Genomic DNA, 55427 nt, shown 5'->3' with positions numbered 1-55427 from the left:
TCGCCGGCGCGTTGAGTTCAGCGCTTCTTTTCAGCCGTGTGCCTGGGTTGAGGGCGGAGGCCGGGATGTGCGCCCGGCGGCGCACCCACCTTCTTTTGCGTCGCCAAAAGAAGGTGGGCCAAGAAAAGGCGACCCCCAGTCTGCGTCCCCCATTCGCCCTGTCGGGCGAATGGGGGCAGCCTGCGATGCTCGGATCTGGGGTGGTGCCGCAGAACTCGCTGCGTTCTTCGAACTTCGCTCAAACAGCTGCGGCAAGCCAGATCACGAAGCGTGTGTGTCCTTCGGCACACACGCCCACCCCAGCCCCTGCGCTTCTCGGCGCAGCCAGCAGGGGTGGGGAGCGGGGGCAAACACGGCTGCTGCTTCGCAGCTGCGCCTGGGGTCGGGGACGCGCGCGATGCGCGCTGCCGACAATTTGGGCGCGATCGCTCTGCCCTGGCCGAGCGCAGCGACGGCGCACCGAGCCGAGCGAAGCAATGGCCCGAATGGAGCCCGCTCCCACCCCCTTCTGACCGTGCCGAGAAGCGCAGGGCCTGGGGTGAGCGCGTGCCGAAGGACACGCGCATCGTTGTCTGGCTCGCCGAAGCTGTTTGACCGGAGCTGCCTCGCAGAGGCAGCGCAGGGAGTTCTTCGGCGTCACCCCAGGACCGAGCATCGCAGGCTGCCCCACTCGCCCATCGGGCGAGGGGGACACGGGCAGCGGGGTCGCCTTTTCTTTGCCTACTTTCTTTTGGAGGATGTAGAAGAAATAAATTATAATAGCGCCGCATTGACCAAGCAGGAGCAGCGCAATGGCAAAGACAGGCCGACCACCCGTAATCCCCCCTGGCGAGTACACCACCTTGCGCGAGGTGGTCCGAGACAATCCGCAGGCGACGCTGCCCGAGTTGGCGCTGGCCTGGGCCGATCACATGGGCCGCAGCGCCCCTAGCACGGTGACTCTGCGCGCAGCACTGAAGGCTGCCGGCCTGCAGCGAGCGCGGCCCAAGTCGCAGCTGTCCCGCTCGCAGCCTGGTCAGCCTGGCACGCGCTACGGCTACACCGCCCGGCATCGGCCCGCCAGTCAATCCGGCAACGCCATTGCCGGTGCCCTGACCGATGCCGAATGGGCGCTGGCGCAGGACCTGTTCGAGCCCCAACCGGGCTCGCGTGGCAGACCGGCCACCTACTCGCGGCGTAGCGTTGTCGATGCCTGCTGCTATGTGCTGCGCACCGGCTCGTCCTGGCGCAACCTGCCGGTGCAGATCTATCCGCCCTGGCAGTCCGTGCAGAAGGCCTTCGTCAACTGGGCCCGCCAAGGCAAGTTCGAAGCGCTGCACGAGCGTCTGCGCCAGCAATGGCGCCAACGCCTGGAGCGCGCTGCGCAGCCCAGCGAGGCCATCATCGACTCGCAGTCCAACCGGGGCAGCCCTCAGGGTGGTACCTTGGGCTTCGATGCAGGCAAGAAGGTGCAAGGGCGCAAGCGCCATCTGGTCGTGGACACACTGGGCCTGCTGCTTGCGGTTGTGATCACCAGTGCAGCCGTGCAGGACCGCGACGCGGCCGCGCAAGCGGTAGCACAGGCGTGCAAGCGCACGGATGGCTCGTTCAAGACGTTGTGGGCCGACAGCGCGTACGCCGGGCAATGCGCCCAGCAGATCGAGAAGGCGCACCACGTACAGGTGCGCATCGTGCGCCACAGTGCCCGCCACCGCTGGGACGATGCCCAGCAGCCGCTGTGGAGCGACGAGCAGCCCGCCCCCATCGCCAAGAAGCGCTGGGTGGTGGAGCGCACCCATGCATGGCTGGAGCGCAACCGCAGGCTTGTGATGCACCACGACCGCAAGCCGTTCTATGCGGCTGCGTGGGTGTGGCTTGCGCAGGCTCGGATGCTGTTGGGTCGGTTGAAATAGATTTCTTCTACACCCTCTTGGCGAAGCAAAAGAACAGTAGGTGCGCCGCCGGGCGCACACCCCGGCCTCCGACCTCAACCAAAGCACGCAGCAACCACAATCGACGAAACAAGCTCACCCCCGCACCGCCCCCCGGAGCAAATCCGCCACCTTCATCCTCTCCAACCCCGCACTGCTCCAGAACGACCCCAGACTCTCCGCCCGCTCCAGCAACAGCTTTTCCACCAGCGGCTCAGCAGAAGTAGCCAAGGGATCCACCAGCAACAGATACCGCGGCTCCGCCACATCCGCCGCATCCGGGTCGGCCTGGGCGTCGTTGATCTGCCCCACCCAGTCCAGAGACAGCAGGGCATCGAGCACCGGCTCGAGCTGCAGCACGTCCAGGCGCAGCAACTGCGCCAGCTCGCTCGCACGCAGCCCCTTCTGCACATGGCGGCGCGCCAGGTACAGCTCGTGCAGCACCTCCACCGCCAGCTGGAAGGTCCACCCCGCCACGGTACCGCGCCGGGCCACCCCGGCCAGCAGGCTGGGCAGATACGCCGTGACCACCGCACCCAGCAGCACGATGACCCAGGCCACGTAGATCCAGACCAGCAGGATCGGCAAAGTGGCGAAGGCCCCGTACACCACCGAGTAGGTCGGCACGTTGCTCAGATAGATCGCCAGCACCCGCTTGGCCAGCTCGATGCAGATCGACACGAACAGGCCGCCGGCCCAGGCGTGGCGCCATTTCACGGGGGTGTTGGGGACGTAGTGGTACAGCGCCGCCATGCAGCCGGCGAGCACGAAGAACTGGATGGAGTCGAACAGCAGCTGCACGCCGCTGGGCAGTGCCTTCACGAGCCCGCCCGATGCCGACATGACGTACGAGGTGACGGCCAGGCTCACGCCCAGCAGCAGCGGGCCCAGGGTGATCACGGCCCAGTAGATCAGCACGCGCTGGCCAAGGGGGCGCAGGCGGCGCACGCGCCAGATGTCGTTGAGCGTGCGGTCCATGGTGAGGATCAGGGCCAGCGCCGTGGCCAGCAAAATGCTGAAGCCCGCCACGCCCAGGCTGCTGGCCTTGGCGGCAAACTGCGTGAGGTAGCCCAGCACCTGGCGCGAGATGCTGTCAGGCACCAGGCTGTCCACCAGCCAGCGCTGCAGCACGTCCTGCACCTTGCCGAAGATGGGGAACGCGGTGAACACAGCCAGTGCCACCACGAAGAAGGGCACCAGCGCCAGCGTGGTGGTGAAGGTCAGGCTGCTGGCCGTCAGGCCCAGGTGGTCCTCGCGAAAGCGCTCGCGCAGGGTCAGTGCCGTCGTTTTCCAGGGGAAATGCGACAGCTGCGTGATCAGCGCTTCGATGCGCGAGGCTACAGTCTGCAAGGTCAAGGGCATGGCCGATATGATCCTAGGCCCGGCAAGGGGCCACAGGGGGTGTGAAAACGCTGCATCGCAATGAATATGCGGGCAGGCGACATACACCGCGCATTGTGGGCCCAAGCGCGCTGCGGGCCGCAAGCACAATGGCCATGGCTGCCCGCTGAGCCCGCCCGCCGCACCCGGACCAACGAACGATTTTTGCGCCTCTGCGCCATCCACCGACTTCCAACTGCTGCGCCGCCACCGATGACCGCTTCCCTCCCCGTCTCCGACCACGCCATTGCCGCCACCCGCTGGGTGGCCACCGGCAGCGTGATAGCGCTGATCGTGCTGTGCCTGGCCTGGGAGCTGGTGCTGGCCCCCGTGCGCCCCGGCGGCTCATGGATTGCCCTGAAGGCACTGCCGCTGTGCATTCCGCTGGCCGGCCTGCTCAAGAACCGCATGTACACCTACCGCTGGGTGAGCCTGGTGATCTGGCTGTACTTCACCGAGGGCGTGGTGCGCGGCTGGGGCGACAAGCCGCCGTCGCAGTGGCTGGCCTGGGTCGAGGTGCTGCTGTGCCTGGCGCTGTTCACGGCCTGCACGCTGCACGTGCGGCTGCGCCAGCGCAATGCCAAGGCCATGGCGGCCGCCAATGAATTGCAGGAAGGGCAGGCGCCATCCCCTGCCGCCTGAGACGATACAAGCCCACCCGACAATCCACCATCACGCTGCAATGCCCTGGCGCCCGCCCCGGCAGCAGCCCTGACCGCTGTAGACGAAAGGCCCAAGACATGACCACCACCCTCATCGACACCCTGCGCACCCTCGTCGGCCCGGCCCACGTGCTGACCAATGGCGACCTGACCGCCTGGGAGCAGGACTGGCGCCGCCGCGTGCGCGGCAAGGCCCTTGCGGTGGTACGCCCGGCCAGTACGCAGGAAGTGGCCGCCGTGGTCAAGGCCTGTGCCGCAGCGGGCACTGCCATCGTGCCGCAGGGCGGCAACACCGGCCTGGCGGTGGGCTCCACGCCCGACAACAGCGGCACGCAGATCGTGCTGAGCCTCACGCGCATGAATGCCGTGCGCAGCATCGACACCGACAACCTGACCATGACGGTGGAGGCCGGCTGTATCCTGCAGAACCTGCAGGACTTGGCGCAGAACGCGGGCGTGCTGTTCCCCCTGTCGCTCGCGGCCGAGGGCAGCTGCACCATCGGCGGCAACCTGGGCACCAACGCCGGCGGCACGCAGGTGGTGCGCTACGGCAATGCGCGCGACCTGTGCCTGGGCCTGGAAGTCGTCACCGCCCAGGGCGAGGTGTGGGATGGATTGAAGGGCCTGCGCAAGGACAACACCGGCTACGACCTGCGCGACCTGTTCATCGGCAGCGAAGGCACACTGGGCATCATCACCGCCGCCACGCTCAAGCTCTACCCCGAGCCTGCCGCGCGTCTCACGGCCTGGGCGGCCGTGCCCTCCATGGAGCATGCCGTGGCCCTGCTGGGCCTGGCGCACAAGCACCTGGGCGCGGGCCTCACGGGCTTCGAGGTGATGGGCCAGTTCGCGCTGAGCCTAGTGGGCAAGCACATGCCGCAGCTGCGCGTGCCCTTCCTGGGCGACGAGAACGCGCCCTGGTGCGTACTGCTCGAAAACTCCGACAGCGAATCCGAAGCGCATGCGCGCGGCCGCTTCGAGGCATTGCTGGAAACCGCCTTCGAGGCCAGCTGCGTGACCGACGCCGTGGTGGCCGAGAACCTGACCCAGGCCCAGCAGCTGTGGCACATCCGCGAGAACATTCCTCTCGCGCAGGCCGAAGAGGGCCTCAACATCAAGCACGACATCTCGATCCAGATCTCGCGCATCCCCGCCTTCGTGGCCCACACCGACGCCGTGCTGCGCCGCGAGATCCCGGGCGTGCGCCTGGTCAACTTCGGCCACCTGGGCGATGGCAACCTGCACTACAACGTGCAGGCCCCCGTGGAAGGCGATCCCAAGGCCTTCCTGCGCGACCACGAGGAGCACGTGCACCAGCTGGTGTACGACGCGGTGGCCGAGTTCAGCGGTTCCTTCTCGGCCGAACATGGCATCGGCGAACTCAAGGCCGACAAGCTCGAGAAATACCAATCGCCCGTGGCCCTGTCGATGATGCGCGCCGTCAAGCAGGCGCTCGACCCCCAGGGCACCATGAACCCCGGGCGCGTGCTCAACCGCTGAGCGCCCATTTCTTGCAGGAGCCCCGCATGACGACTGCCCCGGTGTCCGTCCGCCCCGCCACTGCAGACGACTACGCCGCCTGGCGCCCGCTCTGGGACGGCTACAACGCCTTCTACGGGCGCTTCGGCGCCACGGCCCTGCCCGAACACATCACGGCAAGCACCTGGCAGCGCTTTCTCGACCCGGCCGAGCCGATGCACTGCCTGGTGGCACAGGAGGAAGGCAGCGGCGCGCTGCTGGGCCTGACCCACTGCCTGTACCACCGCAGCATGACGCGCATCGAGCCGGTCTGCTACCTGAGCGACCTGTTCACCCGCGAGGCCGCGCGCGGGCGTGGCATCGGCCGCCTGCTGATCGAAGCCGTGTACGAACAGGCCCGTGCGGCCGGCTCTTCGCGCGTGTATTGGCAGACGCAGGAGACCAATGCGGCTGGTCGCTTGCTGTACGACAAGGTGGCCAAACACCACGGGTTCATCGTCTACGCGAAAGAGCTGTGACGGACCCGATTCACTGCCTCCAAACGTAAGCTCTGCAAGCGGCAGAAAAACCTTGCAGCATTACGACCGGTAAGGCCAAAAGAGGCCTACCGCAGTGGTTCAATCAGCGCCCTTTTCGCTGCTTTGATACCCTGCTTTGAATCTGTTTTTTTCCTGGCCCCGCGCCGCGCGTGGGGCCACGGCCCTGGCGCTGGTCCTTGGCGCCGCCGCCCCCTCCCTCGCCCGCACTCCCACCACCCTTCTCGACAGCATCGCCGGCCTGCGCAGCGCGCAGCCCACGGGCTTCGTGCATTGCCCGCAGTTCTTCGTGGGCGGCAAGCCGCCGCCGGTGCCGCGCCGCACCCAGCAGCGCCAGCTGTGCTACGAGGCCTTTGCCGTGCTGCATAGCGGCGAGACGCGCACACCCGTCTACGTGGCCCAGCGCCTGAACCGCCAGGTGCTGGAAGGCGCTGACGAAAAACGCTCGAACAAGTTCTTTGCCGATGCCCGCCTGCCCCGCGGCGAGCGCGCCGAACTCGACGACTACAAGCGCTCGGGGTACAGCCGCGGGCACATGGCACCGGCGGCCGACATGTCCACCCCCACGGCCATGGCGCAGAGCTTCTCGCTGGCCAACATGGTGCCGCAGGACCCCAGGCAGAACGGCGGCCCCTGGGCCCGCATCGAGCAGGACACGCGGCGCTATGTGCTGCGCGCCCGAGGCGACGTGTACGTGATCACCGGCCCGGTCTTCACGGCCGAGAGCCCCGCCATCGGCGCCAACAAGGTGCGCGTGCCGGCCTACCTGTTCAAGCTGGTGTACGACGCCAGCACGCAGCGCGCCTGGGCGCACTGGCAGGCCAACCGCGAGGGTGAACGGGCGGGCCCGCCCATAAGCTACCAAGAGCTGGTGAAGCGAACGGGGGTGGAGTTTCTGCCCCAGGTGGAGCCACAGCATTGAGCGCCGCACGGCGCTCACGCCCCGGCAATCTGCTAACTTCCACGCCCATGCCCTCCTCTGCCCTTCACCCCTCAGTCCCCGCCTTGGCCGCATCGTTGGCCGACGACCCCTTTTACCTGGCCATCACGGCCGACTTCGCGCGCGATGCGCAGGGGCGCCGGGCGGTGCTATCGCAGTACCTGGACTACTCGCTGCGCGAGGCACAGCGCGGCGGCCAATGCACACTGCTGCAGGACGAGCGTCTGGGTGCAGCGCTGTGGACCCTGCCCCGCGCTGCCGATGCCGAAGCGGCCGATGCACAGGCCAAGGTGGACCATCTGCAGACCGTGCTGGGCCCGCGCGGCATGGACAACTACCGCCAGATCATCGCCTTCATGGGCCAGCGCGCCAGCGGTGTCGGGCTGGAGGGTGCTTGGTACCTGTCCATCCTGGGCATAGCCCCCGCATCGCAGGGCCTGGGCCTTGGTGCCCAGCTGCTGGCGCCTACGCTGGCAGCGGCGGACCAGGCGAGCGTGGCTTGCTACCTGGAGACGTTCTCTGCGCGCAACGAGAAGTTCTATGCCCGCGCGGGGTTTCAAGCCCTCGCCTCGCACCTGGAGCCAGCGACGGGAGCGCTGTACACGATCATGGTGCGTCACGCATTGGCCATGCCAGCGGCATGAGCAAGGGCCATCCCCTGGGTGCCCAGGGTTCAGGGCAGTTGATCCACCGCTGGGTGCTGCCCCGCCCAATCCTGCGCTGCCTGCCAACCCGGCGGCACGCAGCCACGCTCCTGCACGCACAGGCTGGCGCTGGCCAGGGCGTGGCGCAGGGCCTGCGGGTACACGGCTGCCGGCAAGGCCGCGATGAAGTCGGCCATGTCAGCAGGTGCCGAACCGTCCTGTTGCGCATGGGCGCGCAGCAGGTAGGCGAGCAGGCCCGCGAGAAAGCTGTCGCCAGCCCCCACGGTATCGACCACGGCCAGGGGCTGGGCTTCCTTGGCGAACCATTGGGCAGCCCCCTCCCCTTGCTGCAGCAGCCAGGCGCCCTCGCCGCCCAGGGTCAGTGCCATGAGGCGGGCGCGGGGGTTGGCAGCCAGCAGGTGGCGAGCGCGCTCCAGGGTACCGGTGCCGGGCACCTGCAGATGGTCCAGGTCCTCGTCGCTGGCCTTGATGATGTGCGCCTCGGCCAGGGCCGCCTGGACCTGCGCGCGGTAGGCGGGCAGGTCGGGCATGACGGAGGGGCGCACGTTGGCGTCCACCACCACGCAGCGGCCCGCGGCGCGCTGGGCCTGCAGCCAGGGCAGGTAGATGGCTGCATCGCGCGCATCCAGGGCCAGGGCGCCGGTGCAGACCAGCTGCAGTGCGCCGCCGTGCGCAGCACAGGCGGCGTTGAGCCCCGCAGCGCTCACGGTGCGGTCGGCCACGCCTTCGCGGTAGAAGGCGTAGTCGGGGTGGCCGTGCTCGGTGAGGTTGACCACAGCCAGCGAGGTGACCTCGCCCACGGGTGTGGGCAGGGCCAGTTGCACGCCATCGGCCGCGAGCTGCGCCGCGAGTTCACGGCCCCAGCGGTCGCGTGACAGGGGGTTGAGGTACTGCGTGCCCACACCCTGGCGCGCCAGCGCCCGGCCCAGGTTGTACAGCGCACCGCCCAGGCAGGGCTCGTAGTTGCCGTCGGCACGGCCAATGAGGTCGATCAGCGCTTCGCCGGCAATGGCGACCTGGACGGGAGAGGAAGTGGGCATGGCGTGGTCAGGAAAACAAGAAAGCGACGGTCAATCAGAAATGGGGCAACAGCGCAGGGTACAGCGCCTTGAAGCGCGCATGGCGCTCCTGCAACAGCGCCTGCTGCGCGGGCTGGGGGGTAAAGCGGTCCTCGGCCGGAAGGCCCTGGCACCACAGCGCTTCGTCGCCACCGCAGGCCATGGCGGCCAGGCGCGCGGCGCCCAGGGCTGCAGCAGCATGGGCCCCCTGCGGCCGCTCCAGCGTGCAGCCCAGGCCGCTGGCCAGCAGTTGGGCCCAGGCATTGCTGCGGGCACCACCGCCGACCAGGGCGAGGGATGCGTCTGAAGGCCCCTCCACCTCGCCCGCCGCTGCCTGCATGGCTTGCAGCCCGTCCATGAGGCCGAAGCCCACGCCCTCCATCACGGCGCAGGCCATGTCGGTCGCATCGTGCTCGGCGCGCAGGCCCATGAAGACGCCGGTGGCGGCCGCGTTGTTGTGGGGCGTGCGCTCGCCGCTCAGGTAGGGCAGAAAGAGCGGAGCCTGCGCATGGCGCGCCAGGTCCATGCCCTGCACCGCGGTGGACAGCTGGACCTCGGACTGCCCGGTGATGCGGGCCAGCCAGCCGAAGGCACTGGCCGCGCTGAGCATGACGGACATCTGGTGCCAGCGGCCAGGCAGCGCATGGGCGAAGGCATGCACGGCACGCTCGGTAGCGGGCGCAAACCGGTCGGACACCCGGAACACCACGCCCGAGGTACCCAGCGAGACAAAGCCCTGCCCCGCCTGGCGCGCCCCCACGCCCACTGCACTGGCGGCGTTGTCGCCGCCGCCGCCGGCCATGGCCACTCCGGCGGGCAGGCCCCAGCGAGCGGCCACGTCGGCGCGCAGCACGCCCGTGGCATCGCTGCCCTCGGCCAGGCGCGGCATGTGGGCACGGCTCAGGCCGCAGGCGGCCAGCAGGGTGTCGCTCCAGTCGCGGCGGGTCACGTCCAGCCACAGCGTGCCCGAGGCATCGGACATGTCGCTCACCGCATCGCCCGTGAGCTGCAGGCGCAACCAGTCCTTGGGCAGCAGCACGCTGCGGGTGCGCGCGAAGACCTCGGGCTCGTGCCTGCGCAGCCACAGCAGCTTGGGCGCGGTGAAGCCGGGCATGGCCAAGTTGCCGGTGATCTGGCGCGACGTGGGCACGGCCTGCTCCAGCTCGGCGCATTCGGCAGCGGCGCGGCCATCATTCCAGAGGATCGCAGGGCGCAGCACCTCGCCCTGTGCGCCCAGCACCACGGCGCCGTGCATGTGGCCCGACAAGCCCACACCGCGCACCCGGGCCCAGGCATCGGGCGCCTGTGCGCGCAGCTGGGCCACGGCGGTTTCGGTAGCGGCCAGCCAGTGGGCAGGGTGCTGCTCGCTCCAGGTCGGCTGGGGACGGTGCTGGGGCACGGGCGCATCGGCCACGGCATGCACCTGCTGGTCTTCGCCCAGCAACAGCATTTTGACACCCGAGGTGCCCAGATCAATACCTAAGTACATGCGCTATTCCTGAAACAGTGGGAAAAGCACTGTCATGACTTGATCCCGAAGCGGCCCGCACCCTGCTTGCGGTATTCGCTGGGCGTCATGCCCTTGATGTCCAGAAAGCGGCGGTTGAAGTTGGCCATGTTGTTGAAACCCACGTCGTAGGCGATGTGGGTGATGTAGCGCTCGGACTCCATGAGCAGCTGGCACGCGCGGTTCACGCGCACCAGGTTCACGAAGTCGGTGAAGGTGTTGCCCGTGGCCCGGCGGAAGAAGCGCGAGAAGCGGCTCTCGGTCATGCCCAGTTCCTGCGCCAGGTCGGCGGCCGACAGGGGCTCTGCCAGGTGGTCGGTGATGCGGCTCACGACCGCATTGATCTGGTCGAGCTGGGTGTCGTTGTCCTCGCTTTGCAGCTGCGTGCTCGACAGCAGCCGAAAATCTGTGCAGCGGGCAAGGTCGCTCAGGAATTCACAGAACGCGCCGAACCGGGCCAGCCCCTGGCGGGCCTTGATGCGCTGCCAATGCTCCTGTGCCTGCGCCTCCATGCCAAAGAACTCGATGCCGTGGCGGGCCCGCTCCAGCAGGGGCAGCACCTCTCGCAGTTCAGGGATGCTCTCGCTGCTGGCCATGAGCGGGGCGTGCGAGAACTGGATCACCAGGTCGCGCAGCGGCACGCCGCCCTCGGGCAGGTCCATGCTGATCCAGTTGTGCGGCAGGCGCGGCCCGGTCAGCACCAGATGGCCCGGCTGGAACTGGCCGATCCAGTCCCCCACGAACACCTTGCCCGAAGTAGCGGTGATCAGGTGCAGTTCGTACTCGTCGTGGTAGTGCCAGCGCGCCAGCGGCGTCGGAAAACCGTGCGACAGGCAGCGGATGAAGCCCACGGTTTCCGGCGGCTCATAGCCCAGCTCGGGCGATCGCACATAGTCGTGCTCCAGCTCGGGCTTGGTCTGGCGTGGGGAGACAGGCGTCGTCTTCACGGTCATGGCGTCATTCCTGTGGGCAAGCCGCTCAATTTACCCCTGCGATTTTGCACGTTCCGCCACGAACGCCTGCACGCGCGCGAATGCCTTGCGCAGCGTGGCGACCAGGCGCGGGTCCGAGGCCATCTCGCCCCAGAGCGTCGCATCGGCGGCGTAGGCGGCGACCGGGTCGGCCGCATCGCAGATCGCATGCGCCACGGCCGGGTCCATGGCCTGGTCCTGGTAGTCGTAGGGGATCTGCCCGGCATGCCAGCGCTGCAGGTAGGCCAGGAACAGCGCCGGCAGCATGGCGACGCTGTCGAACGAACCATGGCGCGCCAGCTGGTCGCGGATAGTGGGCGCGATCATGCCGGGGATCTTGGAGAACGCATCCATGGCCACGCGCTGGTTGGTGTCGGCGATGGCGGGGTTGCCGAAGCGGTCCAGCACCACGTCGCGGTACCGCTCCAGGTCGATGGGGCACGGCTGCTCAGGGGTGTGGAGCACGGGGATCGCATCGTCGGTCACGTAGTCGTAGGCCATCTGGCGGATGGCGGCGTCGTGCGTGCCTTCGTGGATGTACCGGTAGCCCGCCAGCGTGCCCGCCCAGGCGATGCAGCTGTGGGTGGCGTTGAGCAGGCGGATCTTGGCCTCCTCGTAGGCCTGCACCGAGTCCACCATCTCCACGCCCACCTTCTCCCACGCAGGGCGCCCGGCAATGAACTGGTCCTCGATCACCCACTGGATGAAGCTCTCGCCCATGAGCGCCGCCTTGTCATCCCAGCCGGCGGCGGCCTTCACGCGCTCGGCCACGTCGGGTGTGGGGCGCGGCGTGATGCGGTCGACCATGGCGTTGGGGCTGCGGGTGTTCGCAAGCACCCAGGCCTTGAGAGCGGCATCGCCCAGCGCGTCGATGAACTGCAGCAGGCCGCCGCGTGAGCGCTCGCCGTTGTGGCGCAGGTTGTCGCAGTTCATCAGCGTCACCGGGCCGGCACCGGCCAGCATGCGGGCACGCAGGATGCTCACCAGGGCGCCGTAGATGCTGTGGCCCGCTTGGCCGGCCTGCACGGCCGCGAGATCGGCGCGCAGGTCCGGGAAAGTGGCCCAGTCGAGCTGGTTGTCGGCATCCAGGTAGTAGCCGGCCTCGGTCACGGTGAACGAGATGATGCGCGTGGCGGCATCGGCGCCGGCGGCGATCAGGGGCGCCAGGTCGTCCTGGTAGGGAATCACGCGCTCGATGGATTCGATGCGGGTATAGCTGCGCTCGCCCTGCGGCGTGACGGTTTCCAGCGTGTAGCGCCCGCCCTGGGCCTCAAGCGCCGCGATGGTCTCGGCCATGTCGGGGCGAAGGTTGCCACCCACGATGGCCCAGCCCATGTCGCCCGACTGGCGCAGTTCGTGAACGTAGACGGCCTGGTGGGCGCGGTGGAACGAGCCCAGGCCCAGGTGCAGGATGAAATTCATGGTGCGTGAATGCAAGGAATTGTGGAGAGCTCTCGCGGATTTGCATTCGACCGGATAACTAGGCGGGAAGCCGCAGACAGTGCTGTAGCACGGCAAGGCGACCCAACGACGTTATACGGTTGAAGGCACATCCGCATCAGAGGTCGAAATTGGTGGGCATCATCACCACGTCGCGGATGGTCATGCCGCGCGGCCGGGTCAGCATGAACAGCACCACCTCGGCCACTTCGGCGGCCTCGATGAGGCTGCCATTGGCCTTGGCCTCTTCGAGCTTTTCGGCGGGCCAGTCGGCCAGCAGCGAGGTGATGACCGGGCCCGGCGAGATGGCGCCCACGCGGATGCCGTGCTTGAACACCTGGCGGCGCACGGTCTGCACGAAGCAGTTCACCGCCCACTTGGAGGAGGCGTAGACGGGCTCCCACGGCGTCGGGAAGTGGGCGGCCAGCGAGCTCGTGACGATGATGTCCCCGCGGCCGCGCCCGATCATGTGGGGCAGCACGTTGTGTACGTTCTTCATCACCACGTTGACGTTGAGCTGCAGCATGCGGTCGATGGCATCGGGGTCGGCATCGACCAGGTCGCCCCCGACGTAGAGCCCCGCGTTGGCGTGGAAGATGTCGAGCTGGCCGGCGATGGCCAGCGTGCGCGCCAGCAGGCTGGCGCACTGTTTCGCATCGAGCAGATCCAGCACCAGCGGCGAAGCGCTCTCGCCAATGGCCGCGCAGGCCCTTGCCAGTGCGGCTTCATCGCGGTCGATCAGCACCACGCGCGCACCAGCATCCGCCATGGCCTTTGCGCTGGCAAAGCCGATGCCCGAGGCCGCGCCGGTGATGGCGGCCACCTGGCCTTGCAGAGGATGCACGGCGGTCACGCGCCCTGCCCCGCCACGACGTGGCCCGCCGGGTCGAACCAGTGCGCTTGCGAGGCGTCGATGTCCAGGCTCACCGCATCGCCCGCGCGCAGGCCGGTGCGGTCGTTCTGGCGCGAGACGAACTGCGCACCGCCGGGGGTGCTCACGTAGATCAGCGTTTCGGCGCCCAGTGCTTCGATCAGGTCCACCTGCCCGCTCACCGGCGTCGTGCCGGTGCTGCGCACCGCGATGTTTTCCGGGCGCAGGCCGATGGCACCGCCCGCCGCACCCGCCGGGGCCTGCTGCTGCACCGGTGCAGGCAGCTGCTGCAAGGGCACCACGTTCATCTGAGGCGTGCCGATGAACTGGGCCACGAACTGGTTGGCAGGCTTGTCGTACAGCTCCAGCGGCGTGCCGACCTGCTCGATGAGCCCGTCGCGCAGCACCACCACGCGGTCGGCCAGGGTCATGGCCTCCACCTGGTCGTGCGTCACATAGATGGTGGTGGCGCCCAGGTCGCGGTGCAGCTTGGCGATCTCCACCCGGGTCTGGCCGCGCAGGGCCGCGTCGAGGTTGGACAGCGGCTCGTCGAACAAAAACACCTTGGGCGCGCGCACGATGGCGCGGCCGATGGCCACGCGCTGGCGCTGCCCGCCCGAGAGTTCCTTGGGCGTGCGCTCCAGGTAGGTGGTGAGGTTCAGGATCGCGGCGGCGCGCTCGACCTTCTCGCGCACGATGGCCGGATCCACCTTGGCGAGCTTGAGTGCAAAACTCATGTTCTCGTACACGCTCATGTGCGGGTACAGCGCGTAGCTCTGGAACACCATGGCCAGGTCGCGCTTGCTCGAAGGCTGGTCGGTGATGTCGCGGCCGTCGAGCATGAGCGAGCCGCCGTCGATGTTCTCCAGCCCCGCGATCAGGCGCAGCAACGTGGACTTGCCGCAGCCCGAGGGGCCGACGAAGACGATGAACTCGCCTTGCTGGATGGTGAGGTCGATGCCCTTGATGGCGCGGTGCTCACCGAAGAATTTCTCGATGCCGCGCAGTTGGAGATAGGCCATGGAATCGGATTCCTGAAAACTTGATTGCGTTAGATGGGAGAGCTGCGCGCTACTTCACGGCGCCAAAGGTCAGGCCTTGCACCAGCTGCTTCTGGCTGAACCAGCCAAAGACCACGATGGGCGCAATCGCCATCAGCGAGGCTGCAGACAGCTTGGCCCAGAACAGGCCCTCGGGGCTGGAATACGAGGCGATCAGCGTGGCCAGCGTGCCGGCCTTGGCGGCGCTCAGGTTCAGGCTCCAGAAGGCCTCGTTCCACGACAGCACCAGGCACAGCAGGCCCGTGGAGGCCAGGCCGCCCATGCCCAGGGGCAGCAGCACCAGGCGCACCTCTTGCCACAGGGTGGCGCCGTCCATGCGCGCGGCCTCCAGGATCTCGCGCGGGATGTCCTTGAAGTGCGAGTACAGCATCCAGACCATGATGGGCAGGTTGGACAGCGCGAACACGATGATCAGCACCAGCTGCGTGTCGAGCAGGTGGCTCTTTTGCGCCAGCACGTAGATCGGCACCAGCGCGCCCACGGCGGGCATCATCTTGGTGGAGAGCATCCACATCAGGATGTCCTTGGTGTACTTGCCCTTGAAGAAGGCCATGGCGTAGGCTGCGGGTGAGGCCAGCATGAGCCCCACCACAGTGGAGAGCACACTGGTGATCACCGAGTTCTTGGCGTACAGCAGGTAGTCGCTGCGCTCTTGCACCTCGTGGAAGTTTTCGAGCGTGGGGATGAAGAACAGCTGCGGCGGCACGGCAATGGCCTGCAGCTCGGTCTTGAACGCGGTGAGCAGCAGCCAGGCCAGCGGGAAGAACAGCAGCAGGGCCACGCCCCAGGCGGCCACGGTGCGCAGGGCCAGCAGGCCCAGAGGATAGGAGGATCGGCGTCGGGTGGTCATGTCGGTGGTCCTTCTTCTTTTACTTGTCGAGGTTCTTGCCGACCATGCGGATCAGGAAAACCGCCGCGATGTTGGCAAGGACCACGGCGAACAGCGCGCCCGCCGAGGCCACGCCTGCGTCGAAATTGAGCAGCGCCTGCTTGAAGATCAAAAAGGTGACGTTGGTGCTCGCATCGCCCGGGCCACCGCCGGTGGTGGTGTAGATCTCGGCGAAGATGCTGAGCAAAAATATGAGTTCGATCATCACCACTACGGCCACCGAGCGCGCCAGGTGCGGCACGTACAGGTAGCGCAGTTGCTGCAGGTAGTTGGCGCCGTCCATGCGCGAGGCCTCGAGCTGCTCGTGGTTCATGCTCTGCAGCGAGGTCATGAAGATCAGCGTGGCAAACGGCAGCCACTGCCAGGACACCATGACGATGACCGAGAACAGCGGCAAGTCCGTGAGCCAGTCCACCGGCTGCGCGCCGAAGAACATCCACACCTGGGCGAGCACGCCGTAGATGGGGTTCATCATCATGTTCTTCCACATCAGCGCATTCACCGTGGGCATGACGAAGAACGGCGAGATCAGCAGCACCCGCACGATGCCCCGGCCCGCGAACGGCTCGTTGATGAGCAGCGCGATGGCGATACCGAACACCACCGTGATGAGGATCACGCTACCGAGCAGCAGCAGCGTGTTGACCACCGCCGTGCCGAACGAAGGGTCGGTGACGAAGTACTCGAAGTTCTCCAACCCGGCAAAGCCGGTCTGGTCCGGCTGCATCAGGTTGTAGCGGATCAGCGAGAAGTAGATCGTCATCACCAGCGGCACGATCATCCACAGGAAGAGCGTGGCCATGGCTGGCGTGAGCAGCAGGCGGGGAAGCAGGCGGTTCATGGGAATCCCGGGAGAAATCTGGCGTTGCCAGACAAGGTAGAAACCGTCACCAAGGCATTGGGGAGGCCGAAACTCCCCGCCGCACGTGCGCGCAGCGAGGAGTCGTGGACCCCGATCAGCCCTTGGCGGCCGGCCAGCGGCTTACTTGTAGTAGCCGCCCTTTTTCATTTCGCGGTCAGCGGAGACCTGGCTGGCCTTGAGGGCCGCATCCACGCTGGTCTTGCCGGCGAGCGCCGCGCTCATCTGCTGGCCCACCGCGATGCCGATGGCCTGGAACTCAGGGATGGCCGCGAACTGCACGCCCACATAAGGACTCTTGGGCAGGGTCGAATCGGTCGGATTGGCCGAGTCGATGGCCACCTTCTCGGCCGCGGCAAAGCGCGCTGCCTTCTGGAACTCGGGGCTGGCGTAAGTGCTCTTGCGGGTGCCGGTGGGCACGTTGGCCCAACCGTTGGTCTTGGCCACGAGCTGGATGTAGTCCTTGCTGGTCGACCAGGTGATGAACTTCTGCGCAGCGTCCACCTTCTTCGAACCGGCGGGGATGGCCAGATTCCACGACCACAGCCAGTTGGCACCCTTGGGGGTGTTCATGGTGGGTGCCTGGGCAAACGCCATCTGGTCGGCGACCTTGGACTGCTTGGGGTCGCTCACGAAGGAGGCGGCGATGGTCGCATCGATCCACATGCCGCACTTGCCGGAGTTGGTGAGCGCCAGGATTTCGTTGAAGCTGTTGGCCGACGAGCCGGGCGGGCCATAGTTCTTGAGCAGGTCCACGTAGAAGCTGATGGCGTCCTTCCAGGGCTTGGATTCGAGTTGCGGCTTCCACTGCATGTCGAACCACTGGCCGCCGAAGGTGTTCACCAACGTGGTCAGGAAGGCCATGTTGTCACCCCAGCCCGGCTTGCCGCGCAGGCAGATGCCGTACACGCCGTTCTTGGGGTCGTGGATCTTGGCGGCCAGGTCCTTGATCTGCGGCCAGGTGGGGCGCTCGGGCACCTGCACGCCGGCCTTGTCGGCCAGGTCCTTGCGGTACATCAGCATCGAGCTTTCGCCGTAGAACGGGGCGGCAAACAGCTTGCCATCGACCGACAGGCCGTTGCGCATGGCAGGCAACAGGTCGTCCACGTCGTAGGCGGCGTCGGTCTTGAGCTCCTGCAGCCAGCCCTTCTTGCCCCAGATGGGGGCTTCGTACATGCCGATGGTCATCACATCGAACTGGCCGCCCTTGGTGGCGATGTCGGTGGTGACGCGCTGGCGCAGCACGCCTTCTTCCAAAGTGACCCACTTGAGCTTGATGTCGGGGTTGGCCTGCTCGAAGTTCTTGCTCAGTTTCTGCATCTCGATCATGTGGCCGTTGTTCACGGTGGCAATCACGAGTTCGGTCTGCGCATGCGCAGCGGCGCCGCACAGCGAGGCCGCCAGGGCGGCAACGGCCAGGGCCAGGCGGGTGTGTGGACGGGTGGAACGGGGCATCGAAACGTCTCCTGCGTAGTTGGTATGGGATCTGCCACTCAACGCCGGTCGGATGGCTGGCATTGATGACCTGAACGATACCGATGCTCTGATGCTCAATTGATACTTTGAAATCCCATACACATACTAATTTTCGCCAGAATCTCAGGATTTATACCTAGATTTGTCAACTGGGTATGTGCATTAGCGATGGGTGGTGTCCAAACGGGCCAAGACCCTCAAGTACAGCAACGCATGGAATGCATGCAGTTTGCTGCCTCACCACTGTTTCCAAAACTGGAACAGTCAGTTTGCGACTGGGTGGTTTTTCTTTGATCACGCACGGCGTACAGTTCAACCCATCGATGAGCCGAACCCGCAAGGCGACTCACCGAACCCGGTTCAGAGTTGTTTTTGCTCCGGTTTTTTTGAGTCACTTTTTTCTTCCAAGGATTTCATCATGAACACGACCGCACGCTTCCTCTCCATCGCCGCTGTTGCCGCTTTCGCTTCTTTCGGTGCCCAAGCCGACGAAGCCGATGCTTCGCAATTCGCCACCAAGTTCGAAACCAACCGCACCCGCGCCGAAGTGGCCGCTGAAGCCGCTACCGTGGCACAGACCCGCAGCATCGAGCCCGCCGGTTCGCGCGTCGTGACCTACAAGTCGACGGCCGACCGCGCTGCCGTGCGTGCCCAGGCTGCCGATGCCGTGCGCACCGGCCAGATCTCCTCCGGCGAAATCGGCGCACTGTAATTCGCATCCAGTTGGCGTATTGCGCCGTATTCCCCAGTACCTCGTCCCTATTTTTTGAATTTCACAGGAGTTTCACCATGAACACCACCGCACGTTTTCTCTCCATCGCCGCTGTTGCCGCTTTCGCTTCCTTCGGTGCCCAGGCTGACGAAGCCGATGCTTCGCAGTTCGCCACCAAGTTCGAGACCAGCCGCACCCGTGTCGAGGTGATGGCCGACGCCGCCACCGTGGCCAAGACCCGCAGCACCGAGCCCGCTGGCTCGCGCGTGGTGTCGTACCAATCGACCGCCGACCGCGCTGCCGTGCAAGCCCAGGCTGCCGACGCCGTGCGCATGGGCAAGATCTCTTCGGGCGAACTCGGCTCGATGTAAAAGTTGCGGGCCTTCCCATGGTGGTGGCATCTCACGGTCGTGGGTGCCGCCACCATGTGGAAGTGTTTCCCCTGGTACTCGGGCCATGGCCCCTGTCGCCAACCCACAGCAAGGCCCTTCGGGGCCTTTGTTGTTTGCAGAAGAAGCTCAGGCCACCAGCGTCTTGAACATCACATGGGCATCAACATAGCCCAGCGTGCGGTGCCTGAAGGCGCCCGGCAGCGTGCCCACGACCGCAAAGCCCAGGTGCTGCCACAGCCGCACGGCGCGCACGTTGCTGGCCACCACCAGGTTGAACTGCATGGCCCGAAAGCCCATGGCCACGGCTTGCCGCTGGGAGTGCTCGCACATCAGCGAAGCCACGCCCAGCCCTTGCGCGGCCCGCGCCACCACGTAGCCACAGTTGCACACATGGGCGCCCAGCCCGGTCTGGTTGGGCTTGATGAAGTAGGTGCCCACAATCTCCCCACCCACGCCGCAGGCGACGAAGGTGGCGGCAGGCAGTTCCACCCAGGCCTTGTGGATCTCGGCCTCGGTGCTATCCGGTGCAAAGGAATACGTGTCCCCTGCCTGGAAGGTCGTGCGCAGGATGGGCCACACGGTGGGCCAATCGGCGGCTTCGAGAGGGCGGATGGCGACGGGCGCGGCAGAAGTTGTCATGGCAAGGTCGGAGTATGGGAGGCAGACGCCGCATTCTCCCGCTCCGCATAAAATCCGCAGTCGGCAATGGCCATCCCTTGATGACCACGCCCTCCCACCGCGAGTGATCGACCCCATGACCCAGCCTTCTGCCTCCCTGGCAGCCACAGCCCAGCCCGCCCGCCCCGTGCGCTCCCAGTACGAGGACTTCATGCGCCATGTGTTCACGCACGGCGTGCACAAGTCCGACCGCACGGGCACGGGCACGACCAGCGTGTTCGGGCACCAGATGCGCTTCGACCTGAAAGAAGGCTTTCCGCTGGTCACCACCAAGAAGGTGCACCTGCGCTCCATCATCCAGGAGCTGCTGTGGTTCCTCACGGGGTCGGGCAACAACAACTGGCTCAAGGAGCGCGGCGTCACCATCTGGGACGAATGGGCACGCGAGGACGGCGACCTGGGGCCGGTGTACGGCGTTCAGTGGCGCAGTTGGCCCACGCCGGACGGCGGCCACATCGACCAGATCAGCGACGTGATCAAGACACTCAAGTCCAACCCCGATTCGCGCCGCATCATCGTGAGCGCCTGGAACGTGGCCGAGCTGAACAAGATGGCGCTCATGCCCTGCCACGCCTTCTTCCAGTTCTACGTGGCGCCCGCCCAGGAGTCCGGCGGCCGCGGCACCCTGAGCTGCCAGCTCTACCAGCGCAGTGCCGACATCTTCCTCGGGGTGCCCTTCAACATCGCCAGCTATGCACTGCTGACCCATATGGTGGCCCAGCAGTGCGACCTGGAAGTGGGCGACTTCATCTGGACCGGCGGCGACTGCCACATCTACAGCAACCACCACGAGCAGGTGCAGACCCAGCTGGCACGCACGCCCTACCCCTACCCCACGCTGCACATCAAGCGCCGGCCAGACAGCATCTTCGACTACCAGTTCGAGGACTTCGAGGTGCTGGACTACCAGTGCCACCCCGCCATCAAGGCGCCCGTAGCGGTCTGATCCCTCTTCGCCCTCCTGCGATCCCTGCAGCGCAGGCGCCACGGTGCCCTGCCTGATCTCCCCTGTCTCCCTTCACGAACTACAAAGAGCACCCCCTATGTCTTCCGGCGGATTTCACGTACACGGCCCCCACGACCACGCAGTCGAGCATGCCACCCAGGGCCACGGCGACGACCACGCAAGCAGCCACGGCAAGGAGGGCGGCGGCTCGTCCATGAGCAAGATCGCGATGTTCACGGCCATCGTCGCCACGGTGGGCGCCATCTTCTCGTACATGGGCGGCGCTACACAGGCCAATGCCGGCCTGCTCAAGAACGACGCGGCCATCAAGAAGACAGAGGCATCCAACCAGTGGAACTACTTCCAGTCCAAGAGCACCAAGCAGTCCCTGGCCGAACTGGCCCGCGACCTGGCGCCCGATGACCGCAAGGCCACCTACCAGTCCAAGGTGGAGCGCTACGAGAGCGAAAAGAACGAGATCAAGGTCGCCGCCGAAAAACTGGAAGCCGACAGCCACAGGTTCGACCGCCAGAGCGAAGAGCAGATGCACCAGCACCACCGCTGGGCCCAGGCCACCACGGCGCTGCAGGTGGCCATCGCCCTCGCCGCCATCGCCCTGCTCACGCGCAAGAAATGGCTGGAATACGGCATGTACGGCGTGGCCGCCATCGGCCTCGTCGTCGGCGTGCTGGCCACGCTGCATATCTAAGCCAGTCAGAAGAACACAAGCGAAGGAAGCCACCATGCCCGTGCACATGATCTATGCGCGCGCCGCCAACGGCGTGATCGGCAAGGACAACGTCCTGCCCTGGCACTTGCCGGAGGACATGGCGCGCTTCAAATCGCTGACCCAGGGCTGCCCAGTGGTCATGGGCCGCAAGACATGGGACTCGCTGCCGCCGCGCTTTCGGCCGCTGCCGGGCCGCACGAACATCGTCATCACCCGCCAGGCCGACTGGCAGGTCGAGGGCGCCGTGCGCGCCGCCAGCCTGCAGGAGGCGTTGCAGCACGCCAGCCCCGGCCAGACGCTGTGGGTGATCGGCGGCGCCCAGGTCTACGCCGAAGCCCAGCCCGTGGCCGACCGCATTGAACTCACCGAGATTGCGCAGGACTTCGAGGGCGATGCCCATGCACCCGTGCTCGATGCCAGTTGGCACGAGACGGCGCGCAGCGCGCATACCTCTACGAACGGGCTGCCCTACAGCTTCGTGACGCTGGAGCGGCGCAAAGACTGAGCGGGCGGCAGGCTCAGAACAGCTTGGCGCAGTTCACCGGCAGCTGAGCGGCCGTGGTTCCCTGCAGCACGCCCATGCTGCCGATCAGGTTGCCCTGGCTCACCGACAGCGTGAACGGCAGGTTGAAGCTGGTGGTGCCGGTGAACGACGAGGCCGTGGCCGTGCCCATGCCGTAACCGTAGAGCGAATTCGCCGGGCCCAGGGCCGCGATGGTGAACATCGAAGGTCCGCTGGGCTGGCCGCTGACCGTGACGAACACGCCGGTGCCAGCCACCGCGCACTGGTAGACGCCGTCGAGCGGGCCGCCGGCGGCCATGGCGGCGCCCGATGCGCCGGCCAGCACTGCGGACGCGACCAGGGTTTTGATGAATCTGCTGCTCATGTTTGCTTGTTCCTTTTTCTTTTCGGGAGTCTGTGGCGAGGGGCCGCGTTCGCACCGTCGCGCCACGCTGTCTGAACCGCCAGGCGGCCAGAAGTTCACCGCCTGCCAGGCCCACAAAAAAAAGCCCGCACGGAGGCGGGCAGCAACTTGCTTGTCGCAAGAGGGGATGCCGCTTGGAGGCCGGCATGGAAATAATAGGCCGGTGCGGCCCGCAAGGCTGTGACGCGGAGCACAGCTTGCTGCGCGTTGCCCACCGTTCCAAGGTGGCAAGCCGGCCTCAGACGGGCGTACCCACCAGCGTGATGTCCACCAGGCGTGTGCTCATATGCCCATGGCCGTCGTCCAGGGTCACGGTGAACTGGTCGTGGCGCTGCTGGCCGCTGGCCAGCAGCGGGTCGATGGTCTGGTTGCCCACGGTATAGAGCCAGTTGACCTGGCCGGTATGGCCGTCTGAACGCACCTGGGCGGTCAGCGTGCCCAGGGCGCCGGCCGTGGGCGTGACGCTCACCGTGTGCGCCGCGAAGGCCGGGTCCGCAAAGCTGAAGCCCCCGGCCGTGGCCAGCGTGGCCGTGGCGTTGGTGCCGCCCAGGTCGGCCACCTTGCCGGGGGCGCTCCATTGGTAGCCCTGGTTGAAGCCCATCGTGGCCGAAGCCACCTTCTGCAGCGCCACGGCCGTGGCCGGGTCGATGCCCAGGTCGCTCGCCACCTTGTCGCCCGCCCCCAGCGAGCGTGCATCAAGGCCCGTCAGCGTCTCGAACAGCACCAGGCCCGAGAGGTAGGAGCCGTACTTGCTCGCGTGCAGGTTGTCGTCGTGCCAGAGATTGATCTTGCCGCCACCGGACACGCTCGCTCCGCCCGTCTCCGTGTAGGGGTCGCGGATGGCCAGGCCATTCTGCACGGCGCTCATGAAGGCTGTTCCCACCGGCGCCACGCCCACGAAATCAGGGTTGACCGCGGCCAGGTTGGCGTAGGCGCTCTGAAGGTCGGTGGTCATGCCCTCGAGGGTGAGGTAGTAGGCCGTGGCCTGGGTGTCCGACCGGCTGATGTCCCCCGTACCCTCGTAGGCGCCGGCCCCATTGAGGGTGCGCGAGGTGAGCATGTCGTAGGCCCCGGCCACCATGTCGGGCCGCGCCCAGGTGGCATACAGGTACATGTCGGTCGACGTGTCGGCATTCGGGTTGCCCGCGATGGTGGTGCCGGGCTGCGTCGTGGTATCGGCCGCCCCGGTGTGCACGAAGTTCTCGATCGCCGTGGCGTACTTCTGGAACTCGCCGATGTCGGCATTGGCACCCAAGGTGGTGGTGAGCGTGGCGTTGGCGGAGATGCCAAAGTCGGACCTGGACGGATCAGCCGCGAAGTAGGTGGCAGTGCCGTCCGCCGTGAAGTTCACCGTGAGCGCGGCGCTGGTATCGCCGCTGCGCGTGAAGGTATAGACCAGGTTCTGGCCGGCGCTCTCGTACACGCCCGCAGCCGAGCTCAGGCCCAGCGTCACGTTGGGCAGGCTGGTGTCGGTGCCGGCCGCGAAGTCGTCGTTGACGATGGTGCCGGAGACGGCGCCAAGCGTGCCCAGGTTGTAGTCGGAGCCAGTGCTGGTGAGCGTGAGGCGAATGGCCTCGTCGGCCTCCACCGTGCTGTCGGCATGCGGGTCCAGGGTGATGCTGGCCGAAGTCTGCCCCGCCTTGATGGTGATGGAGCCCGTGTTGGAGGTGAACGAGACATTTCCCGTGGTCGTGGGGGCACCCGTGTCGGCGCTGGTGGCAAAGCCATTGCCACTGCTGAAGCGGTAAGGCGATGTGCCGCCGCCTCCCGATGCCGAAAATGCGCCCGAGGCGGTGGTGTACATCTCCAGATCCTGGCTGGCAGACACCGTGGTCGAGACCGATGGCGACGTGCTGCCATCGCGGAAGGCGGTGAAACCCACGACCAGGTCGCTGGTCGTGGAGCCGGTGCGCGTGAAGGTGAAAACCAGGTTGGCCGTGCCATCCTCCGTCACCTGGCCGGGGCTGGCCGCCAGCGACACCGTGGCCAGGGCCGGGTTGGTGGCGGGCGCAGTGGGGTCGTCGTTGAGGAGGGTGGTACCCACCGCGGAGCTGGTGCCCACACGGTAGTTGCCTGCCGACGCGGCCAGCTTGAGCGCCAGGGTCTCGTCGTATTCCTTGGCCCCATCGGCCGTGGGCGTGATGACCAGGTTGGCCGTGGCGCTGCCCGCCGCGAAGGTGATGGAACCGGAGCCCGAGGGCAGCGGTTCGTCTGTCTGGTCCTGCAGCACCACGATCTCCCACTTCTGGCTGGCGATGTTGCCGCGCATGTCCCAGTTGGCGGCAGAGGAGTTCAGGTAGTGCCCCTTGAGCGTGGCCGCGTTGCGGGTGGACAGGGATACGTCGTAGCCCAGGCCCACCTGGTCGGCGAACTTGTCGAACAACCCCGCCACGCCGCCCCAGGGGTGCGGCTCGTAGAGGTTGGCACCGGTCAGGTTGGTGAAGCTCCCGCCATTGGCTGGTGAGGTCAGGTCGTGCACGCCGAAGGGGTTGGTCGCCGCGTCGTAGGTGTTGTACGACATGGCCGGGTCGATGCGTGCGAACGTGGCGCTGTTGCCCACGAACAGCACCGGGTTGAACACCGTGGCGATATCCACCGCCGCTGCCGCGCCCTTGTTGCCGGCCGCGTCGCTGAAGCTGTCCTTGGCCACCACAATGTGTCCGCCCGTGTCCAGGTGGGCGGACGCTGTGGCCGTGAAGGTCGCCGTGCGCACGAGCCCCGTGCCGCTCAGCGCAGCCAGAGTACCGCCAACGGCCGTGATGTCCGTCGTGGTGAAGCTCGCACCCGGGTCTTCGCTGAAGGTGAACATGATGGTCGCGGTGCCGCCGGTCTTGAGCGCGGCCGCAGAACTCGTGATGGTCAGCACCGGAGCCTGCGTGTCCACAGGGCCTGGCGTCCCGCCGCTCGCGTCACCGCCGCCACCGGATGCCGGTGGCGGGTTGTTGCCCTGGCCGGCAGACACCCCGGGCGCCAGTTCACCCACGGCCTGCTGCTGCACCACGGCCGTGAAGGCAGCGCCCGTGAAGCCATTCGCCGCCGCCTGGAAATTGCCCGTGGCCACCGCACCTGCCGCATCCGTGGCCGCTGCGGCCACCTGGCCCAGCACCGCCACCGTGCTGGCAGCGCCGACCGCATCGTTGGCGGCATCCACCACCTTGCTGATGAGGTCCAGGCTGGTAGCATCCAGCCGCAGGCCATGGTCGCCCGCAGCATCGGCCACGATGGCACGCAGGAAGGCGGCGTCCGACAGGTTCGCCACGCCGCCGGTTCCCCCCGCCGCGCCGGCGAGGGCATCCGCCAGGGACGCGATCAGCGTGCCCGCCGCTGCGCCCACCTGGCCCGCGTGCGGCGTGGCGACGCCCGGCTGCGCCGCCTTGGCCTCGGCCGCATCCAGCGCGGCCGCGCCGATGCCAACCACGTTCACCAGTGCCACCGCCACCTTCTGGTAGCCCAGGGCCACGGCCTTGTCGGCAGCGCTGGTGCTGCTGCTGGCCAGCACGGCCAGCGGGTCGTAGGTCAGCAGATGGATGCCGGCCGGCAGGTTCAGCACCTTGGCGAGCAGGGCCGTGGCCTGCTCCACGGTCGTGGTGGCACCGCCCTTGTCCATCAGCGCCTGCAGCAGGGTCGTGATGGGGTTCACCACCGTGCTGCCGGCCGGTGCGGTGAGCATTCCCTTGAAAGCCTTGTTGGTGAGCAGGTCGGTGCCGCCGGTGGCCACCAGCGTTCCCTGCACGCTGGCCGGCAGCGTGAAGCCGCCCGCGCCATCGGTGGTGGTGGACCACTCGCCCGCATCGAGCCGGTGGTTGCCATTGGCATCGGCAAACACGGTGGCGCCCTTGAGGTAGCCATCCGCCACATGGCCCTGGATGCCGGCGGCGGTGAGTCTGCCGGCCAGCGCCTGCACGCCGCTGATGCCCATGGCCGCGCTGGCATCGGTGGCGCCGATGCCCTGCAGCAGGGTGTGCACGGCGGTCTCCACGCCCACCCCGGCGAACAACGCGCCCTTGTTCTGGCTGGACAGCGCGCTGTTGAAGGCGTTGGCCGCTTCGGCGCGGTGGTCCAGCGCGTTGTAGATCCCGAAATCGGCACTGACCAGGAAATCCATCAGCCTGGCCCAGGTGGTGAGGCCCTGCTCCTGCGCCAGCCGCGCGATGGCCAGGCCTTCATCGGCCGAGAGCACCACCCCCAGGCCGTTGAGCGCCAATTGCTGCACCGTCGCCCCGACGCCCCGGCTGGTCGACATCTGCCCCATGGCCGCCTCGAATGCCGCCGCCACCCGGCCGAAATGGCCATCGGCGGCCACCACCGCCTCGAACTCGGCGAGCAGGCCGGCCGGCGCGGCATTGCCGGTGGCGAGGATGAAGACTTGCTGCAGGACGTGGGATGCGTTTGGCGTAGACATGGCGATGCCCTTCCGGGTACGGAATACGAAGTGGGAGGTTGAAAACGAGGGGAAAGAGGCGCGAGGCCCGGCGGGCAGCCTCAGGCTGGTCGGGCAGCGGCGCAAACGCCCGCACCACCCGCAGCAAGAACGTGTCTACGTTCTACGGGCTTGGGCAGACAGCGGTCGGCCCGAGAACCGGTACATGGGAAAAGGCGTCTGGCCTGCAGGGCCGGCGGGCAGTGCCGCAGCCGCCAGCGGCAGCGTGGAATCGAATGGCAAGGCTTGTCTCCAGCGTTTTATTTGTGCCAACGATAAGCCTGCGACTCCATGAAATCCAATAGTATTTTCAGGGCATCTGCATATGCCCTGCATATGGAGTTCTTGCCGCTTCACTCGCCCGCCGTACTGCGCCTTCCAAGGCCCGGGGCGCACCCCCTGCCAATCGAGGATAGGATGCACCCCAGCGTGCCCACCGTGGTGCAACGGCGGCGGTGCCCCGCCATGGACGATTGAAAAAGCAAGGACCAATGATGGTGATGAAGATCGCGACGTGGAACGTCAATTCCCTCTCCGTGCGCCTGCCCCAGGTGCTGGCCTGGCTGGCCGCCAACCCGGTCGATGCGCTGGGCCTGCAGGAGCTCAAGCTCACTGACGACAAGTTTCCGCACGACGCCTTCAAGGAGGCGGGCTACGAGGCCGTGGCCTTTGGCCAGAAGACCTACAACGGTGTCGCCATCCTGAGCCGCCACCCCATGACGGACGTGGTGCGCAACATCCCCGCGCACGAGGACGCGCAGGCGCGCGTGATCATTGCCACGCTGGGCACGCCCACCGGCCCGCTGCGCCTGATCAACGGCTACTTCGTCAATGGCCAGGAGCCCGGCTCGGAAAAGTTCGCTTACAAGATGCGCTGGCTGCAGGCCCTGCAGGACCTGGTGCGCGCCGAGATGACGGCCCACCCGCGGCTGGCCCTGGTGGGCGACTTCAACGTGGCGCCCGAAGACCGCGACTCCTACGACCCGGTGGGCCTGCGCGAAACCATCCACCACACCACCGAAGAGCGCAACCACTTCAAGGCGCTGCTGGAGCTGGGCCTCACGGACAGCTTCCGCATGTTCGAGCAGCCCGAGAAGATCTACTCGTGGTGGGATTACCGCATGCTGGGCTTCCAGAAGAACCGGGGGCTGCGCATCGACCATATCCTGGTGAGCGAAGCCCTGCGCAGCAGCGTGACGGCGTGCGTGGTGGACCGAGCCCCGCGCAAGAACCCGCAGCCGAGCGACCACGCACCGGTGGTGGTGACGCTGGAATGATGGCAGGTGGGCGGCCACCAGCGCCATTGCACGGGCCGCCGTTCAGGGCCGGGCCAGCGCTGCAGAAAAGCTGTGGTGCGAAAACTTCCACGGCCCATCGCGCTGTTTTCTGAGCCCCAACTCACATCGCCGCCATGGGCAAAGCCCATGGCGGCGATGGCGGGGGAGCAACTGCGATGCCTTCTCTTTTAAAGCACGGCAATGCCCTCACGGTTGCGGCTGGCCAGTTTCCAGTCGGCCTGCGAACAGGAGGACTGGGAGTCAGGCCAGCCGGCTGATCACGTGCAGACCATCAACGTGCAGGGTTGAAGCTGTCGCGCAAGGCCTTCACTTCGTCGTGGTTGCGCTGGGCACCATCGGCCTGGCGCTGTACCAGGGCACGCAGGTCCTGCGGCAGGTTGGCTTTCAGGGCCTTGCGGTAGCGGGCCACCGCAGCGTCTTCACCGCGCTCGCACTCTTCCAGCACGGCCTTGTCGTCCTGCGTGGAGAGCGCCGTCTTCACGGACACCCAGCCGCGGTGCAGTGCACCTGCCACGGTGCCGCCGCTGACGGGCTCGCCGCCGCGGGCGCGGATCTCGCGCTCCAGCTCGGCACCTGCTGCTGCGCATTCACGCGAGTGGCGTTGGAAGATGCCCTTGAGTTCGCCCGCATCGGCGTGCTCAGCGCTGGCGTGAAAGCCATACTCGCCGTCGCGGGCCGATTCCAGCAGATCGTTCAAGGTGTCGATCACGTCGTCGTTGTCGATCTCCCCAGTGACTTCCAGCGGCTGGCTGTTGTAGGCACGTTCGTAGGCAGCGCGGGTGGCGGGCTGAACATCCGTCCAGGCCAGGCCATCGTTGCCATGGCGGGCGCGCCAGTCATCGGCGAGACGGGGTTCGACGGCGTCATAGTCGCCCTCGTAACGGCCCACCGAACTCCAACCCAGTTCATAGGCAGGGCGGTATTGGTCGTACGTGCGGCCACCCACAAAGTAGGGTTCACGGTGGTAATTCTCGCGCCAGTAGGCGTCTTCGTTCGTGGGGTTGACGGCTTCGCCAGCAGCCTTGCCTGCAAGGCCACCCACAACAGCACCGGCAACCCCGCCGATGGCGGCGCCGACGGGACCGCCAAGCGCCCCCGCAGCAGCACCGGCTGCAGCGCCGCCCATGGCAGCACCCACACCCGTACCCACCGGGTGGGCACCAGGTTCATTGGTCAGGGGATCGCGGTTGGCATCGTTGAAATCCGACATAAGAAGTCTCCGGTTGGTTGACAGTGACTTCATTGTGGTTGGCAGCTCTCGACGCCAGGGTCGGCATGCAGAGGGTGCAGGTGTAGGACAGAGGGCCCCCCGCGCGTGCAGAGCCCCAGGCCATCCCGCCACGCGGCTGAAGGCGTTGCCAAAGAGGCAACAACCTGCACGCGGCGCATGGGGTCAAGCAGCGACCGTCTCCAAAAGCCCGCCAGCGGCACGCTCCAGCACCTCGCGGGCATGCGCCGCCGACATGCCGGCCTCGCTGCTGGTCCAGGCGACGAACTGGTCCGGGCGCACCAGCACCAGTTGCGCGCCGTAGCGTTCATGCTCGCCAGCGCCCTGCGCCTGAACCACCGTCAACGCCAGCGCCTTGACCGCCGCTGCATCGCGAAAGGCCTGCACCGCCACGGCGTCGGCGCCAAAGGCCAACAGGGAAAAGCCGGGGCCCAGTTCCTCGTAAACGTTCCTGCCCGACGGCAGCACGGCAGGCGCCAGATGGTGCCCGGGCCGCGCGTCAAAGCGGTGCGATCCCTTGGCGCTGCTGGTGCGGCCCTCGCAGCCCCAGACCACGCTTGAACCCTCGTAGTGGGGCTCGAAGGCATGCACCTCGCCCACGGCGCCCTGGGCACGCGCATTCCAGGCGGTCTCGAAGGCGGCAAGGTCGCGCGCCGGGTCGTGGGTGTCGAGGAATTCGCGGTCCGTGTCGATGGATTTGGCGATGAAGTCGCGCATGGTGGAGGCAAACACCGGCCGGCGCTCGCCGTCGTACGAATCGAGCAGGCGCTCACCACCCCAGCCCTGCAGCACGGCAGCCAGCTTCCAGCCCAGGTTGCGCGCATCCTCGAGCCCCGAGTTGACGCCATAGCCTCCGTAGGGCGGGTGGCTGTGCGCCGCATCGCCGGCGACGAAGACGCGGCCGTTGCGGTAGTTGTCGGCCAGCATGAAGCGCAGATCCCAGAATCCGATGTGCTCGAACTCCACGTCGAATTGAGCACCCACCGCTTCGTGCAGGTAGGCCGCAAAATCGAAGTTGTCCTTGGTCGTGCCTGGCGGCACGGGGGCGTGGAAGAACCAGGTGTTGCCCAGGTCCACCCGGCCAAAGAACTTCCAGTAGCCCTGGAGTTCGGGCTGCAGCACGTTGTAGTAGGACTTGCCGGGGTAGCGTTCGAGCAACTGGTGCAGGCCGGGCGAGCGGAACACCAGCAACACCATCATGCGGTCATGGTCGGTGCGGGTCTGGGTGATGCCCGCCTGCTCACGCACGACGGAGCGTGCGCCGTCCGACCCCACGGCATAGGCACTGCGCAGCACGCGTTCGCCGCTGCCACCACGCTCGGTGATGGTGACCGACACCCCGTCGGCATCCTGCACCACGGCCTTGGCCTCCCAGCCGTACACGGTCTGCACCGAGGGCAGTTCGGCCACACGGGCACGCAGCACCGCCTCCGTCGCGTACTGCGGCAGCCGCTCGTTGCCGGTGAAGTAATAGGGCTTGACCAGGTCGCGCTGCAGCCAGTCGTAGCTGTGGGGGCCCAGCAGCGTGCCGTGCGCCGTCAGGCCACCGATGCCGTATTCCACGGGGATGGTGCGGGCGGCACGCAGCTCCTTTTCGGCCCCCCAGAAATGGAAGTGCTCCATGGTCCGCTGGGTCAGGTTCTGTCCCTTGGGGATGGGCTGGGGCTGCAGGTAGCGCTCCACGACGATGGTGCGCACGCCACGCTGGCCCAGCTCGATGGCAAGGCCCATGCCCACGGGCCCACCGCCGACGATGACCACCTCGGCGTCCTGCTGTTCTGCCATGGCCTGGTCCTTGTTGCTCATTGTGTTCATTGCTTTCTGGTTCATTCCGCGGTGATGCCCTGGGCCTTGATGAGGTCCGACCAGCGCTTGGCGTCTGCCGCCACGAGCTTCTTGAAGGCATCGGGCGTGCTGTGGGCGGGCGTCATGCCCTGGGTCTCGAAGGACTTGGCCACGGCAGGCGCCGCCAGCACCTCGCGCAGCTCGGTGTTCAGCCGGTCGACATAGGCGCGAGGCGTGCCGGCCGGTGCGAACACGCCGTACCACATGTCCACGTTGAGATCACCGAGCTTCAGGCTGTTCAGCGAAGGCACTTCGGGCAGCAGGGGATGGGGCGTGCCGGAGCTGATGGCCAGCGCCTTGAGCTTGCCCGCCTTCACATGCTGCAGGGCCACGTGGATGGGCAGGAACATCGCGTCGATCTGCCCGCCCAGCAGGTCGGTCACGGCAGGCGCCGTGCCCCGGTAGCTGATGTGCGTGAGCGAAATCTTCGCCCGGTTCTTGAGCAGCTCCATGGCCAGGTGGTGCGGCGTGCCCGCGCCGGGCGAGCCGTAGTTGAGCGCGCCGGGCTTGGCCCGAGCGCGCTCGACCAGTTCCTTGAGCGACTGGATCTTCGAGCCCTCGCTGGCCACCAGCAGCAGTTGCCCCCAGCTCGTCTGGCCCACGGGCTGCAGATCGGTCAGCGGGTTGAAGCCCTGCTTGGGGTACAGCGCCATGTTCATCACCAGCGTGTTCACGCTGACCAGCAGCGTTGCGCCGTCGGCTGGCGCACGCACCACTTCCTGCGTACCGATGATCCCCGAGGCGCCTGCCTTGTTGTCGACGAAGAAGGGCCGCTTGAGACGTTCGGACAGTGGCGCCGCGATCTGGCGCGCGATCAGGTCGATGCCCGTGCCAGGCGTGAACGGCACGACCAGGCGCACCGGCGTATCCGCACCACCGGCCTGCGCCCGGACCAGGGGCGCCGCCACCGTGGCCAGGGCGCCGAGCACCAGGCGCCTGCGTTGAAGGGAGGGCGGCGGCAACGGAGTGGCAAGGGTCATGGTTTTGTCTCGTTGGAAGTTGGACCACAATTACAACGACAGTCTTGATTTGAATCAAACGGAAATTTCTGATGAATTCGTCAACAAAACTGATGAATGTCAGCAGCCGCCAGCTGCACGCCTTTCTGGAGGTGACACGCCTGCAGAGCTTTGCCAAGGCGGCCGAGCAGGTGCATCTGTCGCCCTCGGGCATGAGCATGCTGGTCAAGGAGCTGGAGGAGCAGATGGGTGCGCGCCTTTTCAACCGCACCACGCGCTCGCTCACGCTCACCGATGCCGGCCGGCGGCTGCAGCCGGTGGCCGAGCGCATCGTCGGCGAGCTGCGCACGCTGGGTGCCGTGCTCGATGGCAGCGAGTCTGCGGTGCGCTCACGCCTGCTGGTGGCGGCCACGCCCATGATCTCGGCCAGCCTGCTGCCCGACGTGGTGCGCGGCTTTGCCGAGACCCATCCCCAGGTGCAGGTGCACCTGGCCGATGTCGAGGTGGGCACCGTGCGCCAGGAGGTGCTGGAGGGCGAGGCGGACATCGGCTTCGGATTCTTCGTCAAGCCGGCCGTGGGCCTGTCGCGCCAGCCCCTGTGCAAGTTCCGGCTCATGCGCATCAGCCCGCCCGGCGCAGGCAGCAGCGGTCTCGCGGAAAGCCTGCCCTGGAGCAGCCTCGCAGGCCTGCCCCTGGTGAGCCTGCCCTCGGGCAATCCGATCCAGGTGGTGATCGAAAAGCACCTGTCCCGCCTGGGCCGCACACACGAGGAACGCCCGCGCATGAACCTGCTGGGCACCATCATCGGCATGGTGCGCGCCGGCCGGGGCCACGCCATCATCCCCTCGTTCGCGATGGAGGAATGCCTGCGCCAAGGCCTCGGGGTGGCCATGCTGCGCGAGCCCGTGGCGCACCTGGACCTGTACCTGGTGTCGCGCCGCGGCACGCAGCCCAAGCCCTCGGCGCTGGCATTTGCGGCGGCGCTCAAGCGGGCCGCGGCGCGCTTGCCCGGTTGACCGCTGTAGACGAATCCGGGTCAGGTCTGCACTGCAGACCTGACCAGTGCATTGAGCCGCAGCGTGCCCCAGACCCCGATGGCGCAGTGCAGCAAGAAGCCGAGCAACATGCCGCCGAGTGCCACCGCGCCAAGGGTCTCCGCCGGTACCACAAACACCATGGCCAGCGTACCAAGCTCAATCAGCAGCATCACCACGATCTGCATCCGGACCACCTTGCGCAAGGCCAAGGCATACCCGTCGGTAGGGTAGTCCTTGAGATGCCTTCTGGCGAGCAGGAAGGCACCGCCGCCCACGGCGAGCTTCAACCCCATGGCAGGCAAACGCACACCCATGACACCCAATGCGACGAGGAGGACATAGGTCATCGGCATGCCCCATGCTGCGTACCAGCCAGCCCATCTGGGAAGTGATGCGGACGGCGCGGGTACAGAAGCTGCGGATTCGACGGACATGGTATTCACCGGGTGCGGACACGCCGCCGGAAGTTGGGTATCCGGACATCGTAGGCCCCTCGCCAAAAGTCACCTACCGAAATTTGCCCCGCAATCGCTCAGCGCCGCAACGAGGCCAGCAAGGCCGCGAACAGGATCAGCGAGCCCCCCAGCACCGTGCGCGGCTCCAGTTGCGAGGCCGACAGCAGCACCGAGGACACGCTGGCGAACACCACCTCCGACAGCATGACCACGGCCGTGGTGCCCGCCGTCAGGCGCGAGGCGCCGAACTGCAGCGCCCAGTTGCCCAGCATCAGCACGCCCGACAGCAGCAGCCCGGTGACGGCCCAGGTGGCGTTGAAGGCGGGGAAGGGGTCCACCACCCCGAACTGCATACCGACAAAGGCCGCCAGCAGCGCCATCAGCATGCAGCCGCCGAACATGGCGAACATGCGCGCCTGCCCCGGCACGGCGTGCAGGCGGCGCACAGTCACGTTGACCAGGGCGAACATGAAACCGCCCATCAATGCCAGGCCATCGGCCATGGACAGGCCCTGCAGCAGGCTGGCAGGCGATGCGTCCCCGGGCAGCAGCACCAGGACCACGCCGGTGAAGGCCAGCAGCAGCCGCGCGATGGCCATGGGCGTGGGCCGCTCGCCCAGGATGCGCCAGGCCAGCAGCACCGCCCAGGCGGGCATGAGGTAGAACAGCAGGATCACGCGCACCACATCGCCCACCGTCACGGCCCAATTGAAGGCCACGTTGTTCAGGCCCGATGCCAGCGCCAGCAGCCACAGCCCCGGGTGCTGGCGCACCTGCGCGAGGATGCCCGGCCGCAGGGTCAGCAGGCCCAGCAGCACCACCGCATACATCGCGGCCGTGGCCCACAGCGGGTGCAGGCCCGCCCCATGCATCAACCGGAACGGCCACCAGGCCAGGCCCCATACGAAGGCATTGAACAGCAGGGCGAAGACGGGCAGCGGAGATTGCATGGGGCAGAAATGCAGAAGCACCAGTGCCGGCGCACCAGGCACCGGCAGCAGTCATGGCGATACGAAAACGGGACCGGGCGAGGCAAGGTCCGGCCTTGCTGCCGCGCGATTGTGCCGTTCATTGGCCGCACATGCCGGGCGACTGCCAGATGACCGTTCGGCTACGCCTGTCAGCCGTGGTGCGTGTTGGTTCGCCACCGCGCAAGGCAGGGCTGCACGAACAGGTACAGCCCAGTGAGCAGCAGCAGTGCCAGCGGTGCCAAGGGTGCATAGGTGACCCACGCGGGCGGGACACCCTGAGCCATGGCCGCGAAGTTGGCAACGATGGTCAAGGTGAACACCATGGACACCCAGCGGTGGGTGCGCCGCAGCCAGAGCCCCAGGCCGTTCATAGCGGGGCCCCCTGGGCCAACTGGATGAGCTTCCAGCCGTTGCCCGCAGGATCGCGAAAGCCCGCATCGACATTGCCATAGCGGTCCACCGGCTCCTGCGTGAACTCCACGCCGCGCTCGCGCAACGTCGCACAGAGGGCACGGCAATCGGCCACATGCCAGACCAGGGGCGGCATGGCGCCCTTGGCCACCATGGCGCGCAGCGTCTGGGCCGTGGCTTCATCGTGCAGGGGCGCCCCCGGGGCGAACAGCCCGAGCTGGAACGAGGGCTGCTCCGGGTGCTGCACCGTGAGCCAGCGGTAGCTGCCATTGCGCACGTCCGTGTGCACGCGAAAGCCGAGCTGGTCCACATAGAAGGCCAGCGCCTTGTCCTGATCGTCCACGTACACGCCCACCACACCGATGCCCTGGGTGGGCGGGTCCATCATCGCTGTCGTCATCACTCGATCTCCTTGCTTGTCGAAGACCTGTTTGTACCGGCCGCTGCGCGGCGGCGCTTCTCCAAAACTGCGATCGTGAGGTCCGGCCGCTCTGCGGCCTTGAGGATGCACGCCGGCATGCTGGCGAGCGGCCCCACCTCGGCCCGTGCCTCCCGCCGCAGCACGCTGGGGCTTTTGCCGGTGATGTCGCGAAAGATGCGGCCAAATGTGCCCAGGCTCTCCCAGCCGGTGGCAAATGCGATGTCGGTGACGGGCCAGTCGGTGTCGCGCAGCAGGGTCGACGCCTGCTCGATGCGCCGCGTGAGCAGGTAGCGGTGCGGCGGAACGCCGAAGGCCTGCTTGAACGAGCGCGCGAAATGCGCCTGCGAGACACCGCTCACCTCGGCCAGTCGTTCCACGGGCCAGGCCTCGTGCGAGGCTGCGTCCATCCGGTCCTTGGCACGCAGCAGGCGCCGCAGCAGGGCCGGATCCTGCAGGCTGCCCGCGGCCGGCAGTACGGAAGTGGAGTATCTGTTGTAGGGGGTGGAGTCATGGGACCTCGGATCAGCGGTCCCATTGTCGGCGACCCATGCTGGCACCCAGCCAGCGCTGGCTTGCAGAGATCTCAATAAATATGCAACAATTAAAGTTACTTGAATGCCACGCAGCCATGTCTATCGCCTCCACCAGCGCCAAGCCGACCGCTCCATTCGCCAATGCCCAGGCCGTTGCGTCCTACGCAGACCGCACCCGCCGCCTGGTGCCCGGCTCGGACGACCTGCAGAAAATGGCCGGCGTGCTGCTGGCCGAGCGTGCGCCGCCCCTGGCCAAGGTGCTTGTGGTCGGCGCAGGCGGGGGTGCCGAGCTGGGCGTCTTCGCCCAGGCACAGCCACAGTGGCGCTTTGTGGGGGTGGACCCGTCCGAGCCCATGCTGCAGCTGGCGCAGAACACGCTCGGGCCGTTGGCGGAGCGCGTGGACTTCCACCACGGCTATGTGCACACCGCGCCTGCAGGCCCCTTCGATGCCGCGTCCTGCCTGCTCACCCTGCATTTCTTGCCCCCGGATGAAAGGCTGGCCACGTTGCAGGCCATCCGCCAGCGCCTGCAGCCCGGCGCCCCCCTGGTAGCGGCACATTTGAGCTTTCCGCTGGCATCGCAGGCCGAGCGCAGCCAGTGGCTCTCGCGCTATACCGCCTTCGCCATCGCATCGGGCGTAGACCCTGAAGCTGCACGCCGGGCAGCCACCGCCATCGATACTGCCCTGCCCTTGCTCAGCCCGGACGAGGAGGAAGCGCTGCTGGAGCAGGCCGGCTTCAGCGGCGTCCGCCTGTTCTATGCAGGGCTGGCGTTTCGGGGGTGGGTTGCGTATGCCTAAAGACAGGGGCAGCCGAAACCAGCTAGCAGAATCCCGCCCGAATCCAAAGCCTTGAATCTTCGCAGGGCGGAGGAACAGTCCCGTCGGCCATGTCGGCGATGATGCGGGCGCCAGACAGCCCAACGACCTACGACAACGCGAGAAACATGCATTTGCCCAGCGCCATCTGGCGGCTCCTTTTTGCGAAGTTCCGATGGATATGGTGGATGGCTGCCGCCGCATCCATTTTTCCTGTACTGCGTCTTGCCATGCTGGAAATCCCGGAGAAAAGCGATTTGACGGAAGTGCACGGCATCTACAAGATGCCTTTCATCAGACCCAACAGCAAAGGGTACGCGACCACTGTTGAAGCGAGTGACGGCAATTTGAAAAAATGCAACTGCGCTGCAGGAAGCGGCGGGCCCAGCTGCCTGAGCCAGAATCACGCCGACAACCTTGACCTGATGCGTTCACTGAGGGACCAGCCCGTGACCGTGCTGATGTCGACAGCAAAAATGTACGAGCAAATCCCGCTCTGCTTTGAGATTCGGACCGACCAGACCACCCTGGTTTCTTACGAACAGTCCAAGGCCAGGTACTTGAAGGACAAGAACCGCGTTGGCGACTACCTGTTCCACATTTTGATGTTTCTTTTTCTCATGACCGTGTACGGCAGCACCTTCGTCGGAAACAAGGAACGGTGATGACCATGCGCGTTGGGTCCTCGACCCTGCGCGTCAGCCTTTCAGCCCATGCCGCTCATGCCACTCGGCCAGTGATTCGGCTGGAAACGCCTGGTAGTGCCTGTGGCCCTTGCCCTTGGGCACATCGACCCAGTTGGCCACAAATTCGAGCATGCCTTCGACCAGCTCCGGGGGCTTGGGCAGGGGGGTGTCGATGGCCGAGGCATGGGGATGGACCAGTTCGGGCCAGCGCGGATCCCATAGCCACAGGGCGCTGCCACATTGCAGGCAGAACTTGCGTTCGGCCTTGGAGCGCCTGGCGCGTTGGCCCTCTTCGCGCATGACCGCATGGTAGGTGCCCAGGTGCCTGGCGCCCTGGACCTTGAGCGTGCGCGCATCGCCGCCCAGGTTGATGGCGTAGCCGCCCCCGCCCGCCGTCTTGCGGCAGATGGAGCAGTGGCAGTGCATGAAGGGCACGGGACTGTCGGCTTCGAGCGAGAAGCGGACGGCGCGGCAATGGCAGGAGCCTTCGAGGTGCATGGCAGGTCCTCAGCTTTGGAGCAGGCCTCACAGCCTACACAGCCCTGCTGGCGCGACCTGTAGGAGCGCTGCGCATCCCCAGACAAGCAAAGAAAAAAGGGCTTCGGAACATGTCCCGAAGCCCTTTTGACCATGCCCCACGGGCAGGAAAGCTCAGCCTTCGTCCGGCGCGTCCAGGCCCAGCTCCTGGATCTTGCGGGTGATGGTGTTGCGGCCTATGCCCAGGCGCTGTGCAGCCTCCATGCGGCGGCCGTGGGTGGCGACCAGGGCCGTGCGGATCAGGCGCGACTCGAAGCGGCGCGTGAGCGCATCCCACACCTCGGGCTGGCCGCCGGACAGGAGCTTCTGCGCCTCGGCCTCCAGCGCCTGCTCCCAGCTCAGCACGGGGCTGGCCGATGCGGCGGGCGCAGCCACGCCGATGGCCGTGTCTGCAGCCCAGGCGGCCGCTGGCGCGGCCGCCACGAACTGCGGCGCCGAAGGCGCCACGGCGTGCAGCCCCCCCACCATTTCGGGCGGGTGCGCAATGGCAGCCACAGGCATGGCAATCACCGCCGGTGGCGCCACGGCATGGCCGTCTGCCACGGCGGCGCGCGCAGGCGCCTGGAACACCGGGGCTTCCAGCACCTCGGGCGGCAGGTCCTGCAGCGAGATGACCTGTGCGGGCGCCATCACCGTCAGCCAGTGGCAGATGTTCTCGAGCTGGCGCACGTTGCCGGGGAAGGCGAACTGCTCCAGCCGCGCCAGGGCCGAGTCGGCAATGCGCTTGGGCTCCACGCCTAGCTGGCGCGCGCTCTGCTGCAGGAAGTGGCGCGTGAGCATGGGCACGTCTTCGTGGCGCTCGCGCAGCGCGGGCAGGCGCAGGCGGATGACGTTCAAGCGGTGGAACAAATCCTCGCGGAAACCGCCTTCCTTGACGCGCCGCTCCAGGTCCTGGTGGGTGGCTGCGATCACGCGCACATGGGCCTTCACGGCCGCATGGCCGCCCACACGGTAGAACTGGCCGTCCGACAGCACGCGCAAGAGGCGCGTCTGCAGGTCAAACGGCATGTCGCCGATTTCGTCGAGGAAGAGCGTGCCCCCCTCGGCCTGCTCGAATCGGCCGCGCCGCTGTGTCTGGGCGCCGGTGAAGGCACCGCGCTCGTGGCCGAAAAGTTCGGATTCCAGCAGATCCTTGGGGATGGCCGCCGTGTTGATGGCCACGAAGGGCCCCTCTGCGCAGGGCGAGTGCTTGTGCAGCGCGCGCGCCACGAGTTCCTTGCCCGAGCCCGATTCGCCGGTGATCAGCACCGTGACCTGGCTCTGGCTGAGCCGGCCGATGGCGCGGAACACGTCCTGCATGGCGGGCGCCTGGCCCAGCATCTCGGGGGTTTCGGCCTGGCGCTCTTCGGTCACTTCCTCGCGCTGGCTTTCTTCCACCGCGCGGCGGATCAGCTCCACCGCCTTGGGCAGGTCGAAGGGTTTGGGCAGGTATTCGAACGCGCCGCGCTGGAAGGCCGAAACGGCGCTGTCCAGGTCGGAATACGCCGTCATGATGATGACGGGCAGACCGGGCTGCAGTTCGCGTACTTTTTCGAGCAGCTGCAGGCCCGAGCCTCCAGGCATGCGGATGTCGCTCACCAGGACCTGGGGGCCCTGGCGGGCGGGGTCGCCTGCGGTGACGTCGGCCAGCGCGTCGAGCACTTCGCGCGGGTGGGTGAAGCTGCGCGTGGGCAGGTTCTCCCGGGCCAGCGCCTTTTCCAGGACGAAGCGGATCGAGGGGTCGTCATCTACTAACCAGATCGGCTTCATATCTTTGTCTTACCTTCCCTGTGGTTGCGTGTCAGGGACCTCAGGGCAAGGGGATCAGGAATCGGAAGTCGGTGCGACCCGGTACGCTGTCGCATTCGATCAATCCGTGGTGCCGTTGTACGAAGGTTTGTGCCAACGTGAGTCCCAGCCCCGATCCGCCGTCCCGACCCGACACCAGAGGGTAAAAAATACGCTCTTTGATGGCATCGGGTACGCCCGGTCCGTTGTCGATGACATGCAATTCCAGTGCCAGCCGATAACGCTGGCGACCAAACGTTACTTGTCGGGCCACGCGGGTGCGCAAGGTGATCACCGCATCGCCTGCGGCGATGCGCTCGGCCAGTGCCTGCGCCGCGTTCTGAACCACGTTGAGCAGTGCCTGGATGAGCTGCGCCCGGTCGCCGCGGAACTCGGGGATGGAGGTGTCGTAGTCGCGCTGCACGCGCAACCCTTGCGGGTATTCCACCAGCACCAGCGAGCGCACACGCTCGCAGACCTCGTGGATATTGACGTCGCCCACCAGGTGCGGGTGGCGGTGCGGGGCCAGCAGGCGGTCCACCAAGCTTTGCAGGCGGTCCGCCTCGTGGATGATGACCTGGGTGTACTCGGTGAGCTCGCGGCTTTCGAGCTCCATCTCCAGCAACTGGGCCGCGCCACGGATGCCGCCCAGGGGGTTCTTGATCTCGTGGGCCAGGTTGCGGATCAGCTCCTTGTTGGCCTGGGCCTGGTCGAGCAGGCGCTCCTCACGGTCCTGGCGGGCCTGCTGCTCCAGCGGCCACAGTTCCACCAAGATCTCACCGGCCTGCTCCGCCGCCGCCACGTTGACATGCACGGGCACGGGGTCCTGGTGCAGGCGTTTCAGGCTGGCTTCGTAGCGCAGCGCCGCAAAATCCTGCACGCGGGCACCGGCCAGCGCGGTCTGCAACAGGGCCGGGTCGGTGAAGAAGGTGGAGAAATCACCCCCTTCGAGGGTGCGGCGCGACAGGCCCAGGGTGTTTTCCAGCGCCGCATTGGCGAACTGCACGGCGCCGTCGGCGCGCAGTACCGCCACCAGCGTGGACATCAGGTCCAGCGAATGAAAGCGCCCGGTATCTGGCGAGAGGGAATGGTCCGGTGGAGTACTCACGCGTGGGTCCGGCCTCAATTGGCGGGGGCCACGCGGCCCAACTCACGCTTGATGCCGGCGATGTCGCTCTCGCTGCGGGACACGCTGGCCTTGAGTTCGGCCGTGCGCTCAATGTAGCGCTGCGGGTTGCGCAGATCCAGGGCGTTGCGCTCGGGCGCGCCGCCGTTGTATTCCTTGACCAGCTCGGCATGGCGCGCCTCGGCCTTGCGCAGTTCGGATTCGAGGATGGCACGCGCATCGGAGTCGCGGGCCTTCTGGTCGTTGCTGCTCACGCGCGGGGCGTTCGGCGGCGATGCAGACGGGGCGCTGCCAGCGGCAGGCGCGGCAGTGCCACCTGCAGCTGCTGCTGGACGCGAGCCCTGCACCACAGTCACATTGCCGCCTTCGACCAGCTTGCAGCCACGCTCCTTGGCCTGGGTCGCGTTGTTCGTGTACTCATTGCCACAGCGGTAGATGCGGTCCTGGGCCCAGCCGGCAACGGGGGCCAGGGCAGCAAGCAACAACAGGGTGGTAACAGTCTTCTTCATGGAAATTCCTCGCGCGAGCAGCAAATGCACAGTACAGCCAGAGAGTATCCCCGAATCAACCCGCATCGCCAATCCGGCAAGTGCTGCGGCCGTGAGGGGTTAACGGTGCGGCAAGGGCCGTCCAAAGCCGGGGCGGCCCTGGTGGCAAAGGCGAACGCTGGCGGATGGCGCTACGGCAATACACCGGTTCAGAGGCTTCCTGGCCGGTGTTGGTTCCGTGCACACCGAATCGGCTGCACCATGGAAAAAGGCGGCTTGCGCCGCCTTTTCGGGTAACCGCCGGGAGGGGCAGATTACAGCGAGTAGTACATGTCGTACTCGACAGGGTGGGGAGCCATGCGGAAACGCGTGACTTCGGTCATCTTCAGGTCGATGTAGGCATCGAGCATGGAGTCGGTGAACACGCCACCCTTGGTCAGGAAGCTGCGGTCCTTGTCGAGGTATTCCAGGGCCTGGTCCAGGCTGTGGCAGACGGTAGGCACCAGCTTGTCTTCCTCGGGTGGCAGATGGTACAGATCCTTCGTGGCGGCTTCGCCGGGATGGATCTTGTTTTCCACGCCGTCCAGGCCGGCCATCATCAGGGCCGAGAAGGCCAGGTAAGGGTTGGCCGATGGATCGGGGAAGCGCGCTTCGATGCGGCGGCCCTTGGGGTTGGCAACGTAAGGAATGCGGATCGAGGCCGAGCGGTTGCGGGCCGAGTAGGCCAGCTTCACAGGGGCTTCGAAGCCGGGCACCAGACGCTTGTACGAGTTCGTGCCGGGGTTGGTGATGGCGTTCAGGGCACGTGCGTGCTTGATGATGCCGCCGATGTAGTAAAGCGCGAAGTCCGACAGGCCGGCGTAGCCGTCGCCTGCGAACAGGTTCTTGCCGTCCTTCCAGATGGACTGGTGCACGTGCATGCCGGAGCCGTTGTCGCCAGCGTAGGGCTTGGGCATGAAGGTAGCCGTCTTGCCGTAGGCGTTGGCCACGTTCCAGACCACGTACTTCAGGACCTGCGTCCAGTCGGCGCGCTCGACCAGCGTGCTGAAACGCGTGCCGATTTCGTTCTGGCCAGCGCCTGCCACTTCGTGGTGGAACACTTCGACCGGGATGCCCAGGGATTCGAGGATCAGGGACATTTCAGCGCGCATGTCCTGCGTGCTGTCGACGGGAGGCACGGGGAAGTAGCCGCCCTTGACGGTGGGACGGTGGCCGCGGTTGCCGCCTTCGAGCTTGGCGCCCGAATTCCAGGGGGCTTCGTACTCTTCGATCTCGAACATGACCTTGCCGGGTTCATTGGACCAGCGCACGCCGTCGAAGATGAAGAATTCTGGCTCTGGGCCGAAGAAGGCCGTGTCGCCCAGGCCGGAGGCCTTGAGGTAGGCTTCAGCGCGCTTGGCGATGGAGCGTGGATCGCGGTCGTAGGCCTTGCCGTCACCGGGTTCGATCACGTCGCACTGCAGGAACAGCGTGGTTTCTTCGAAGAACGGGTCGATGTTGGCGGTGTTGGGGTCGGGCATGAGCTGCATGTCCGAGGCTTCAATGCCCTTCCAGCCAGCCACCGACGAACCGTCAAATGCGTGGCCCGACGTGAACTTGTCTTCATCGAAGTGGGACACGGGCACGGTCACGTGCTGTTCCTTGCCCCGGGTATCGGTAAAACGGAAGTCAACGAACTTGACCTCGTTTTCCTTCACGATCTTCATCACGTCTGCAACGGTCTTGGCCATCAGGTTCTCCTGGGTAAAAGCGCTTGTTGAAAAAAGAATTTGCCGAAATAAAAGCAGTTTGCGTGCCAGCGGGGTGCAATCACCGCACTATCGCGGAGCAGCGGCCCGGCCTGGGGTCTGGCGAGGACGGTTGAGCGCACAATTTTGGTGCAACACAATAGCCCGCATTGCGCATCACAGGTTGCGCACCATTTCAGGGCCAAGATCCGCACCAAATTCGTGCAGGCCATTTTTGAGGTCCGTCCATGCTGCGGGGAGCGCCTGCGCCGGGCCTTTGACGCCCAGTTCAATGTGCCGCCCGTATTGTGGATGATCCACGCTGGGCAAACTGAACACCCGCACCCCGGCGTGCGATTTTTCTATCTGCTCCATGAGCGGCGTGAGCGCTGCCTCCATGGCGCCGAACACCACCACCGAGTGTTCGGTCTGGGGCGTGCGGTTGAAGTGCTCGGCGTACAGGGTGTCCAGCACCCACTCGATCATGGGCCAGGCCATCACCGGAAAGCCCGGCACGAAGTGCACGGCGCCGCCCTCACTGCCCGGGCTGTCGCAGGTGAAGCCGGGAATCTTGTTGTACGGATTGGGAATGGTGCGTGCCCCTACGGGGAACATGCCCATGTTCAACCGGTGCAGGTTGTCGTGGCGGTCGGGCTCGTAGGGCAGGCCCTGCTCGCGCGCCACGTCCTGCATGCGCTCTCGGATCAGGCGCTCGGCCTCGGGGTGCAGGGCCAGATCGGTACCCAGAGCCCGCGCTGCGCATTGGCGGGTGTGGTCGTCCGGCGTGGCGCCGATGCCGCCGCACGAGAAGACCACGTCGCCCGAAGCAAAGGCGCGCTGCAGCGTGGCGGTGATGCGCGCGGGGTCGTCCCCTACGTAGTCGGCATAGGACAGGGCCAGGCCGCGCGCGGCCAGCAGTTCGATGGCCTTGGGCATGTGCTTGTCGGCACGCTTGCCCGAGAGGATTTCGTCGCCGACGATGATGAGGCCGAAGGTAGGGGTCATGGGGTGCGGGGATCGGTAGGAAAGGTGCCGGGGGCCGGCAGACTGGCCGCTGCGGGCTCTGGCGCGCTGATGGTGGGCGGCGTGATGTCTTCGATGGCGGGCGCGGGCGCCAGCGTGTCCAGCGGCAGGCGCGAGGGCACGGGCATGGTGGCGCGGACATCGTCCTCGCGCAGCTCCTGCAGCGCCGCCAGGCAGAAATGCGTGAACCACAGCGACGAGAACGCGAACACCAGCATGTAGATCCAGATCGCCAGCGGCACCAGGATGGCAAAAGCGGCCACGAACAGCACGCCCGATGCCCAGACGATGCTGGGTGCAGCGCCCAAGTAGCCGGTGATGATGCCGATGCCCAGCAGGCTGGCGCGGTGGCGCTGGAAAAGCCGCTTGCGCTCCTCCTTGCTGGCATGCTCGGCCAGCGCGTCGAAGGCCATCACACGGTAGGTGAGCCAACCCCAGATCAGCGGCGGCAGCACCAGCACCAGCGGGGGCACAAGCCACAGCGGCACGGACACCACCAGCGCCACCAGCGCCATCACCGTGGAGCCCACGGACCAGGCCACGCTGGCGAAGAAGGAGCCGCCCTTCTTGCGCGCGAGGTCGGGAAAGCGCCGTTCGGCGACCAGGGTCACGAGCGCCGGGGTCATGAGCACCGCCACCAGCAGCAGCGACACCACGACCAGGACCGGCGTGGCCGCCAGGATGACCATCATGGGGGCGAGCGCAGACACCACGCTGCCCAGGCCCCAGCCCTCGAGCCAGCCCCAGAAATTCTTGAGCATGGGGGAGGCATCAAGAAGTGAGTGCATGCTCTGCACCGCCACATCCCAGTAGAAGTAGCCCAGCCCGAACGCAAGCGCCGCCATCAGCAGCAATGGCAGCAGCGAGAGGAGGATGACGCGGGGGCGCATGCAGTACGCCGCGGCGCGCCAGAAAGAGTCCAGCAGTAGTCCCATGCGCCTGAGCATACCGCGAGCCTCGCCGCTCTTGATGAAACCCTGCACCGCCCGGCGGTTGCGCGGGTTCCCGCTGTGCCTATCAGGCCTGTTCGGGCTGTGCGCCCACTGGTTTGCCGGCATCCAGCCCGCGCCGCGCATAGCGCTGCGCGAGCACGCCGCAGACCATGAGCTGCATCTGGTGGAACAGCATCAGCGGCAGCACGATGGCGCCGGCCACGTTGGCGGCAAACAGCACGTTGGCCATGGGCACGCCGCTGACCAGGCTCTTCTTGGAGCCGCAGAAAACGATGGTGATCTCGTCTTCCTTGGAGAAGCCCATGCGCCGCGCGCTCCAGGTGGTGAGGGTGAGCACCAGCGCCAGCAGCACCGCGCACACGGCCAGCAGGCCGGCCAAAGCCATGGGGGGCACCTGGGACCACAGGCCGTCGATGACGGCGTGGCTGAAGGCGGCGTAGACCACCAACAGGATGGAGCCCTGGTCCACCACCTTCATGACGGACGCGCGCTGCTGCAAAAAGCCGCTGATCCAGGGGCGCAGCAGGTGACCGATGGCAAAAGGCAGCAGCAGTTGCACACCGATGCGGCCCATGGCGGCCAGCGGGTCGCCCATGGCCGCGTTCTGCGACATGAGCAAGCCCACCAGCAGCGGCGTGAACGCCACGCCCAGCAGCGTGGAGGCCGAGGCGCTGCACACGGCCGCAGGGATGTTGCCGCGCGCCATGGAGACGAAGGCAATCGCCGACTGCACCGTGGCCGGCAGCGCACACAGGTAGAGGATGCCGGTGTACAGGTCGCGCGTGACCAGCGGCTCCAGCACCGGGCGCAGCGCCCAGCCCAGCAGCGGAAACAGCACGAAGGTGCTGGCCACCACCACCAGGTGCAGCCGCCAGTGGCCAATGCCGGCCAGGATGGCCTCACGCGAGAGCTTGGCCCCGTGCAGGAAGAACAGCAGGCTCACGGCCACGGTGGTGGCCACCTCCAGCGCCTTGGCGAAGCCGCCGGAGGCCGGCAACAGGCTGGCGGCGATGACCGTGGCAACGAGGTAGAGCGTGAAATTGTCGGGAAGCAAACGGGAGCGGGCCATGCAAGCAAGGGGCGTGAGCCCATAAGAAACGGTATGCACTGATTGGACCGTGTTTGCCACCCCAAGAGAAATGGATTGATTTGATGAATTTATAATAAATCCTCATGAATCCCAGTTTGCGCCAATTGCGTGTCTTCCAGTCCGTGGCCCTGCACAGCAGCTTCACGCGCGCGGGCGACCAGATCGGCCTGACCCAGCCCGCCGTGAGCCGCTGCGTGACCGAGCTGGAGCAGCACCTGGGCATCAAGCTGCTGGACCGCACCACGCGCGAGGTGGTGCTGACCGAAGCCGGCCGCAGCCTGGCCGTGCGCCTGGCGCGCGTGCTGGAAGACCTGGACACGATGCTGCTCGATGTGCGCGGCCTGGCCACCCAGCGCCAGGGCCGGGTGCGGGTGGCCAGCAGCCCCACCCTGTCGGCCAACCTGCTGCCCGAATGCATTGCGCGCTGTCGGCAGGAGCACCCGGGGCTGGAACTGCTGCTGCTGGACCGCATGCAGCACGATGCACTGGTCAGCGTGCTCTCGGGCGAGGTGGATTTCGGCGTAGTGATCGAACCCGAGCCGGGGCGCAGCGATGAGCTGCACGCCGAGCCCATCCTGTCCGAGCCCTTCTGCTTGGTCTGCCCGCCCACGCACCGGCTGGCGCGCCAGCGCAGCGTGCGCTGGGCCGCCCTGGATGGCGAGCCGCTGGTGTTGCTCGACCATGCCTCGGGCAGCCGCCGGCTGATCGACGATGCGCTGCACCAGCATGGCGTGCAGGCACTGGTGGCCCAGGAGGTGGGCCATGTGACCACCATCTTCCGCATGCTGGATGCGGGCCTGGGCATCTCGGTGGTGCCCACGCTGGCCTTGCCGCCCGCAGGGCTCCAGGGCCTGGAGGTGCGACCGCTCACCCCCCGCGTGGAGCGGGCCATCGTGCTGGTGCGGCGGGCCAACCGCGCCCTGGCGCCCGTGGCCGAAGTGGCCTGGGGGCTGGTGCGCGACGTGGCAGCGAAGCGGGCCTAAGCCTTTCCGAACAAGCGCAGCACCCCACACCATTGCTGCGACCAGAAGCCGCGCCCATAGTCGCGCGTGCGGCCGTCGGGCCCGGGCTCCACCTGGTCGCGCACGCCCGTGGGGTCGTAGCGTTGCTCGAAGTTGGCGGTGCGCATCAGCATGTCCCACCAGGGCAGCAGCACGCCGAAGTTGTGGCCGCCCAGCACCACGCGCGGCGCCTTCTCGCCCGCAGCAGCCGGTTTGATGGTTTCGTGCCCGATGCCGATGCTGTGGTGCAGCCGGTGAAAGCGGGGGCTCACCCACAGGCGCTCCCCCAGGCGGCCGAACCACAGGCGCACGTTGGCGTGCTGGAAGCTTTCGCTCAGTTGCGTGATGGCCACGATGGCCACGAACTGCCCCGGCGCCACGCCGATGAGCTGGGCCACCACCACCAGGATGGTGTCACGCAGCATGTCATCCAGCAGGTGGTTGCGGTTGTCGCTCCACATCGTCATCTGTTGCTGCGAGTGGTGCAGCGAATGCAGCCGCCACCACCATTCGAAATGGTGCTGGCCGCGGTGGATCCAGTAGTCCACGAAGTCGAATACCACCAGGTACATGAGCAGGCTGACCCAGGCCACGTCGGTCACGCCGGGCCAGATGCCATCGAGGTGGAAGGTGCTGATGCCCGACATGCGCAACTCGCCGAACAGCGCGTCCATCAGCGGGTCGATGGCAAAGAACAGGCCCACGCGGAACAGGCCCAGCCGGTGCAGCAGGGTGTAGAGGATGTCGGTGCGGATGGTGGCGCGGTTGGTCACCGGCTCCACCGGGCGCCAGCGCTGCAGCGGCCCGATGACGGCGATGATGACGGCCAGCTGCAGCAGGCCCACCAGCAGCCAGCCAGTGGCGTCGTAGCCATCCTCCAGCAGGTTGCCCAGGCCGCCCGCGAACATCAATGGCTGCACCACGGTCTCGAACAGCCATTGCTGCGCACCGTCGAATACCGAGCTCAACCACTCCATAACGTTCCCCGCTCCTGTTGCTGTCGCCTCATATGCCGCTGCCGCGCGGCATCACCGCACGGTCTTTGTAGCGTAGTCCGGGTGCTCGCGCAGTGTCCTGAAGCAAAACCCCCGCTCCTTCAGCCCCACGATCAGCGGCTCCAGCACGGCGGGCGCCCAGGGGTCCGTGCGCGACCAGATACCGAGGTGGGCCAGCAGGATATCGCCCGCACGAATATCGCGCAGCGCCTTGCGCAGCAGCGCCTCGTTGCTGGCCTGCGCGATGGACAGCTCGTCACCCAGAAAGCCCGCAGGCGACCAGCCCACGTGGGTGTAGCCGCAGGCCTGGGCGCTGGCGATCAATTGGGGCGACGTCTTGCCGCCCGGCGCGCGGAACAGCGGCAAGGGCTTTTGCCCGGTGATGGCCTGCAGCCGGTCGGCGGCCTTGGTGATCTCGGCGCAGTAATCGGCCGCCGTCATCGTGAAATCCTGCCCTGCACGCGGGCCGGCCGAGGGGCGCACCTTGAAGGACGGTTTGGCGGCCGTGCCCAGGTCAGCGCGCCAGTAGGTGTGGTCCCAGGTGTGGGAGGCAAAGGCGTGGCCTTCGGCCGCGCGGGCCCGCCACCAGGGTGCCCAGTGCCCGCCCAGGCTGCCGTCGCCCTCCTTGGTGCGCTCCTGCGCCGCAAAGAAGGTCACCCGCACCTGCTGGCGCTTGAGCACATCGGCGATGAGCGGGGCCACCTCCATGTGGCCGGTGTCCAGGGTCAGGTAGACGGGTTTGGTGCAGTCGCCGGCGGGGGCTGGCGCGCTGCCTTGCGCCAGGCCTGCAGGCACCGCCAGCAGCCATACCCAGGGCAAGACCGCCCTCGCAGTGCAAGCCACAGCCATGCCAGCAGTCATGCCGCTGCTACCGGGGGGCGTGCTGCAGCGTCCAGACGCCGTGCGGGGACTTGCCCACGGGCACCTGGCGCACCACCTTCTTCGCCTCGGTGTCCACCACCGACAGCTTGCGCGCCCAGCGCGAGCTCACGTAGATGAAGCGGCCATCGGCCGAGACTTCCATGCAATCGGGCCCGCCGGGCACGGGGTAGCTGTCCACCACGGCCATGGAGGCCATGTCGATCTTGCTGATGGAGTTGGCCACCCGGTTGCTCACGTAGAGGTGCTTGCCGTCGCCCGCCGCCCGAAAGGCGTGCGCGCCATTGCCGGTCTTGATCTTCCTGATGCTGCGCGGCTCGCGGCCCGAGACGTCGAAAACTTCGACGCTGTCGCCCCCGGTGAGGCCGAGGAAGACATGCTTGTCATCCGGGCTGCCATACACGTCGGCCGGCATGGGGCCGGTCTTGATGCGCCACTTGACCACCTGCGTGGCGATGTCGATGGCCACCAGCTCGTCGCTGTCCTGCATGGACACGTAGACCGTGGTGCTGCGGCTGTCGATCCACATGTGGCTCGGGGTGCGGGCTGTGTTCACGCGTGCGACCAGCGTAGGCTCCTTGCCATCCCAGCGGTAGAAATCCACATGGTTGAGCCGGTTGGCCGCCGTGATCAGCCATTTCATGTCGGGCGTGAAGCGCAGGTGGTAGGGATCCACGATGCCGCGCACCGTGCGCTGGACCTGCGCCGTGCGCGGGTCCAGGAAGGTCAGCGTGTCACCCAGCGCATTGGCCACGATGAGCGAGCGCTCGTCGGGCGTGAGGTACAGGTGGTGCGGCTCCTTGCCGGTGGGGATGCGCGAGGTCTCCGTCCAGGTCAGTGGATCGATCACACTGACGTTGGCCTCCAGCGAGTTCAGCACAAAAATCGGCGGCACCGCTGCCAATGCAGCACTGCCCCACAGCAACACCAGGCCGGCCAGGGCGGCGCATGCGCGCACGGGGGAAAAAATCTTCACAAACAAACACTTTCAGGACAGCCTGCAAGTGTAGCGCCGTGAGTCGGCGCCTCCCTGCCGCAAGGCGTAACATCTGCCCATGGAGGCGGGTTGGATCAAGGAAGTTCCGCGTTTGGGGCGGATTTCTGGGCCGCAAGCCGCCCCGGGCGCGCATTTTCGAGCACGGCATCCCTGCCGTACTCCACCGGCGAGCAACCATGCCGCGCCTTGAATGCTCGGCTGAATGCGGACACCGAGGTGTAACCCACGCCCAATGCTGCGCTGCCCACGGTGCTGGCACCGAGCAGCAGCCGCGCGGCGCAGTCGAGCCGCCAGCCGTTGAGGTAGGCCATGGGCGTCTCTCCGACCACGTTCGCGAAGCGTTCAGCAAACGCCGTGCGGGACATGGGGCCCAGCGCGGCCAGCTCCTCCAGCGACCAGTTGCGCTGCGGCTGCGCGTGCATGGCGGCTATCGCACGGCCGATGCGCGGGTCCATGGCCCCCGCCAGCCAGCCGGTTTACGCATGGTTCTGCGCGGCCCAGGTGCGCAGCGTGCGCACAAAGAGCAGGTCCAGTATGCGCGAGACCATGGCGGCGGCGCCTGCAAGTTCCTGCTCGGACTCTTCGGCGATGAGGGCACAGCCGATTTCCACCCAGTCATAGGCACCCGACGGCGGACTCGGCAGGCGGATGAGTGCGGGCAACGGCCCCAGAAAGCGCGCCGCAAACCCCCCATCGAAATCGAAGTAGCCCTGCAATGCCGTCGCACGCGCGTGCCCGTGACCACAGGCCACGGTGTGCGCAGTGCCCCGTGCCAGCAGCACAACCTCGCCTGGCCCGGCCGTGACCGAAACGCCGTCCCCATGTTCGAACACCATGGCGCCTTCGCGCACGGCGTAGAGGCAGGGCAGCCCGGGCGCATGGTCGGTCCGGTGCGGATGGGGCAACACGAGCGTGCTCACCGAGCTGCCCTTGAGGCGCAGGATGTCCAGCACCTGCGACAAGGCGTCCTGCGGCAAGGGCTTGGGCGATGGAGGGTTCATGGGGCGGGACGCAAAGCAACGTGGTCCCTATTCTGAAGCCTGCCGCTGCGGCCCACGAATCCTAAGCTTGAGCCTCATCACAGGAGGGAATTCATGGAAAAGACAATCGTGCTGGTGCATGGCGCCTGGCTTACGCCAGCCAGTTGGGACCTGTTCAGGTCGCTGTACGAATCGCGCGGATACCGCGTACTGGCACCTGCCTGGCCAGGGCTGGAGGGGCCGCTGTCCACACTCCGGCACGGCGTGCCCGCCGCCATGGCCAGGCGCACCATCAAGGACCTGGTGGACCACTACGCCCGCACCATCCAGGCCCTGCCCAGCGCACCCATCCTCGTGGGCCATTCCTTCGGCGGCCTGATCGTGCAATTGCTGGCCGACCGGGGACTGGGCTGCGCCGCAGTGGCCATCGATCCCGCGCCGCCGCGGGGCGTGTTTCCACCGCCATCGGCCTTGAAGGCAGCGCTGCCGGTGCTGCTGACCTGGGCCGGATGGAACCGGGTCCACACCATGGGGTTCAAGGGCTTTTGCGCCACCTTTGCGAACACGCTGCCACCGGCCGGGCAGCGCGAGGCCTACGACAGCTTCATCGTGCAGGCGCCGGGGCGCATCTACTTTCAGGCAGCATTCGGCATCGGCAATGGCCTCGATTTCGGCAATCGCAAGCGCCCACCCCTGCTGCTGATTGCGGGAGGAGAGGATCGCACTGCCCCTGCATCCATGGTGCGGGCCAATGCCAAGCGCCACGGAAAATCACCCGTGCGGGTGGACTACCGGGAGTTTGCCGGTCGCAGCCACTGGCTGGTGCGTGAGCCGGGCTGGGAAGCGGTGGCCGAGGCTGCGCTGGACTGGGCCGAGCAGGTGACGGGCAGCGCCACTTCAGCAAAGGATCAGGCCACTGCAGCTTGAATGGCGTCCCAGCGCAACAGACCAGACCCTCTGAGGCTTCTTTGCGGGGGTCAGGCTGGCGCAGTCGTCAGCACCTTGAGATCGTCGACACTCAGCCAGCGCCACTGCCCGGGTGCCAGATCGGCCGGCAGCGGCATGCTGCCGATCTGTGAGCGGTGCAGGCCCTCCACGCGGTTGCCCACGGCGGCCAGCATGCGCTTGACCTGGTGGTACTTGCCTTCGGTCAAGGTCAGGTCCAGGCGGTGCGTATCCACAACCACGCAGGCGGCGGCGCGCACGGGCTTGAGATCGTCGTCGAGCACCACGCCAGCCAGCAGCTTGCTGGCTTGGGCCTCGTCCACAGGGTGCTTGGTGGTGACCTGGTAGACCTTGGGCACATGCTTCTTGGGCGAGCTCATGCGGTGGATGAACTGGCCGTCATCGCTGAGCAGCAGCATGCCTGTCGTGTCCTGGTCCAGCCGCCCCACGGCCTGGACACCCTGTATGGCCGTCTTGCTCGGACGCTGGCGCAGGGGAGACGGCAACAGCGAATAGATGCTGGGATAGGTCGAGGGCTTTTGCGAGCACTCCGTGCCTGCCGGCTTGTGCAGCAGCACATAGGCCTTCTCGTGGTACGGCCAGTCCACTCCCTGCACGCGCAGCTGCAGACCGTCGGCGTCGAAATCGGCCGAGGCCTCGGTGCAGGACACGTACTCCCCCCCCACACCGTAGGTGCTCACCTGTACCCAGCCCTGCTGCACCAATCCGGCGCACACGCGCCGGGTTCCAAATCCCTGGGAGTACAGAATGTCTTGCAGCTTCATAGCGATCGAATAGTGTGGGAGACAGGTACAAAGCAAGGCAGACAGACGGTGCCGATAGGCAATGCCGCAGACATCAGCAGACATCAGCAGACATCATTCAACCAGTGCAGTGCCACCAGGTTTGCCTTGCCCAAACGCAAAACCCCCCAGTCCTTTGGAGACTGAGGGGATTTGGGGCTATAAGAGCCTGACGATGACCTACTTTCACACGGGAACCCGCACTATCATCGGCGCAAAGTCGTTTCACTGTCCTGTTCGGGATGGGAAGGAGTGGTACCAACTTGCTATGGTCATCAGGCATAACTTGGAGTCGACTTGCTCTTGGAGCAAGACAACGAATTCATAGAGTGGAATCAGATTTTATGTGTTTTGACTGCGTCAACTTGGCATAACAATCTTCGAAGCTTGCACACATCCATGAAGGAGCGTACACGGCTATCAAAGTTATAGGGTCAAGCCTCACGAGCAATTAGTATCAGTTAGCTTAACGCATTACTGCGCTTCCACACCTGACCTATCAACGTCCTGGTCTTGAACGACTCTTCAGGGGGCTCAAGGCCCCGGCAGATCTCATCTTGAAACGAGTTTCCCGCTTAGATGCTTTCAGCGGTTATCTCTTCCACACTTAGCTACTCGGCAATGCCACTGGCGTGACAACCGATACACCAGAGGTGTGTCCACTCCGGTCCTCTCGTACTAGGAGCAGGCTTCCTCAAATCTGCAGCGCCCACGGAAGATAGGGACCAAACTGTCTCACGACGTTTTAAACCCAGCTCACGTACCTCTTTAAATGGCGAACAGCCATACCCTTGGGACCGGCTACAGCCCCAGGATGAGATGAGCCGACATCGAGGTGCCAAACACCGCCGTCGATATGAACTCTTGGGCGGTATCAGCCTGTTATCCCCAGAGTACCTTTTATCCGTTGAGCGATGGCCCTTCCATACAGAACCACCGGATCACTATGTCCTGCTTTCGCATCTGCTCGACTTGTCAGTCTCGCAGTTAAGCACGCTTATGCCATTGCACTATCGTCACGATGTCCGACCGTAACTAGCGTACCTTCGAACTCCTCCGTTACGCTTTGGGAGGAGACCGCCCCAGTCAAACTGCCTACCATGCACTGTCCCCGATCCAGATAATGGACCTAGGTTAGAACCTCAAACACACCAGGGTGGTATTTCAACGTTGGCTCCATGACATCTAGCGACATCACTTCAAAGCCTCCCACCTATCCTACACAGATCTGTTCAAAGTCCAATACAAAGCTACAGTAAAGGTTCATGGGGTCTTTCCGTCTTTCCGCGGGGAGATTGCATCATCACAAACATTTCAACTTCGCTGAGTCTCAGGAGGAGACAGTGTGGCCATCGTTACGCCATTCGTGCAGGTCGGAACTTACCCGACAAGGAATTTCGCTACCTTAGGACCGTTATAGTTACGGCCGCCGTTTACTGGGACTTCAATCAAGAGCTTGCACCCCATCATTTAATCTTCCAGCACCGGGCAGGCGTCACACCCTATACGTCCACTTTCGTGTTTGCAGAGTGCTGTGTTTTTATTAAACAGTCGCAGCCACCGATTTTTTGCAACCCCGTTGGGCTCCCTCTGTTCGAGTTCACCTACTTGGGGCATACCTTCTCCCGAAGTTACGGTATCAATTTGCCGAGTTCCTTCTCCTGAGTTCTCTCAAGCGCCTTAGAATACTCATCTCGCGCACCAGTGTCGGTTTGCGGTACGGTCGTGTGTAGCTGAAGCTTAGTGGCTTTTCCTGGAAGCAGGGTATCACTCACTTCGTCTGCAAGCAGACTCGTTATCACCCCTCATCTAAGCCCGGCGGATTTGCCTACCAGGCACGACTACAGGCTTGAACCAACATATCCAACAGTTGGCTGAGCTAACCTTCTCCGTCCCCACATCGCACTACACATCGGTACAGGAATATTGACCTGTTTCCCATCAGCTACGCATCTCTGCCTCGCCTTAGGGGCCGACTCACTCTACGCCGATGAACGTTGCGTAGAAAACCTTGCGCTTACGGCGAGGGGGCTTTTCACCCCCTTTAACGCTACTCATGTCAGCATTCGCACTTCTGATACCTCCAGCATCCGTTACCAGACACCTTCACAGGCCTACAGAACGCTCTCCTACCACGTGCAATAAATTGCACATCCGCAGCTTCGGTAACTGGCTTAGCCCCGTTACATCTTCCGCGCAGGACGACTCGATCAGTGAGCTATTACGCTTTCTTTAAATGATGGCTGCTTCTAAGCCAACATCCTGACTGTTTTAGCCTTCCCACTTCGTTTCCCACTTAGCCAATTTTAGGGACCTTAGCTGGCGGTCTGGGTTGTTTCCCTCTTGAGTCCGGACGTTAGCACCCGGTGCTCTGTCTCCCAAGCTGTACTCGTCGGTATTCGGAGTTTGCATAGGTTTGGTAAGTCGCCATGACCCCCTAGCCTAAACAGTGCTCTACCCCCGACGGTAATACTTGAGGCACTACCTAAATAGTTTTCGGAGAGAACCAGCTATTTCCAAGTTTGTTTAGCCTTTCACCCCTATCCACAGCTCATCCGCTAGTTTTGCAACACTAGTCGGTTCGGACCTCCAGTACCTGTTACGGCACCTTCATCCTGGCCATGGATAGATCACTTGGTTTCGGGTCTACACCCAGCGACTGATTCGCCCTATTCGGACTCGATTTCTCTACGGCTTCCCTATTCGGTTAACCTTGCCACTGAATGTAAGTCGCTGACCCATTATACAAAAGGTACGCAGTCACCCTTGCGGGCTCCTACTTTTTGTAAGCATGCGGTTTCAGGATCTATTTCACTCCCCTCCCGGGGTTCTTTTCGCCTTTCCCTCACGGTACTGGTTCACTATCGGTCGATTACGAGTATTTAGCCTTGGAGGATGGTCCCCCCATATTCAGACAGGATTTCTCGTGTCCCGCCCTACTTGTCT

54 protein-coding genes and 2 rRNA genes (2 of these 56 cut by a window edge) are annotated in these 55427 nt (G+C 65.9%); 18 read left to right on the top strand and 38 right to left on the bottom strand.

Annotation, left to right across the window (positions count from 1 at the left end; translation table 11 throughout):
* Together ACSQ9E_RS05420 and ACSQ9E_RS05415 are read left to right on the top strand one after the other, a co-directional pair.
* Window positions 1–15 carry the 3' portion of a hypothetical protein gene (locus ACSQ9E_RS05420; protein WP_436217114.1) on the top strand. 2313 nt of this gene lie to the left of the window's left edge, so only the last 15 of its 2328 coding nucleotides appear in the window; the start codon falls outside the window, past its left edge; the stop codon is at window positions 13–15.
* Window positions 16–791: 776 nt separating this feature from the next.
* Complete coding sequence (locus ACSQ9E_RS05415) at window positions 792–1892, top strand: IS5 family transposase (RefSeq protein ID WP_436217113.1); 1101 nt, start codon at window positions 792–794, stop codon at window positions 1890–1892.
* Between the two features lie 114 nt (window positions 1893–2006).
* Here the strand turns inward: ACSQ9E_RS05415 and ACSQ9E_RS05410 are convergent, their stop codons facing one another.
* The gene (locus ACSQ9E_RS05410) at window positions 2007–3272 is read right to left on the bottom strand and encodes a YihY family inner membrane protein (protein ID WP_436217112.1); all 1266 of its coding nucleotides are present in this window, start codon (window positions 3270–3272) and stop codon (window positions 2007–2009) included.
* A gap of 231 nt (window positions 3273–3503) precedes the next feature.
* Between ACSQ9E_RS05410 and ACSQ9E_RS05405 the strand changes: the two genes are divergently transcribed.
* The 5 genes from ACSQ9E_RS05405 to ACSQ9E_RS05385 all read left to right on the top strand — a co-directional run bounded on the left by ACSQ9E_RS05405 (window position 3504) and on the right by ACSQ9E_RS05385 (window position 7551).
* Window positions 3504–3932 carry a DUF2069 domain-containing protein gene (locus ACSQ9E_RS05405; RefSeq protein WP_057205576.1) on the top strand — a complete coding sequence of 143 codons (429 nt, stop codon included), beginning with the start codon at window positions 3504–3506 and terminating at the stop codon, window positions 3930–3932.
* A gap of 98 nt (window positions 3933–4030) precedes the next feature.
* The gene (locus ACSQ9E_RS05400) at window positions 4031–5452 is read left to right on the top strand and encodes an FAD-binding oxidoreductase (protein WP_436217111.1); all 1422 of its coding nucleotides are present in this window, start codon (window positions 4031–4033) and stop codon (window positions 5450–5452) included.
* A 26-nt stretch (window positions 5453–5478) separates the two neighbouring features.
* Complete coding sequence (locus ACSQ9E_RS05395) at window positions 5479–5949, top strand: N-acetyltransferase family protein (protein WP_436217110.1); 471 nt, start codon at window positions 5479–5481, stop codon at window positions 5947–5949.
* A 136-nt stretch (window positions 5950–6085) separates the two neighbouring features.
* On the top strand, window positions 6086–6889 hold the full coding sequence (locus ACSQ9E_RS05390) for a DNA/RNA non-specific endonuclease (RefSeq protein ID WP_436217109.1): 804 nt from the start codon (window positions 6086–6088) through the stop codon (window positions 6887–6889).
* Between the two features lie 83 nt (window positions 6890–6972).
* Window positions 6973–7551 carry a GNAT family N-acetyltransferase gene (locus tag ACSQ9E_RS05385; protein WP_436217108.1) on the top strand — a complete coding sequence of 193 codons (579 nt, stop codon included), beginning with the start codon at window positions 6973–6975 and terminating at the stop codon, window positions 7549–7551.
* A 29-nt stretch (window positions 7552–7580) separates the two neighbouring features.
* On the opposite strand, the gene ACSQ9E_RS05380 is transcribed toward ACSQ9E_RS05385, so the two are convergent.
* The 9 genes from ACSQ9E_RS05380 to ACSQ9E_RS05340 all read right to left on the bottom strand — a co-directional run bounded on the left by ACSQ9E_RS05380 (window position 7581) and on the right by ACSQ9E_RS05340 (window position 17683).
* Window positions 7581–8612, bottom strand: a complete 1032-nt coding sequence (locus ACSQ9E_RS05380) for a carbohydrate kinase family protein (RefSeq protein WP_436217107.1) — start codon at window positions 8610–8612, stop codon at window positions 7581–7583.
* Between the two features lie 34 nt (window positions 8613–8646).
* Window positions 8647–10119: a xylulokinase gene (gene xylB / locus ACSQ9E_RS05375; protein ID WP_436217106.1), complete on the bottom strand. Its 1473-nt coding sequence runs from the start codon at window positions 10117–10119 to the stop codon at window positions 8647–8649.
* A 32-nt stretch (window positions 10120–10151) separates the two neighbouring features.
* On the bottom strand, window positions 10152–11090 hold the full coding sequence (locus ACSQ9E_RS05370) for a helix-turn-helix domain-containing protein (RefSeq protein WP_057205565.1): 939 nt from the start codon (window positions 11088–11090) through the stop codon (window positions 10152–10154).
* 30 nt (window positions 11091–11120) lie between these two features.
* Window positions 11121–12530, bottom strand: coding sequence for a D-arabinitol 4-dehydrogenase (dalD, locus tag ACSQ9E_RS05365; protein WP_436217105.1), 1410 nt, complete (start codon window positions 12528–12530; stop codon window positions 11121–11123).
* Between the two features lie 136 nt (window positions 12531–12666).
* Window positions 12667–13401 (bottom strand): SDR family oxidoreductase, encoded by a 735-nt coding sequence (locus ACSQ9E_RS05360; RefSeq protein WP_436217104.1) that lies wholly within the window; start codon window positions 13399–13401, stop codon window positions 12667–12669.
* The gene (locus ACSQ9E_RS05355) at window positions 13398–14441 is read right to left on the bottom strand and encodes an ABC transporter ATP-binding protein (RefSeq protein ID WP_322595710.1); all 1044 of its coding nucleotides are present in this window, start codon (window positions 14439–14441) and stop codon (window positions 13398–13400) included. Before ACSQ9E_RS05355 ends, ACSQ9E_RS05360 begins: the two co-directional genes overlap by 4 nt.
* A 49-nt stretch (window positions 14442–14490) precedes the next feature.
* The gene (locus ACSQ9E_RS05350; RefSeq protein ID WP_436217103.1) at window positions 14491–15330 is read right to left on the bottom strand and encodes a carbohydrate ABC transporter permease; all 840 of its coding nucleotides are present in this window, start codon (window positions 15328–15330) and stop codon (window positions 14491–14493) included.
* Between the two features lie 19 nt (window positions 15331–15349).
* Complete coding sequence (locus ACSQ9E_RS05345) at window positions 15350–16210, bottom strand: carbohydrate ABC transporter permease (RefSeq protein ID WP_057205556.1); 861 nt, start codon at window positions 16208–16210, stop codon at window positions 15350–15352.
* Window positions 16211–16351: 141 nt separating this feature from the next.
* A complete protein-coding gene (locus tag ACSQ9E_RS05340; protein WP_436217102.1) occupies window positions 16352–17683 on the bottom strand; it encodes an ABC transporter substrate-binding protein in 1332 nt (443 codons plus the stop codon).
* Window positions 17684–18122: 439 nt separating this feature from the next.
* Between ACSQ9E_RS05340 and ACSQ9E_RS05335 the strand changes: the two genes are divergently transcribed.
* Both ACSQ9E_RS05335 and ACSQ9E_RS05330 read left to right on the top strand, forming a co-directional pair.
* On the top strand, window positions 18123–18416 hold the full coding sequence (locus tag ACSQ9E_RS05335) for a DUF4148 domain-containing protein (RefSeq protein WP_145699468.1): 294 nt from the start codon (window positions 18123–18125) through the stop codon (window positions 18414–18416).
* A gap of 77 nt (window positions 18417–18493) precedes the next feature.
* Window positions 18494–18787: a DUF4148 domain-containing protein gene (locus tag ACSQ9E_RS05330; RefSeq protein ID WP_305746265.1), complete on the top strand. Its 294-nt coding sequence runs from the start codon at window positions 18494–18496 to the stop codon at window positions 18785–18787.
* Window positions 18788–18934: 147 nt separating this feature from the next.
* Here ACSQ9E_RS05330 and ACSQ9E_RS05325 read toward each other — a convergent pair whose 3' ends face one another.
* On the bottom strand, window positions 18935–19447 hold the full coding sequence (locus ACSQ9E_RS05325) for an N-acetyltransferase family protein (RefSeq protein ID WP_427999859.1): 513 nt from the start codon (window positions 19445–19447) through the stop codon (window positions 18935–18937).
* Between the two features lie 115 nt (window positions 19448–19562).
* Here ACSQ9E_RS05325 and ACSQ9E_RS05320 point away from each other — a divergent pair, with 115 nt between their 5' ends.
* From ACSQ9E_RS05320 to ACSQ9E_RS05310, 3 genes are all read left to right on the top strand, one after another.
* Window positions 19563–20432, top strand: a complete 870-nt coding sequence (locus ACSQ9E_RS05320) for a thymidylate synthase (RefSeq protein ID WP_436217101.1) — start codon at window positions 19563–19565, stop codon at window positions 20430–20432.
* 97 nt (window positions 20433–20529) lie between these two features.
* Complete coding sequence (locus tag ACSQ9E_RS05315; RefSeq protein WP_057205549.1) at window positions 20530–21141, top strand: DUF4337 domain-containing protein; 612 nt, start codon at window positions 20530–20532, stop codon at window positions 21139–21141.
* Window positions 21142–21175: 34 nt separating this feature from the next.
* On the top strand, window positions 21176–21667 hold the full coding sequence (locus tag ACSQ9E_RS05310) for a dihydrofolate reductase (RefSeq protein WP_057205547.1): 492 nt from the start codon (window positions 21176–21178) through the stop codon (window positions 21665–21667).
* A gap of 13 nt (window positions 21668–21680) precedes the next feature.
* Here the strand turns inward: ACSQ9E_RS05310 and ACSQ9E_RS05305 are convergent, their stop codons facing one another.
* The 3 genes from ACSQ9E_RS05305 to ACSQ9E_RS05295 form a co-directional block, all read right to left on the bottom strand.
* On the bottom strand, window positions 21681–22049 hold the full coding sequence (locus tag ACSQ9E_RS05305) for a hypothetical protein (protein ID WP_057205546.1): 369 nt from the start codon (window positions 22047–22049) through the stop codon (window positions 21681–21683).
* 277 nt (window positions 22050–22326) lie between these two features.
* Window positions 22327–26490 carry a beta strand repeat-containing protein gene (locus ACSQ9E_RS05300; protein WP_436217100.1) on the bottom strand — a complete coding sequence of 1388 codons (4164 nt, stop codon included), beginning with the start codon at window positions 26488–26490 and terminating at the stop codon, window positions 22327–22329.
* Window positions 26491–26625: 135 nt separating this feature from the next.
* Window positions 26626–26751: a hypothetical protein gene (locus ACSQ9E_RS05295; RefSeq protein WP_427999855.1), complete on the bottom strand. Its 126-nt coding sequence runs from the start codon at window positions 26749–26751 to the stop codon at window positions 26626–26628.
* Between the two features lie 257 nt (window positions 26752–27008).
* Here ACSQ9E_RS05295 and xth point away from each other — a divergent pair, with 257 nt between their 5' ends.
* Window positions 27009–27785, top strand: a complete 777-nt coding sequence (xth, locus tag ACSQ9E_RS05290; RefSeq protein ID WP_436217099.1) for an exodeoxyribonuclease III — start codon at window positions 27009–27011, stop codon at window positions 27783–27785.
* A gap of 292 nt (window positions 27786–28077) precedes the next feature.
* Here the strand turns inward: xth and ACSQ9E_RS05285 are convergent, their stop codons facing one another.
* From ACSQ9E_RS05285 to ACSQ9E_RS05275, 3 genes are all read right to left on the bottom strand, one after another.
* Entirely contained in the window at window positions 28078–29016 is a 939-nt protein-coding gene (locus tag ACSQ9E_RS05285; protein ID WP_427999853.1) for a PA2169 family four-helix-bundle protein, read from the bottom strand.
* 183 nt (window positions 29017–29199) lie between these two features.
* Window positions 29200–30849, bottom strand: coding sequence for an FAD-dependent monooxygenase (locus ACSQ9E_RS05280; RefSeq protein WP_436217098.1), 1650 nt, complete (start codon window positions 30847–30849; stop codon window positions 29200–29202).
* An 11-nt stretch (window positions 30850–30860) separates the two neighbouring features.
* Window positions 30861–31859, bottom strand: coding sequence for a Bug family tripartite tricarboxylate transporter substrate binding protein (locus tag ACSQ9E_RS05275; RefSeq protein ID WP_427999851.1), 999 nt, complete (start codon window positions 31857–31859; stop codon window positions 30861–30863).
* Between the two features lie 92 nt (window positions 31860–31951).
* On the opposite strand from ACSQ9E_RS05275, the gene ACSQ9E_RS05270 reads away from it, so the two are divergent.
* On the top strand, window positions 31952–32854 hold the full coding sequence (locus ACSQ9E_RS05270) for a LysR family transcriptional regulator (protein ID WP_436217097.1): 903 nt from the start codon (window positions 31952–31954) through the stop codon (window positions 32852–32854).
* Window positions 32855–32874: 20 nt separating this feature from the next.
* Here ACSQ9E_RS05270 and ACSQ9E_RS05265 read toward each other — a convergent pair whose 3' ends face one another.
* The 5 genes from ACSQ9E_RS05265 to ACSQ9E_RS05245 form a co-directional block, all read right to left on the bottom strand.
* Complete coding sequence (locus tag ACSQ9E_RS05265; RefSeq protein ID WP_436179227.1) at window positions 32875–33228, bottom strand: hypothetical protein; 354 nt, start codon at window positions 33226–33228, stop codon at window positions 32875–32877.
* A gap of 179 nt (window positions 33229–33407) precedes the next feature.
* Window positions 33408–34280 carry a DMT family transporter gene (locus ACSQ9E_RS05260; RefSeq protein WP_436179228.1) on the bottom strand — a complete coding sequence of 291 codons (873 nt, stop codon included), beginning with the start codon at window positions 34278–34280 and terminating at the stop codon, window positions 33408–33410.
* A gap of 170 nt (window positions 34281–34450) precedes the next feature.
* Window positions 34451–34672: a hypothetical protein gene (locus ACSQ9E_RS05255; protein WP_436217096.1), complete on the bottom strand. Its 222-nt coding sequence runs from the start codon at window positions 34670–34672 to the stop codon at window positions 34451–34453.
* A complete protein-coding gene (locus ACSQ9E_RS05250) occupies window positions 34669–35112 on the bottom strand; it encodes a VOC family protein (RefSeq protein ID WP_436217095.1) in 444 nt (147 codons plus the stop codon). Before ACSQ9E_RS05250 ends, ACSQ9E_RS05255 begins: the two co-directional genes overlap by 4 nt.
* Window positions 35112–35606 carry a helix-turn-helix domain-containing protein gene (locus ACSQ9E_RS05245; RefSeq protein WP_436220188.1) on the bottom strand — a complete coding sequence of 165 codons (495 nt, stop codon included), beginning with the start codon at window positions 35604–35606 and terminating at the stop codon, window positions 35112–35114. Before ACSQ9E_RS05245 ends, ACSQ9E_RS05250 begins: the two co-directional genes overlap by 1 nt.
* A 155-nt stretch (window positions 35607–35761) precedes the next feature.
* On the opposite strand from ACSQ9E_RS05245, the gene ACSQ9E_RS05240 reads away from it, so the two are divergent.
* Both ACSQ9E_RS05240 and ACSQ9E_RS05235 read left to right on the top strand, forming a co-directional pair.
* Window positions 35762–36466, top strand: coding sequence for a class I SAM-dependent methyltransferase (locus ACSQ9E_RS05240; protein WP_436217094.1), 705 nt, complete (start codon window positions 35762–35764; stop codon window positions 36464–36466).
* A gap of 89 nt (window positions 36467–36555) precedes the next feature.
* Window positions 36556–37149, top strand: a complete 594-nt coding sequence (locus ACSQ9E_RS05235) for a hypothetical protein (protein WP_427999846.1) — start codon at window positions 36556–36558, stop codon at window positions 37147–37149.
* Between the two features lie 33 nt (window positions 37150–37182).
* On the opposite strand, the gene ACSQ9E_RS05230 is transcribed toward ACSQ9E_RS05235, so the two are convergent.
* From ACSQ9E_RS05230 to ACSQ9E_RS05195, 8 genes are all read right to left on the bottom strand, one after another.
* Complete coding sequence (locus tag ACSQ9E_RS05230) at window positions 37183–37668, bottom strand: GFA family protein (protein ID WP_057205523.1); 486 nt, start codon at window positions 37666–37668, stop codon at window positions 37183–37185.
* Window positions 37669–37821: 153 nt separating this feature from the next.
* Window positions 37822–39456, bottom strand: a complete 1635-nt coding sequence (ntrC, locus tag ACSQ9E_RS05225) for a nitrogen regulation protein NR(I) (RefSeq protein WP_057269653.1) — start codon at window positions 39454–39456, stop codon at window positions 37822–37824.
* A 40-nt stretch (window positions 39457–39496) separates the two neighbouring features.
* Window positions 39497–40519, bottom strand: a complete 1023-nt coding sequence (gene glnL / locus ACSQ9E_RS05220) for a nitrogen regulation protein NR(II) (RefSeq protein ID WP_057205519.1) — start codon at window positions 40517–40519, stop codon at window positions 39497–39499.
* A 77-nt stretch (window positions 40520–40596) separates the two neighbouring features.
* Complete coding sequence (locus ACSQ9E_RS05215; protein WP_057205517.1) at window positions 40597–41109, bottom strand: hypothetical protein; 513 nt, start codon at window positions 41107–41109, stop codon at window positions 40597–40599.
* 293 nt (window positions 41110–41402) lie between these two features.
* Entirely contained in the window at window positions 41403–42818 is a 1416-nt protein-coding gene (gene glnA / locus ACSQ9E_RS05210) for a type I glutamate--ammonia ligase (protein WP_007854205.1), read from the bottom strand.
* A 174-nt stretch (window positions 42819–42992) separates the two neighbouring features.
* Window positions 42993–43820: a competence/damage-inducible protein A gene (locus ACSQ9E_RS05205; protein WP_436217093.1), complete on the bottom strand. Its 828-nt coding sequence runs from the start codon at window positions 43818–43820 to the stop codon at window positions 42993–42995.
* Window positions 43817–44785, bottom strand: coding sequence for an EI24 domain-containing protein (locus ACSQ9E_RS05200; protein WP_200964009.1), 969 nt, complete (start codon window positions 44783–44785; stop codon window positions 43817–43819). Before ACSQ9E_RS05200 ends, ACSQ9E_RS05205 begins: the two co-directional genes overlap by 4 nt.
* Window positions 44786–44855: 70 nt before the next feature.
* Window positions 44856–45860: a bile acid:sodium symporter family protein gene (locus ACSQ9E_RS05195; RefSeq protein ID WP_436217092.1), complete on the bottom strand. Its 1005-nt coding sequence runs from the start codon at window positions 45858–45860 to the stop codon at window positions 44856–44858.
* A gap of 104 nt (window positions 45861–45964) precedes the next feature.
* On the opposite strand from ACSQ9E_RS05195, the gene ACSQ9E_RS05190 reads away from it, so the two are divergent.
* A complete protein-coding gene (locus ACSQ9E_RS05190) occupies window positions 45965–46864 on the top strand; it encodes a LysR substrate-binding domain-containing protein (protein ID WP_436217091.1) in 900 nt (299 codons plus the stop codon).
* Here ACSQ9E_RS05190 and ACSQ9E_RS05185 read toward each other — a convergent pair.
* The 5 genes from ACSQ9E_RS05185 to ACSQ9E_RS05165 form a co-directional block, all read right to left on the bottom strand.
* Window positions 46861–47859 (bottom strand): sterol desaturase family protein, encoded by a 999-nt coding sequence (locus tag ACSQ9E_RS05185; RefSeq protein WP_436217090.1) that lies wholly within the window; start codon window positions 47857–47859, stop codon window positions 46861–46863. The genes ACSQ9E_RS05190 and ACSQ9E_RS05185 overlap by 4 nt on opposite strands.
* Before the next feature lie 51 nt (window positions 47860–47910).
* Entirely contained in the window at window positions 47911–48738 is an 828-nt protein-coding gene (locus tag ACSQ9E_RS05180; RefSeq protein WP_436217089.1) for a polysaccharide deacetylase family protein, read from the bottom strand.
* Window positions 48739–48745: 7 nt separating this feature from the next.
* Entirely contained in the window at window positions 48746–49732 is a 987-nt protein-coding gene (locus ACSQ9E_RS05175; protein WP_057206181.1) for a YncE family protein, read from the bottom strand.
* A gap of 95 nt (window positions 49733–49827) precedes the next feature.
* Entirely contained in the window at window positions 49828–50208 is a 381-nt protein-coding gene (locus ACSQ9E_RS05170) for a helix-turn-helix transcriptional regulator (protein WP_436217088.1), read from the bottom strand.
* A gap of 21 nt (window positions 50209–50229) precedes the next feature.
* Window positions 50230–50754 carry a cupin domain-containing protein gene (locus ACSQ9E_RS05165; RefSeq protein WP_436217087.1) on the bottom strand — a complete coding sequence of 175 codons (525 nt, stop codon included), beginning with the start codon at window positions 50752–50754 and terminating at the stop codon, window positions 50230–50232.
* A gap of 93 nt (window positions 50755–50847) precedes the next feature.
* Here ACSQ9E_RS05165 and ACSQ9E_RS05160 point away from each other — a divergent pair, with 93 nt between their 5' ends.
* Complete coding sequence (locus tag ACSQ9E_RS05160) at window positions 50848–51660, top strand: alpha/beta hydrolase (protein WP_436217086.1); 813 nt, start codon at window positions 50848–50850, stop codon at window positions 51658–51660.
* 50 nt (window positions 51661–51710) lie between these two features.
* Here the strand turns inward: ACSQ9E_RS05160 and ACSQ9E_RS05155 are convergent, their stop codons facing one another.
* The 3 genes from ACSQ9E_RS05155 to ACSQ9E_RS05145 all read right to left on the bottom strand — a co-directional run.
* On the bottom strand, window positions 51711–52463 hold the full coding sequence (locus ACSQ9E_RS05155) for a pseudouridine synthase (RefSeq protein WP_436217085.1): 753 nt from the start codon (window positions 52461–52463) through the stop codon (window positions 51711–51713).
* Window positions 52464–52648: 185 nt separating this feature from the next.
* Window positions 52649–52761 (bottom strand): 5S ribosomal RNA (gene rrf, locus ACSQ9E_RS05150).
* Between the two features lie 150 nt (window positions 52762–52911).
* Window positions 52912–55427, bottom strand: a 23S ribosomal RNA gene (locus tag ACSQ9E_RS05145); it runs 363 nt beyond the window's last position.

Origin of the sequence: Acidovorax sp. LjRoot118, from assembly GCF_964253575.1 — a bacterium.
Classification (GTDB): Bacteria; Pseudomonadota; Gammaproteobacteria; order Burkholderiales; family Burkholderiaceae_C; genus Acidovorax.
The sequence above is the reverse complement of the archived record's forward strand: the minus strand, read 5'-3'. Positions and strand labels throughout refer to the sequence as shown.

Coding starts and splice junctions, on each gene's coding strand:
- ACSQ9E_RS05415 (WP_436217113.1), top strand. CDS start 792: ATGGCAAAGACAGGCCGACCACCCGTAATCCCCCCTGGCGAGTACACC.
- ACSQ9E_RS05410 (WP_436217112.1), bottom strand. CDS start 3,272: ATGCCCTTGACCTTGCAGACTGTAGCCTCGCGCATCGAAGCGCTGATC.
- ACSQ9E_RS05405 (WP_057205576.1), top strand. CDS start 3,504: ATGACCGCTTCCCTCCCCGTCTCCGACCACGCCATTGCCGCCACCCGC.
- ACSQ9E_RS05400 (WP_436217111.1), top strand. CDS start 4,031: ATGACCACCACCCTCATCGACACCCTGCGCACCCTCGTCGGCCCGGCC.
- ACSQ9E_RS05395 (WP_436217110.1), top strand. CDS start 5,479: ATGACGACTGCCCCGGTGTCCGTCCGCCCCGCCACTGCAGACGACTAC.
- ACSQ9E_RS05380 (WP_436217107.1), bottom strand. CDS start 8,612: ATGCCCACTTCCTCTCCCGTCCAGGTCGCCATTGCCGGCGAAGCGCTG.
- xylB (WP_436217106.1), bottom strand. CDS start 10,119: ATGTACTTAGGTATTGATCTGGGCACCTCGGGTGTCAAAATGCTGTTG.
- ACSQ9E_RS05370 (WP_057205565.1), bottom strand. CDS start 11,090: ATGACCGTGAAGACGACGCCTGTCTCCCCACGCCAGACCAAGCCCGAG.
- dalD (WP_436217105.1), bottom strand. CDS start 12,530: ATGAATTTCATCCTGCACCTGGGCCTGGGCTCGTTCCACCGCGCCCAC.
- ACSQ9E_RS05355 (WP_322595710.1), bottom strand. CDS start 14,441: ATGGCCTATCTCCAACTGCGCGGCATCGAGAAATTCTTCGGTGAGCAC.
- ACSQ9E_RS05350 (WP_436217103.1), bottom strand. CDS start 15,330: ATGACCACCCGACGCCGATCCTCCTATCCTCTGGGCCTGCTGGCCCTG.
- ACSQ9E_RS05345 (WP_057205556.1), bottom strand. CDS start 16,210: ATGAACCGCCTGCTTCCCCGCCTGCTGCTCACGCCAGCCATGGCCACG.
- ACSQ9E_RS05340 (WP_436217102.1), bottom strand. CDS start 17,683: ATGCCCCGTTCCACCCGTCCACACACCCGCCTGGCCCTGGCCGTTGCC.
- ACSQ9E_RS05335 (WP_145699468.1), top strand. CDS start 18,123: ATGAACACGACCGCACGCTTCCTCTCCATCGCCGCTGTTGCCGCTTTC.
- ACSQ9E_RS05330 (WP_305746265.1), top strand. CDS start 18,494: ATGAACACCACCGCACGTTTTCTCTCCATCGCCGCTGTTGCCGCTTTC.
- ACSQ9E_RS05325 (WP_427999859.1), bottom strand. CDS start 19,447: ATGACAACTTCTGCCGCGCCCGTCGCCATCCGCCCTCTCGAAGCCGCC.
- ACSQ9E_RS05320 (WP_436217101.1), top strand. CDS start 19,563: ATGACCCAGCCTTCTGCCTCCCTGGCAGCCACAGCCCAGCCCGCCCGC.
- ACSQ9E_RS05315 (WP_057205549.1), top strand. CDS start 20,530: ATGTCTTCCGGCGGATTTCACGTACACGGCCCCCACGACCACGCAGTC.
- ACSQ9E_RS05310 (WP_057205547.1), top strand. CDS start 21,176: ATGCCCGTGCACATGATCTATGCGCGCGCCGCCAACGGCGTGATCGGC.
- ACSQ9E_RS05305 (WP_057205546.1), bottom strand. CDS start 22,049: ATGAGCAGCAGATTCATCAAAACCCTGGTCGCGTCCGCAGTGCTGGCC.
- ACSQ9E_RS05300 (WP_436217100.1), bottom strand. CDS start 26,490: ATGTCTACGCCAAACGCATCCCACGTCCTGCAGCAAGTCTTCATCCTC.
- xth (WP_436217099.1), top strand. CDS start 27,009: ATGAAGATCGCGACGTGGAACGTCAATTCCCTCTCCGTGCGCCTGCCC.
- ACSQ9E_RS05285 (WP_427999853.1), bottom strand. CDS start 29,016: ATGTCGGATTTCAACGATGCCAACCGCGATCCCCTGACCAATGAACCT.
- ACSQ9E_RS05280 (WP_436217098.1), bottom strand. CDS start 30,849: ATGAACACAATGAGCAACAAGGACCAGGCCATGGCAGAACAGCAGGAC.
- ACSQ9E_RS05275 (WP_427999851.1), bottom strand. CDS start 31,859: ATGACCCTTGCCACTCCGTTGCCGCCGCCCTCCCTTCAACGCAGGCGC.
- ACSQ9E_RS05270 (WP_436217097.1), top strand. CDS start 31,952: ATGAATGTCAGCAGCCGCCAGCTGCACGCCTTTCTGGAGGTGACACGC.
- ACSQ9E_RS05265 (WP_436179227.1), bottom strand. CDS start 33,228: ATGCCGATGACCTATGTCCTCCTCGTCGCATTGGGTGTCATGGGTGTG.
- ACSQ9E_RS05260 (WP_436179228.1), bottom strand. CDS start 34,280: ATGCAATCTCCGCTGCCCGTCTTCGCCCTGCTGTTCAATGCCTTCGTA.
- ACSQ9E_RS05255 (WP_436217096.1), bottom strand. CDS start 34,672: ATGAACGGCCTGGGGCTCTGGCTGCGGCGCACCCACCGCTGGGTGTCC.
- ACSQ9E_RS05250 (WP_436217095.1), bottom strand. CDS start 35,112: ATGACGACAGCGATGATGGACCCGCCCACCCAGGGCATCGGTGTGGTG.
- ACSQ9E_RS05240 (WP_436217094.1), top strand. CDS start 35,762: ATGTCTATCGCCTCCACCAGCGCCAAGCCGACCGCTCCATTCGCCAAT.
- ACSQ9E_RS05235 (WP_427999846.1), top strand. CDS start 36,556: ATGTCGGCGATGATGCGGGCGCCAGACAGCCCAACGACCTACGACAAC.
- ACSQ9E_RS05230 (WP_057205523.1), bottom strand. CDS start 37,668: ATGCACCTCGAAGGCTCCTGCCATTGCCGCGCCGTCCGCTTCTCGCTC.
- ntrC (WP_057269653.1), bottom strand. CDS start 39,456: ATGAAGCCGATCTGGTTAGTAGATGACGACCCCTCGATCCGCTTCGTC.
- glnL (WP_057205519.1), bottom strand. CDS start 40,519: ATGTCCACGCTGGTGGCGGTACTGCGCGCCGACGGCGCCGTGCAGTTC.
- ACSQ9E_RS05215 (WP_057205517.1), bottom strand. CDS start 41,109: ATGAAGAAGACTGTTACCACCCTGTTGTTGCTTGCTGCCCTGGCCCCC.
- glnA (WP_007854205.1), bottom strand. CDS start 42,818: ATGGCCAAGACCGTTGCAGACGTGATGAAGATCGTGAAGGAAAACGAG.
- ACSQ9E_RS05205 (WP_436217093.1), bottom strand. CDS start 43,820: ATGACCCCTACCTTCGGCCTCATCATCGTCGGCGACGAAATCCTCTCG.
- ACSQ9E_RS05200 (WP_200964009.1), bottom strand. CDS start 44,785: ATGCTCAGGCGCATGGGACTACTGCTGGACTCTTTCTGGCGCGCCGCG.
- ACSQ9E_RS05195 (WP_436217092.1), bottom strand. CDS start 45,860: ATGGCCCGCTCCCGTTTGCTTCCCGACAATTTCACGCTCTACCTCGTT.
- ACSQ9E_RS05190 (WP_436217091.1), top strand. CDS start 45,965: ATGAATCCCAGTTTGCGCCAATTGCGTGTCTTCCAGTCCGTGGCCCTG.
- ACSQ9E_RS05185 (WP_436217090.1), bottom strand. CDS start 47,859: ATGGAGTGGTTGAGCTCGGTATTCGACGGTGCGCAGCAATGGCTGTTC.
- ACSQ9E_RS05180 (WP_436217089.1), bottom strand. CDS start 48,738: ATGACTGCTGGCATGGCTGTGGCTTGCACTGCGAGGGCGGTCTTGCCC.
- ACSQ9E_RS05170 (WP_436217088.1), bottom strand. CDS start 50,208: ATGGACCCGCGCATCGGCCGTGCGATAGCCGCCATGCACGCGCAGCCG.
- ACSQ9E_RS05165 (WP_436217087.1), bottom strand. CDS start 50,754: ATGAACCCTCCATCGCCCAAGCCCTTGCCGCAGGACGCCTTGTCGCAG.
- ACSQ9E_RS05160 (WP_436217086.1), top strand. CDS start 50,848: ATGGAAAAGACAATCGTGCTGGTGCATGGCGCCTGGCTTACGCCAGCC.
- ACSQ9E_RS05155 (WP_436217085.1), bottom strand. CDS start 52,463: ATGAAGCTGCAAGACATTCTGTACTCCCAGGGATTTGGAACCCGGCGC.